At 66.1% G+C, this 57671-nt stretch carries 46 protein-coding genes and 1 tRNA gene (2 of these 47 cut by a window edge); 25 read left to right on the forward strand and 22 right to left on the reverse strand.

Annotation, left to right across the window (positions count from 1 at the left end):
• Nucleotides 1–708: the 3' portion of a cytochrome c gene (locus tag NMQ16_RS07880; protein WP_257079981.1), read on the forward strand. 576 nt of this gene lie to the left of the window's left edge; only the last 708 of its 1284 coding nucleotides appear in the window; the start codon falls outside the window, past its left edge; it ends in the stop codon at nucleotides 706–708.
• A gap of 237 nt (nucleotides 709–945) precedes the next feature.
• On the opposite strand, the gene NMQ16_RS07885 is transcribed toward NMQ16_RS07880, so the two are convergent.
• The 4 genes from NMQ16_RS07885 to NMQ16_RS07900 all read right to left on the reverse strand — a co-directional run bounded on the left by NMQ16_RS07885 (nucleotide 946) and on the right by NMQ16_RS07900 (nucleotide 4097).
• Nucleotides 946–1980, reverse strand: a complete 1035-nt coding sequence (locus NMQ16_RS07885) for an isocitrate/isopropylmalate dehydrogenase family protein (RefSeq protein ID WP_257079982.1) — start codon at nucleotides 1978–1980, stop codon at nucleotides 946–948.
• A 134-nt stretch (nucleotides 1981–2114) separates the two neighbouring features.
• The gene (dnaQ, locus tag NMQ16_RS07890; RefSeq protein ID WP_257079983.1) at nucleotides 2115–2834 is read right to left on the reverse strand and encodes a DNA polymerase III subunit epsilon; all 720 of its coding nucleotides are present in this window, start codon (nucleotides 2832–2834) and stop codon (nucleotides 2115–2117) included.
• A 64-nt stretch (nucleotides 2835–2898) separates the two neighbouring features.
• Complete coding sequence (rnhA, locus tag NMQ16_RS07895) at nucleotides 2899–3336, reverse strand: ribonuclease HI (protein WP_257079984.1); 438 nt, start codon at nucleotides 3334–3336, stop codon at nucleotides 2899–2901.
• A gap of 14 nt (nucleotides 3337–3350) precedes the next feature.
• On the reverse strand, nucleotides 3351–4097 hold the full coding sequence (locus tag NMQ16_RS07900; protein WP_257079985.1) for a class I SAM-dependent methyltransferase: 747 nt from the start codon (nucleotides 4095–4097) through the stop codon (nucleotides 3351–3353).
• Between the two features lie 77 nt (nucleotides 4098–4174).
• On the opposite strand from NMQ16_RS07900, the gene gloB reads away from it, so the two are divergent.
• Nucleotides 4175–4936, forward strand: coding sequence for a hydroxyacylglutathione hydrolase (gene gloB / locus NMQ16_RS07905; protein WP_257079986.1), 762 nt, complete (start codon nucleotides 4175–4177; stop codon nucleotides 4934–4936).
• Between the two features lie 20 nt (nucleotides 4937–4956).
• On the opposite strand, the gene NMQ16_RS07910 is transcribed toward gloB, so the two are convergent.
• Nucleotides 4957–5913, reverse strand: a complete 957-nt coding sequence (locus tag NMQ16_RS07910) for a diguanylate cyclase (RefSeq protein ID WP_257079987.1) — start codon at nucleotides 5911–5913, stop codon at nucleotides 4957–4959.
• A 197-nt stretch (nucleotides 5914–6110) separates the two neighbouring features.
• Here NMQ16_RS07910 and NMQ16_RS07915 point away from each other — a divergent pair, with 197 nt between their 5' ends.
• Nucleotides 6111–7613, forward strand: a complete 1503-nt coding sequence (locus NMQ16_RS07915; RefSeq protein ID WP_257079988.1) for a transglycosylase SLT domain-containing protein — start codon at nucleotides 6111–6113, stop codon at nucleotides 7611–7613.
• A gap of 273 nt (nucleotides 7614–7886) precedes the next feature.
• Here NMQ16_RS07915 and NMQ16_RS07920 read toward each other — a convergent pair whose 3' ends face one another.
• The 4 genes from NMQ16_RS07920 to NMQ16_RS07935 form a co-directional block, all read right to left on the reverse strand.
• Entirely contained in the window at nucleotides 7887–9911 is a 2025-nt protein-coding gene (locus NMQ16_RS07920) for an ABC transporter ATP-binding protein (protein WP_306441737.1), read from the reverse strand.
• Nucleotides 9908–11356 (reverse strand): ABC transporter permease, encoded by a 1449-nt coding sequence (locus tag NMQ16_RS07925; RefSeq protein WP_257079990.1) that lies wholly within the window; start codon nucleotides 11354–11356, stop codon nucleotides 9908–9910. Before NMQ16_RS07925 ends, NMQ16_RS07920 begins: the two co-directional genes overlap by 4 nt.
• 48 nt (nucleotides 11357–11404) lie before the next feature.
• A complete protein-coding gene (locus NMQ16_RS07930) occupies nucleotides 11405–12382 on the reverse strand; it encodes an ABC transporter permease (RefSeq protein ID WP_257079991.1) in 978 nt (325 codons plus the stop codon).
• Between the two features lie 463 nt (nucleotides 12383–12845).
• A complete protein-coding gene (locus tag NMQ16_RS07935; protein WP_373566768.1) occupies nucleotides 12846–15026 on the reverse strand; it encodes an ABC transporter substrate-binding protein in 2181 nt (726 codons plus the stop codon).
• A 185-nt stretch (nucleotides 15027–15211) separates the two neighbouring features.
• Here NMQ16_RS07935 and NMQ16_RS07940 point away from each other — a divergent pair, with 185 nt between their 5' ends.
• From NMQ16_RS07940 to NMQ16_RS07955, 4 genes are all read left to right on the forward strand, one after another.
• Nucleotides 15212–16084: a DUF6279 family lipoprotein gene (locus NMQ16_RS07940; RefSeq protein WP_257079992.1), complete on the forward strand. Its 873-nt coding sequence runs from the start codon at nucleotides 15212–15214 to the stop codon at nucleotides 16082–16084.
• Nucleotides 16081–16707 carry an LON peptidase substrate-binding domain-containing protein gene (locus NMQ16_RS07945; RefSeq protein ID WP_257079993.1) on the forward strand — a complete coding sequence of 209 codons (627 nt, stop codon included), beginning with the start codon at nucleotides 16081–16083 and terminating at the stop codon, nucleotides 16705–16707. The genes NMQ16_RS07940 and NMQ16_RS07945 overlap by 4 nt, the downstream gene beginning before the upstream one ends.
• A gap of 176 nt (nucleotides 16708–16883) precedes the next feature.
• Complete coding sequence (locus NMQ16_RS07950) at nucleotides 16884–18023, forward strand: rhomboid family intramembrane serine protease (RefSeq protein ID WP_257079994.1); 1140 nt, start codon at nucleotides 16884–16886, stop codon at nucleotides 18021–18023.
• A 10-nt stretch (nucleotides 18024–18033) separates the two neighbouring features.
• Nucleotides 18034–19227 carry a DNA polymerase IV gene (locus NMQ16_RS07955; protein ID WP_257079995.1) on the forward strand — a complete coding sequence of 398 codons (1194 nt, stop codon included), beginning with the start codon at nucleotides 18034–18036 and terminating at the stop codon, nucleotides 19225–19227.
• Nucleotides 19228–19396: 169 nt separating this feature from the next.
• Here the strand turns inward: NMQ16_RS07955 and NMQ16_RS07960 are convergent, their stop codons facing one another.
• A complete protein-coding gene (locus NMQ16_RS07960; protein ID WP_373566769.1) occupies nucleotides 19397–20014 on the reverse strand; it encodes a PEP-CTERM sorting domain-containing protein in 618 nt (205 codons plus the stop codon).
• Between the two features lie 263 nt (nucleotides 20015–20277).
• On the opposite strand from NMQ16_RS07960, the gene NMQ16_RS07965 reads away from it, so the two are divergent.
• The 3 genes from NMQ16_RS07965 to NMQ16_RS07975 all read left to right on the forward strand — a co-directional run bounded on the left by NMQ16_RS07965 (nucleotide 20278) and on the right by NMQ16_RS07975 (nucleotide 24742).
• On the forward strand, nucleotides 20278–20613 hold the full coding sequence (locus NMQ16_RS07965; RefSeq protein ID WP_257079996.1) for an HNH endonuclease: 336 nt from the start codon (nucleotides 20278–20280) through the stop codon (nucleotides 20611–20613).
• Nucleotides 20614–21159: 546 nt separating this feature from the next.
• The gene (gene katG, locus NMQ16_RS07970; protein WP_257079997.1) at nucleotides 21160–23331 is read left to right on the forward strand and encodes a catalase/peroxidase HPI; all 2172 of its coding nucleotides are present in this window, start codon (nucleotides 21160–21162) and stop codon (nucleotides 23329–23331) included.
• Between the two features lie 565 nt (nucleotides 23332–23896).
• A complete protein-coding gene (locus NMQ16_RS07975) occupies nucleotides 23897–24742 on the forward strand; it encodes a hypothetical protein (protein WP_257079998.1) in 846 nt (281 codons plus the stop codon).
• A gap of 185 nt (nucleotides 24743–24927) precedes the next feature.
• Here the strand turns inward: NMQ16_RS07975 and NMQ16_RS07980 are convergent, their stop codons facing one another.
• Nucleotides 24928–25809: a LysR family transcriptional regulator gene (locus NMQ16_RS07980; RefSeq protein ID WP_257079999.1), complete on the reverse strand. Its 882-nt coding sequence runs from the start codon at nucleotides 25807–25809 to the stop codon at nucleotides 24928–24930.
• Between the two features lie 89 nt (nucleotides 25810–25898).
• Here NMQ16_RS07980 and NMQ16_RS07985 point away from each other — a divergent pair, with 89 nt between their 5' ends.
• Entirely contained in the window at nucleotides 25899–26909 is a 1011-nt protein-coding gene (locus NMQ16_RS07985; RefSeq protein WP_257080000.1) for a sodium-dependent bicarbonate transport family permease, read from the forward strand.
• 37 nt (nucleotides 26910–26946) lie between these two features.
• On the opposite strand, the gene NMQ16_RS07990 is transcribed toward NMQ16_RS07985, so the two are convergent.
• From NMQ16_RS07990 to NMQ16_RS08000, 3 genes are all read right to left on the reverse strand, one after another.
• Nucleotides 26947–28266, reverse strand: coding sequence for a hypothetical protein (locus tag NMQ16_RS07990; protein WP_257080001.1), 1320 nt, complete (start codon nucleotides 28264–28266; stop codon nucleotides 26947–26949).
• 4043 nt (nucleotides 28267–32309) lie between these two features.
• A complete protein-coding gene (locus NMQ16_RS07995) occupies nucleotides 32310–35054 on the reverse strand; it encodes a response regulator (RefSeq protein WP_257080002.1) in 2745 nt (914 codons plus the stop codon).
• Between the two features lie 164 nt (nucleotides 35055–35218).
• On the reverse strand, nucleotides 35219–35695 hold the full coding sequence (locus tag NMQ16_RS08000; protein ID WP_257080003.1) for a ribonuclease HI family protein: 477 nt from the start codon (nucleotides 35693–35695) through the stop codon (nucleotides 35219–35221).
• Between the two features lie 171 nt (nucleotides 35696–35866).
• On the opposite strand from NMQ16_RS08000, the gene NMQ16_RS08005 reads away from it, so the two are divergent.
• The 6 genes from NMQ16_RS08005 to NMQ16_RS08030 all read left to right on the forward strand — a co-directional run bounded on the left by NMQ16_RS08005 (nucleotide 35867) and on the right by NMQ16_RS08030 (nucleotide 41724).
• Nucleotides 35867–36532, forward strand: coding sequence for a laminin B domain-containing protein (locus tag NMQ16_RS08005; protein WP_257080004.1), 666 nt, complete (start codon nucleotides 35867–35869; stop codon nucleotides 36530–36532).
• A gap of 100 nt (nucleotides 36533–36632) precedes the next feature.
• A complete protein-coding gene (gene fabI / locus NMQ16_RS08010) occupies nucleotides 36633–37418 on the forward strand; it encodes an enoyl-ACP reductase FabI (RefSeq protein ID WP_257080005.1) in 786 nt (261 codons plus the stop codon).
• A 274-nt stretch (nucleotides 37419–37692) separates the two neighbouring features.
• A complete protein-coding gene (locus NMQ16_RS08015) occupies nucleotides 37693–38316 on the forward strand; it encodes a LemA family protein (RefSeq protein ID WP_257080006.1) in 624 nt (207 codons plus the stop codon).
• A gap of 16 nt (nucleotides 38317–38332) precedes the next feature.
• Nucleotides 38333–39169, forward strand: a complete 837-nt coding sequence (locus tag NMQ16_RS08020) for a YgcG family protein (RefSeq protein ID WP_257080132.1) — start codon at nucleotides 38333–38335, stop codon at nucleotides 39167–39169.
• Between the two features lie 49 nt (nucleotides 39170–39218).
• Nucleotides 39219–39716: a TPM domain-containing protein gene (locus tag NMQ16_RS08025; protein WP_257080007.1), complete on the forward strand. Its 498-nt coding sequence runs from the start codon at nucleotides 39219–39221 to the stop codon at nucleotides 39714–39716.
• A gap of 133 nt (nucleotides 39717–39849) precedes the next feature.
• A complete protein-coding gene (locus tag NMQ16_RS08030) occupies nucleotides 39850–41724 on the forward strand; it encodes an ABC transporter ATP-binding protein (RefSeq protein WP_257080008.1) in 1875 nt (624 codons plus the stop codon).
• Nucleotides 41725–41760: 36 nt separating this feature from the next.
• Here NMQ16_RS08030 and NMQ16_RS08035 read toward each other — a convergent pair whose 3' ends face one another.
• Complete coding sequence (locus NMQ16_RS08035) at nucleotides 41761–42435, reverse strand: hypothetical protein (protein ID WP_257080009.1); 675 nt, start codon at nucleotides 42433–42435, stop codon at nucleotides 41761–41763.
• Nucleotides 42436–42735: 300 nt separating this feature from the next.
• On the opposite strand from NMQ16_RS08035, the gene NMQ16_RS08040 reads away from it, so the two are divergent.
• Complete coding sequence (locus tag NMQ16_RS08040; protein ID WP_257080010.1) at nucleotides 42736–43368, forward strand: bifunctional 2-polyprenyl-6-hydroxyphenol methylase/3-demethylubiquinol 3-O-methyltransferase UbiG; 633 nt, start codon at nucleotides 42736–42738, stop codon at nucleotides 43366–43368.
• A gap of 217 nt (nucleotides 43369–43585) precedes the next feature.
• Here the strand turns inward: NMQ16_RS08040 and NMQ16_RS08045 are convergent, their stop codons facing one another.
• Nucleotides 43586–44350 carry a hypothetical protein gene (locus NMQ16_RS08045; RefSeq protein ID WP_257080011.1) on the reverse strand — a complete coding sequence of 255 codons (765 nt, stop codon included), beginning with the start codon at nucleotides 44348–44350 and terminating at the stop codon, nucleotides 43586–43588.
• A complete protein-coding gene (locus NMQ16_RS08050; protein WP_257080012.1) occupies nucleotides 44347–45141 on the reverse strand; it encodes a zinc-dependent peptidase in 795 nt (264 codons plus the stop codon). The genes NMQ16_RS08045 and NMQ16_RS08050 overlap by 4 nt, the downstream gene beginning before the upstream one ends.
• 81 nt (nucleotides 45142–45222) lie before the next feature.
• On the opposite strand from NMQ16_RS08050, the gene NMQ16_RS08055 reads away from it, so the two are divergent.
• Both NMQ16_RS08055 and NMQ16_RS08060 read left to right on the forward strand, forming a co-directional pair.
• Nucleotides 45223–45351, forward strand: a complete 129-nt coding sequence (locus NMQ16_RS08055) for a hypothetical protein (protein WP_257080013.1) — start codon at nucleotides 45223–45225, stop codon at nucleotides 45349–45351.
• A gap of 148 nt (nucleotides 45352–45499) precedes the next feature.
• On the forward strand, nucleotides 45500–47698 hold the full coding sequence (locus NMQ16_RS08060; RefSeq protein WP_257080014.1) for a bifunctional (p)ppGpp synthetase/guanosine-3',5'-bis(diphosphate) 3'-pyrophosphohydrolase: 2199 nt from the start codon (nucleotides 45500–45502) through the stop codon (nucleotides 47696–47698).
• Nucleotides 47699–47728: 30 nt separating this feature from the next.
• Here NMQ16_RS08060 and NMQ16_RS08065 read toward each other — a convergent pair whose 3' ends face one another.
• From NMQ16_RS08065 to NMQ16_RS08075, 3 genes are all read right to left on the reverse strand, one after another.
• Entirely contained in the window at nucleotides 47729–48937 is a 1209-nt protein-coding gene (locus NMQ16_RS08065) for a methyl-accepting chemotaxis protein (protein ID WP_306441738.1), read from the reverse strand.
• A 150-nt stretch (nucleotides 48938–49087) separates the two neighbouring features.
• Nucleotides 49088–49162, reverse strand: a tRNA-Arg gene (locus tag NMQ16_RS08070).
• Nucleotides 49153–50625, reverse strand: a complete 1473-nt coding sequence (locus NMQ16_RS08075) for a glycosyltransferase family 39 protein (RefSeq protein ID WP_257080015.1) — start codon at nucleotides 50623–50625, stop codon at nucleotides 49153–49155. Before NMQ16_RS08075 ends, NMQ16_RS08070 begins: the two co-directional genes overlap by 10 nt.
• An 86-nt stretch (nucleotides 50626–50711) precedes the next feature.
• Here NMQ16_RS08075 and NMQ16_RS08080 point away from each other — a divergent pair, with 86 nt between their 5' ends.
• The 3 genes from NMQ16_RS08080 to NMQ16_RS08090 all read left to right on the forward strand — a co-directional run bounded on the left by NMQ16_RS08080 (nucleotide 50712) and on the right by NMQ16_RS08090 (nucleotide 54608).
• Nucleotides 50712–51716 carry a glycosyltransferase family 2 protein gene (locus NMQ16_RS08080; RefSeq protein ID WP_257080016.1) on the forward strand — a complete coding sequence of 335 codons (1005 nt, stop codon included), beginning with the start codon at nucleotides 50712–50714 and terminating at the stop codon, nucleotides 51714–51716.
• Complete coding sequence (locus tag NMQ16_RS08085; protein ID WP_257080017.1) at nucleotides 51713–52654, forward strand: lysylphosphatidylglycerol synthase transmembrane domain-containing protein; 942 nt, start codon at nucleotides 51713–51715, stop codon at nucleotides 52652–52654. Before NMQ16_RS08080 ends, NMQ16_RS08085 begins: the two co-directional genes overlap by 4 nt.
• A gap of 70 nt (nucleotides 52655–52724) precedes the next feature.
• Nucleotides 52725–54608 (forward strand): ATP-binding cassette domain-containing protein, encoded by a 1884-nt coding sequence (locus NMQ16_RS08090; protein ID WP_257080018.1) that lies wholly within the window; start codon nucleotides 52725–52727, stop codon nucleotides 54606–54608.
• A 14-nt stretch (nucleotides 54609–54622) separates the two neighbouring features.
• On the opposite strand, the gene NMQ16_RS08095 is transcribed toward NMQ16_RS08090, so the two are convergent.
• Both NMQ16_RS08095 and NMQ16_RS08100 read right to left on the reverse strand, forming a co-directional pair.
• Nucleotides 54623–55492, reverse strand: coding sequence for an HDOD domain-containing protein (locus NMQ16_RS08095; RefSeq protein ID WP_257080019.1), 870 nt, complete (start codon nucleotides 55490–55492; stop codon nucleotides 54623–54625).
• Nucleotides 55493–55568: 76 nt separating this feature from the next.
• The gene (locus NMQ16_RS08100; RefSeq protein ID WP_257080020.1) at nucleotides 55569–55790 is read right to left on the reverse strand and encodes a hypothetical protein; all 222 of its coding nucleotides are present in this window, start codon (nucleotides 55788–55790) and stop codon (nucleotides 55569–55571) included.
• 85 nt (nucleotides 55791–55875) lie between these two features.
• Between NMQ16_RS08100 and earP the strand changes: the two genes are divergently transcribed.
• Nucleotides 55876–57039 (forward strand): elongation factor P maturation arginine rhamnosyltransferase EarP, encoded by a 1164-nt coding sequence (earP, locus tag NMQ16_RS08105; protein WP_257080021.1) that lies wholly within the window; start codon nucleotides 55876–55878, stop codon nucleotides 57037–57039.
• 102 nt (nucleotides 57040–57141) lie between these two features.
• Nucleotides 57142–57671, forward strand: the 5' portion of a protein-coding gene (gene efp, locus NMQ16_RS08110) for an elongation factor P (RefSeq protein ID WP_257080022.1). The gene runs 28 nt beyond the window's last position; only the first 530 of its 558 coding nucleotides appear in the window; it begins with the start codon at nucleotides 57142–57144; the stop codon falls past the right edge of the window.

Raw genomic sequence — 57671 nt, forward strand, 5'->3', positions numbered from 1 at the left:
AACCGCGGCGCCTATCTTGTGCAGGGGCTCGGCCACTGCAGCGCGTGCCACGCGCCGCGCAACGCGCTGGGCGCCAGCGAAGACGCGGACAAGCTGGCTGGCGGGCTGATGGCCGGCCAGAACTGGTATGCGCCATCGCTGGGCTCACCGCACGAGGCGGGCGTGCAGGACTGGAAACGCGAAGCGGTCATCGCGCTGCTGCGCGACGGCATTTCGCACAACGCGTCGGTCGCCGGACCGATGGCCGAGGTGGTATTCGGCAGCACGCAATATCTGTCCGCCAGCGATCTGGATGCGATGGCGACCTATCTGCAGGGGTTGCCTGCGACGGCTCCGGTGACAGTCGCAGGCAGGATCGTCGCGCTCGAAGATGCGCAGCGCGCCCGCGCTGCGCAGTTGTATGTCGACCACTGCGCAGGCTGCCATGGTGAAAACGGCGAAGGATCCGGCAACATCTACCCGGCGCTCGACGGCAACCGGGCAGTGACGCTGGACCCGCCGGCCAATCCGCTGCGCATCGTGCTTGGCGGCGGTTTCGCCCCGGCCACGAGAGGCAACCCGCGCCCCTTCGGCATGCCGCCGTTTGCTGCCAGTCTCAGCGACGAGGACATCGCGCTGGTCGTGTCACACATCCGCGGCAGCTGGAGCAATGGCGCAAGCCCGGTCAGCGTGATCGACGTGCAGCGCTACCGTGGCAATCTGCGCTGAGCGCACCGCCTAACGGAGCGTGAAGACGCACCCTGCCTGAGCGCTCGCCCCTTCTTCGGGAGCTGCGCGGCGGTGTGGGGAAAGAAGCTCGTGCGAGCTGTCTCTGTGGGAGCGGCGGCCCCGCCGCGATACGCACTCTGCACAACGATGATCGCAGCACTGCTCGCCGCCCGTTAAGCCGGCTGGCCATGCAAGGCCAGCCGTGGAGAGCCGCCGCGGCGACAGCCCCGACAGCGATCAGCTGTTTCGGATGCGCGCGACCAGGGCGTCCATGTACTGTTTCGTCGTCGCCTTGCCGCCCAGATCGCCGGTGCGCACATTGTCGATGTTGAGCGTATCGGACACCGCCTTGCGGATGATGTCGCCCTTGTCCTGCAGTTTCACGTGGTCGAGCATCAGCGCGGACGCCAGCACCAGCGCCGTCGGATTGGCAATGCCCTTGCCGGCGATGTCCGGCGCCGAGCCATGCACCGCCTCGAAGATCGCCGCGTCAGCGCCGATATTGGAGCCCGGCGCCATGCCCAGGCCGCCGACCAGGCCGGCAGTCAGGTCGGACAGGATGTCACCGAACAGGTTGGTGGTGACGAGTACGTCGAACTGCCAGGGGTTCATCACCAGCTTCATGCAGCAGGCGTCGACGATGACCTGTTCGAACTGGATGCGGCCCTTGTAGCGCTCTTCGTACATCTGTTCGGCGGTCTCCAGGAAGATGCCGGTCAGCGCCTTCATGATGTTGGCCTTGTGTACCACGGTCACCTTCTTGCGGCCGAGCGCGATCGCGTGTTCGAACGCGTATTCGAGGATGTGGCGCGCGCCCTGGCGGGTGTTCACGCCAGTCGACATGGCCACCGCATGCGGGTCACCCTCGATCGGAATGAAGTGCTCGTAGCCCATGTACAGGCCTTCGAGGTTTTCGCGGCAGACGATGAGGTCGATGTTGTCGTAGCGGCCGCCAGGGATCAACGTGCGCGCCGGACGGATGTTGGCGTACAGCTTGAACGCCTCGCGCAGGCGTACGTTGATCGAGCGGAAGCCGCCGCCGACTGGCGTCTCGAGGGGGCCCTTCAGGCCGAGTCGGGTGCGGCGGATGCTTTCCAGCGTCGCCTCCGGCAACGGATCGCCATGCGTCTTGAGCGCGCCCATGCCGGCCGGCTGGGTATCCCATTCGAACGGCGCACCGACAGCGTCCAGCGCAGCCAGCGCGGCGTCCATGATTTCGGGGCCGATACCGTCACCGGGTATCAGGGTGGCGGGAATTTTCTGCGCACTCATTCGGGGTCTCCTGTCATGGTTATGCATCGCCGTACGTCAGCGCCGGGTTGGCGCAGCGTCCGGAAATGTGGGAAGGCCGAAGCAAGAAACCTGCCCCGGCGGGGTCTGGCGGCACGTACCGGCAGACCCGATGTTCATGCCGGCGCGACCGGCTCGATGGCGCGCCATACCGTGGCGCCGCCGCTGGCCTTGTCGATCTCGGCCAGCACGCGCTCGTGCTCCGAACGCTCGGCCTCACTCGCCTGCACGCGGCGCAATGCACCGGAAATGCGCGTTGGCGCGGCACTGCGCACCGTCGCGGAATCCGGCTCGAGATCGATGATCAGGCTTTCCTGACCGCGCGTCATCGCCAGATAGACTTCGACCAGCAGTTCGGCATCGCGCAGCGCGCCATGGAACTCACGGTGCGTGTTGTCTATGCCGAAGCGCTCGCACAGTGCATCGAGGTTGGCCCGCTTGCCGGGGAACATGTCGCGCGCCATGCGCACGGTATCGATCGGCGGACCGAGGGTAATGTCACGCAGCGGCGACAGGCCGAGCATGTTGAACTCGTTGTCGATGAAACCGACGTCGAAGGCGGCGTTGTGGATGACCAGTTCGGCATCGCGCACGAAATCGACAAACTCCGCCGCCACATCGCGGAATTTCGGCTTGTCTGCCAGAAATTCCGTCGTGATGCCGTGGATCGCGACTGCGCCTTCCGGCACGTCGCGTTCCGGATTGACGAAGCGATGCAGTTGCCGGCCGGTGCGCTTGCGACCGACCATTTCGACGCAGCCGATTTCGATCAACCGGTCGCCGTTCTGCCATTCCAGTCCGGTCGTTTCGGTGTCGAGGATGATCTGGCGTTTCATGGAAGGGTAAGTCCGGGAACAGGTCGGGCCACTGCGCGGCGCATTCTACAGCCAGCCGTCGCGCTCACGCGCCGCGCACGGGAATCGCGTCACGCGCCAGCCGGTCGACGCGCTCGTTTTCCGGGTGGCCGGCATGACCCTTGACCCACTTCCACTCGACTTCATGCACCCGTGCCGCCGCATCGAGCGCCTGCCACAGGTCGACGTTCTTGACCGGATCGCCGCCTGCCGTTTTCCAGCCCTTGCGCTTCCAGCCGTGTATCCACTCGCTGATGCCCTTCTGTACATACTGCGAGTCGGTATACACCACGGCGCGCACCGGCTTCTTCAGTGCATTGAGCGCCTCGATCACCGCCATCAGTTCCATGCGGTTGTTCGTGGTCGCGCGCTCGCCGCCCGACAGTTCGCGTTCGACGGCGCCGCACTTGAGCAGCGCGCCCCAGCCGCCCGGGCCCGGGTTGCCACTGCAGGCACCGTCGGTGTAGATGATCACGTCGTCCAAGACTTGCTCCAGGTTCAGGTACCGAACTTGCGGTCCGGCACGGTATTGCGACGAGCGCTGCCGACGCTGGCCACTGCCCGCGCGGCAGCGCGGCGGTCGCTCCATTGCGGCGTGATGAGGCGCATGCCGTGCACACGCTTGACACCCTGCAGTACGTACGCGCCACCCAGAAACGGCCACCAGCGGTCCCCGGCGGATTCGATGAAACTCCAGCGCGCCAGCCATTTTTCGCTGCGTACCGGCGGACGGTAGCAGCCGAAACAACCCGCCTGCGTGTCCAGGCTGAGCAGCTTGAACCAGTCGCGCAGGCGCGGCACCGACAGCCAGTCGCCATTCCACGGAAAGGGTTCGCGCTCCTGCAGGCGCCGCCGTGCGCCCCACAGGCTGAACGGGTTGAAGCCGGTCACCAGCACCTGCCCTTCCGGTACCAGCACGCGCTCCACCTCGCGCAGCACGGCGTGCGGGTCGGCGGCAAATTCGAGCACGTGCGGCAGTATCACGAGATCGACGCTGGTGGCCGGAAACGGCAGATGTACCGGATCGCACACCAGCGCCGGCGTCGGACCCGGGCCCGCATCGTCGCTGTACAGCTTGAACGGCATACGGTTGGCACGCAGATAGTCGTGCTGCAGCAGGCCGATCTGTACCGCGTTGTAACCGAACACGTCGGCCACCATCCTGTCCACCTGTGCGTGCTCCCAGCGCTGGACGTATTGTCCCTGCGGGGTATCCAGCCATTCGTGCAAACCGGGAATCGACATGTTTTACGGGGCGGTGGATCGTGACGCGTGAGACGGACGCATTGTCATTGCTTCAGCCTCACGCCAGAATCGGGCGCATGAAGATATATCCGATACCCGCGTTTGGCGACAATTATCTTTGGCTGGTCGCAAACGGAACACGCGCGCTGGCGGTCGACCCGGGTGACGCCACGCCGGTACTCGCGGCACTCGACCGACACCGCCTGACGCTCGACACCATCCTGATCACGCACCATCACGGCGACCACATCGGCGGCGTCGCCGAACTGGTGCGTCGCACCGGCGCACGCGTTTACGGGCCCGCCGACGAGCGCATTGCCGAAGTGACCGATCCCGTGACGGAGGGCCGGCGCATCGACCTGCCCTGGCTGGGCGTCGCCCTGACCGTGCTTGAAGTACCCGGCCACACGCGCAGCCACATCGCCTGGTACGGCGACGACGCACTTTTTTGCGGCGACACGTTGTTTGCCGCCGGCTGCGGCCGGCTGTTCGAAGGCACGGCGGAACAGATGTGGCACTCGCTGTCGCGCATCGCTTCGTTGCCGCTGCACACGCGCATCTACTGTGCGCACGAGTACACAGAATCCAATCTGCGCTTCGCACTGGCGGTCGAACCGGACAACCAGGCGCTGATCGCCCGCGCCCGGCGCGTTGCGAAGCTCCGGGCCGCCGATCAGCCCAGCGTGCCGTTCGCGCTGGCCGAAGAGCTCGCGACCAACCCCTTCCTGCGCGTGCGCGAGGCAGCCATCATCCGCGCCGCCGAGGCACACGCCGGCCACAAACTTAAATGCCCGGTCGACGTGTTCGCCGTACTTCGGGAGTGGAAGAACGGTTTTTGACGAGGCGTCGCCGCCGCGATTCACTCCACGGCGATTTCTGGCACCTTGTAGCCGACGCGGTCACGACCGCCGGACTTGGCGGAATAGAGCGCGAAGTCGGCCTCTGCGAGCAGGCTTTGCGGACCGCCGCTTTCCTGCCCGGGTGTCGTGCTGGCGACGCCGACACTGATGGTCAGCTTGCCGCCCGGCACCGCGCGATGTTCGATACCGAGCGCACGGATCGAGTCGCACAGGCCCTCGCCCACCCGGCGTGCGCCACCCAGATCGGTTTCCGGCAGCACCAGCGCGAACTCCTCGCCGCCGTAGCGCGCCACCAGATCACTCGGTCGGCGAGATACCGCGAGCAAAGCATTGGCAACGTTTTTCAGGCATTCGTCGCCTGCGATGTGACCGTAGGTGTCGTTGTACTGCTTGAAATTGTCCACATCGACCAGCGCCAGCGCGATCGGCCGCTTGTAGCGTGCCGCGCGACGCCATTCGCGCATGATGGTTTCGTCGAGCTGACGGCGGTTGGCCAGCCCGGTCAGGCCGTCGAGCGAACTCAGCCGGGTCAGTTCCTGATTGGCGGCATCGAGCTTTCGCGTCAGCACCACCAGCGAATAGCGCATCTGCAGGATGCGCTGCATGGCGCGTACCTTGGCCGCCAGCACGACTTCGCTGACCGGCTTGAACAGGTAGTCGTCTCCGCCGGCGGTGATGCCCTGCACCAGATCGGTGTCGGCGGTACGGGCGGTCAGGAAGAGGATGGGCGTCCATTCGCCTGACTGCTCGATGGCGCGGATGCGTCGCGCGACCTCGTAGCCGTCGATGCCCGGCAGCACCACATCGAGCAGCACGATGTCCGGATTGTGTTCACGGAAAGCAGCAATGCCCGATTCGCCGTCGGTGGCTGCAATGGGCAGTATGCCCATCCGTTCGAGATGCTGACTGATGACGGCGAGCCCCGTCTGGGAATCTTCAATGATCAGCGCTTTCATGGACATACCCTTTTTTCCGCATCATAAGCCACGTGCGCACCGCGCGTGCGGGTGTCTGAAGAAACGAAACTATGTGCGCCCCACGCGGTCCGTTCCGGGTCTCTTCATCGGTTCTTCAACGCCGGCAGCGTCCGCAATCAGGTTTGACGCTGCATGCTCCGGGTGGCTAGCATTCGGGGTTTGGCTCTTTCGCAGCAATGCCGCTTCTCATCGATTCCCTCCTGCGCCGCGCCGCACTCCTGCTGTCGGGCCTGCTGCTCGCCGGCTGCGCGGCCACCGGTGTGGTCAGCGAGAATTCCGGCGACGCGTCCGTTGCACGGTCATCCGTCAGCACGCCGGAACGCAGCCGTGTGATGAAGAAACCGGGTGACACCAGCCGCACACCAGGCATCAAACCGGGCAAGGCCGAACCGATCCCCTTTCCGGAACCGACCGAAATCGTCCGGGCACCGGAAGATGAAATCAAACCGGTCGACCTCACCCTGCCGCCGGACGACCTGTGGGAACGCATCCGCAAGGGCTTCGGCATGGCCGACCTCGACCATCCGCTGGTCGCCGAACACCAGGCCTGGTATCTGAATCGACCCGACTACTTCCGCCGCATGTCCGAACGGGGCCGGCGCTACATGTTCCACATCGTCGAGGAGATCGAAAAGCGCGGCCTGCCGACAGAGCTGGCGCTGCTACCCATGGTGGAAAGCGCGTACAACCCCGAGGCACTGTCGGTCGCCAAGGCGTCCGGTCTGTGGCAGTTCATTCCGTCCACCGGCAAGCTGTACGGACTCGAACAGAACGCGCAGCGCGACGACCGGCGTGACATCGTCGCCTCAACCCAGGCAGCGCTCGAATACCTGCAGAAGATCTACGAGATGCACGGCGACTGGCATCTGGCGCTGGCGTCGTACAACTGGGGCGAAGGCGCGGTCGGGCGCGCCGTGCTGCGCAACCAGGCGGCCGGCCTGCCGACCGACTATGCCTCGCTGAACATGCCGGCCGAAACCCGCCATTACGTACCCAAGCTGCAGGCGCTGAAGAACATCATCGCGCAGCCCGAACTTTTCGGCATCGAACTCGAATCGGTCGAGAACAAGCCCTATTTTACCCAGGTGGCCGAAGCGCCATCGATGGACCTGGCCACTGCTGCCCGACTGGCCGACGTGCCGGTGGCCGAAATCAAGGCGCTGAACCCGCAGCACAAGCGGCCGGTCATCCGCACTGGCAAGGGCGGCGCCCAACTGGTACTGCCTGCACATGCGGTCGAGACCTTCATGGCCAATCTGGACAACCGCAACCCGGACGCTGCACCGACCGCCGGCGCGCCCTGGCGCACCTATACGCTGGGGCCAAAGGAAACGCTGGCCACGGTGATCCGCCGCTTTGGTGTCAGCGAATGGCGGCTGCGCCGCTTCAACGGCCTGTCCCCGACCGTGCGCATCGGCCCGGGCAGCACTTTGCTGGTGCCGGACGAAAACAGCAGCCTGTCGCTCGACGGCGGCAACGCCGAAGAAGCGCCGCGCCTGGGTGTCGACAAACCAAAGTACAAGCGCGTGAAGCGCAACGGGCGCTGGGTGAGCGTGCCGATCAAGCCAGTCTCGAACACGCAAGCCGTGAAGTCGGGCGCGCAGAAGAAAAAGGTCAGCGCACCTGCCGCACGGAAGAAGTCGGTGATCCCGGCCGGGAAACCAGCGAAAGGCAAGTAGCGGTCGGGCTTGCGCCATGCCGGCGCGGCGACCTGTGGGAGTTGTCCCTGTGGTGGCTGCCCTGTGGTGGCTGCCCTGTGGTGGCTGCCCTGTGGTGGCTGCCCTGTGGTGGCTGCCCTGTGGTGGCTGCCCTGTGGGAGCGGCGGCCTCGCCGCGATACGCACTCTGCACAACGATGGTCGCGGCACAATCGCGGCGAGGCCGCCGCTCCCACAGGGGGCGCTCCCACAGGCCGCCGCTCCCACAAAAACCCCGCGGTTCGCCGCAGCGCGTTCAGTCCGCGAACCAGCACGCCACAGCCTGGCGACCATCATGACCTTCGAGCACCGGCGCATCCGTGCCGCAGCGCGCCTGTGCGCGCGGGCAGCGCGGGTGGAAATGGCAGCCTGAGGGCGGATCGGCCGGCGACGGCAGGTCGCCGGTGAGCTTCTGCGGCACGGCAGCGGCGTCGAGGTCGGCACGCGGCACGGCCGACAGCAGCGCCTTCGTGTAGGGATGACGCGGCGCGCCGAGCACCTGGTCAACGCTGCCGATCTCGACGATGCGCCCGAGGTACATCACCGCCACATCGTGCGCGAGGTGTTCGACCACCGCAATGTTGTGCGTGATGAACAGGTAGGCCAGCCCCATGTCGCGCTGCAGCCGACCCAGCAGGTTCAGGATCTGCGCCTGCACCGACACGTCGAGCGCGGAAGTGGGTTCGTCGCACACGATCAGCGCGGGCTGCACCGCCAGCGAGCGCGCGATGGCGATGCGCTGACGCTGGCCGCCGGAAAACTCATGCGGATAGCGATCGGCCATGTCGGCACGCAGGCCGACCTGTTCGAGCAGGCGCGCCACCGCCACGCCGTCGCCGCCCTGCTGCAGCGCGCCCATGCCCTCGCCGATGATTTCGCCGACCCGCATGCGCGGGTTCAGCGAGCCGTACGGGTCCTGGAACACCATCTGCATGCGCGCGCGCAGGCTGCGCAGCGCGCTCTTCGAAAGACTACCGACATCCTGGTCATCCAGGCTCACGGTGCCGCCGGTCGGTTCGATCAGGCGCAGGATGGCCTTGCCCACCGTGGTCTTGCCGCACCCTGATTCACCGACCAGCGCCAGCGTGCGACCCGGGCGGATGTCGAGCGACACGCCATCGACCGCCCGCACATGACCGACCACCCGCTGCAGCACACCGCGACGGATCGGGAAATGCACTTTCAGATCGCGTACCGACAGCAAGGGCGCCTGCGCTGCCTCGATGCCGCCATCGGCCGCGACCAGCGTCACCGCCGTCGCCAGCGGCGCAGCGCGCGCCGTCTCCGCCGGGTCGTACAGATGGCAGCGCACACGCTGCGCCTCGCCCGCCTCATGCCAGGCCGGCGCTTCGTCATGGCAGCGCGACCAGGCCTGCGGACAGCGGTCGGCGAAGCGGCAGCCGGAGAAGGCGGTGGTCAGCGGCGGCACCGAACCGGGGATGGTCGCCAGCTCACCGCGGCCGTGGCGCGCGGCATCCGGCAGCGCATCGAACAGCAGCTTCGAATACGGATGCGCCGGCCGCATGAAGAAGGCGGCACGCGGCGCCTGCTCGATCAGCTGGCCGGCGTACATGACACCGATCTGGTGCGCCATGCGCGCCACCACGCCGAGGTCGTGCGTGATCAGCAGCACCGCCATGCCGCGCTCGCGCTGCAGCCGCGCCAGCAGGTCGAGCACCTGCGCCTGTATGGTCACGTCGAGCGCGGTGGTCGGCTCGTCGGCAATCAACAGGCGCGGCTCGCCGGCCAGCGCCATGGCGATCATCACGCGCTGCTTCATGCCGCCGGAAAACTGGAACGGGTATTCGTCGAGCCGCCGCGCCGCGTCGGGAATGCCGACCGCGTTCAGCAGCTCGAGCGCCCGGGCGCGCGCCGGTGCGCCGCGCAGGCCGCGATGGGTAGCCAGCACCTCGCCGATCTGCTGCAGCACGGTAAGCACCGGGTTAAGGCTGGTCGCCGGCTCCTGGAAGATCATCGCCATGTCGCTGCCGCGGCTTTCGCGCATCTGCGCTTCGGTCAGCGTGGTCAGTTCGCGCCCGGCCAGCTTCACCGAACCGCCGGCGATGTAGCCGACGTCGGGCAGCAGGCGCATCAGCGCACCGGCCGTCATCGACTTGCCGCAGCCGGACTCGCCGAGCAGCGCCATGGTTTCGCCGGCACGCACCTCGAAGTCGAGGCCATCGACCGCGCGCGCGATGCCGGCCGGCGTATCCAGTTCGGCAACCAGGCCGCGCACGTCGAGCAGCGGCTCGACGGCGTGTCTCACGTCGGGTCCGCTCATGCTGCCACCTTCTTCAGGATGCGCCGCGCGCGCCACTGGAAGCGCGGATCGAAGGCGTCGCGCACCGCGTCGGCGAACAGGTTGGCCGCCAGCACCAGCGCCAGCATCAACACGAAGGCGGCGGCCAGCGACCACCACACGACCGGCTCGCGCGACAGCTCGAGACGCGCGGCATTGATCATCGTGCCGAAACTGTTCATCGAACTGTCGACGCCGATGCCGATGTAGGACAGCACGGCTTCGGACAGCACCAGGCCGGAGAAATCCATCACCAGCGCGATCAGCACGATGTGCATCAGGTTCGGCAGGATGTGGCGCGCCATGATGCGCGCGTCGCCGACGCCGAAGGCGCGTGCCGCCTGCACGTAATCGAGTTCGCGCAGCTTCAGCGTCTCGGCGCGCAGCAGCCGGCACAGGCCGGTCCATGAGGTGAGGCCGAGGATGAAGCACAGCGCCAGCAGCCGGGCGTCGGCGCGTTCGGCGGCGGTTTCGAACCATTCGGGGTGGGTGTCGATGATGACCTGCATCATCAGCACCATGGCGGCAATCAGCAGCACGCCCGGAATGGAGTTCAGCACGGTGTAGAGGTACTGGATCGCGTCGTCCCACCAGCCGCCGCGGAAACCCGCGATCAGGCCGAGCGCGACCGCCAGCGGCAGCGTCACCAGTGTGGTCAGCGTGCCGATCAGCAGCGCGGTGCGCACCGACTTGAGTGACAGATAGAGCACGTCCTGCCCGACCTTGTCGGTACCGAACACGTGGTAACCCGCGGACCAGGCTGCGGTGACGCCGCCGATCACGCACAGCACGGCGAGCGTCACGAACACTGCGCGCCAGGCGATCGGCCGGGTCGCCGCGGTGTCCGGCCGCCACACGGTGCGACAGGTGGCGCCGTAGGGGGCACCGCGCGCGAGCGCCATCCATCCGACCGCCACACCGACCACCACCGCCCACAGCAGCAGGCCGTAGAACGCACCGCCTGCTGCGCGGCGCGCGAGATCGCTGTCGCGTCCGGCCACATCTTCAAGGTGCGCGCCACCCCACTTCAGTCGCGGGTAGTCGCGCGTCTGCACGCCGTCGCGCTCCATCGTTTCCTTCGCGAAGGCGTGCGTGGCCAGCGGCGCGGAGTAGGTCTTTTCCTTGTTCAGCCGCAGGTCGGCCACCAGCGCGTCGAGCACCGACAGCACCTCGGGCGCGTACTGCACTTCGCTGCTGCCTTCCTGCGCCGGCAGCCGTGGCTGGAAATGCAGAGAATCGAGCAGCCCGACGCTGATGAAGGCCGCCAGTATCGTCGCCGACGCCATCGCCACGCCCGACTCACCCACCCGCCGCCAGGCGCGGCGCAGGTAATCCTGCCGACGACAGTAGACGGCGAGCGCGATGCAGCCGGCGACCATCGCCCACAGCAGGATGTCGGACCACAGAAGGAGCGGTTTGAAATCCATGTCAGCCGTGCCTCGCAGCGGGCAACGAATGCAGTGAACAATGGGACATCAGTTCAGCCTCACCCGCGGATCGACCAGCGTGTAGGAAATGTCGGTCAGCAGCAGACCGACGATGTAGAGCACCGAGCCGATGAACACCATGGAGCGCACCACGGCAAAATCCTGCGAGCCGATGGCATCGATGGTGTAGCTGCCCAGGCCCGGGATGCCGAAGAAGCTTTCCAGCAGCAGCGACCCCATGAACAGCAGCGGAATGACCACCACCACGCCGGTCAGAATGGGGATCATCGCGTTCTTCAGCACATGCCGGAACAGCACGCGCAGTTCCGACAGACCCTTGGCGCGCGCCGTGCGCACGTAGTCCTTGTTGATCTCTTCGAGGAACAGCGTGCGGTACCAGCGTGCCGACGCGCCGATGCCGCCGACCACGCTGATCAGCACCGGCAGGATGAGGAACTTGCCGGCGTCGAGCCCGCCGCTGTAGCCGGAAATGGGCACCAGATTCCACACCTTGCTGACCAGATACTGTCCGCCGATGATGTAGAACAGCCCGGAAATGGACATCGCCGCCACGCACAGCACGACGCCGCCGACATCCAGCGCGGTGTTGCGGAAGAACACCAGGAGCAGCGCGAAACTGACGGTGACGAACAGCCCGAGGATGAAGGTCGGAATCGCGATGGCGAGGCTGGGCCCCATGCGGCTCCGGATTTCCAGCGCGATGTCGCGGCCGTCGTCGGCGCGACCGAAGTCCAGCGCGAACATGCGTATCGACTTGTCGAACAGGATGGTGTCGGTCGCCTTCGCCACACCCGACGCGGCGGCATTCCACACCAGCGGCTTGTCATAGCCGCGCTCGGCCTTCCACTTTTCGATCGCCTCCGGCGTCACCCGCTTCGCGCCCAGCTGCATGCGCGCGATGTCGTCCGGCGAATTGACGACGAAGAACAGCAGGAAGGTGATCAGGTTCACCCCGATCAGGATGGGAATGGCATAGAGCAGCCGGCGGATGATGTAGGCGATCATCGTGCGGCGCCTTCGAACGCGCGCCGGGAGCGCGCCTGATCAGCGACGTGCCTGAGGGACCGGTGATGGTGGGAGCTGTCTCTGTGGGAGCTGTCTCTGTGGGAGCTGTCTCTGTGGGAGCTGTCTCTGTGGGAGCTGTCTCTGTGGGAGCTGTCTCTGTGGGAGCGGCGGCCTGTGGGAGCGGCGGCCTCGCCGCGATACGCACTTTGCAATGCGACCATCGCTGCACGATCGCGGCGAGGCCGCCGCTCCCACAGTGCCGCTCCCACAGGCCGCCGCTCCCACAGGGCCGGTGCCGATCGCGGCGAGGGCGGAGCGGGGGTTTCGGCGAGCACGCCTCGCCGCCCGCGGAGCCGGCTGGCCATGCAGGGCCAGCCGTGGAACGGAGCGGGGGTTTCGGCAAGTGCCGCTCGCCGCCCGCATAGCCTGCAGTGGATCGCCGCTCCCACAGGGGCCAGGAAGTTCATGCCGACGCCCCCACAGCGCGCGCCTGTTCCGAGCGCTTCCAGTGACGCCAGGCGGGCCACACCAGTGCGAGCAGCAGCAGGGCGCCGGCGACCAGCGGCCAGCGCGCCGGACGGTTCCATTCGGCGCGCTTTGCTTCGCGCAGCTCCGGGTCGATGCGGGTGTATTTCATCGTGTTGTTGGCCACGGTCGATGGTTTGCGGTTGAACACCCAACTGTGTTCCAGGCCGTAGCTCTTCGGGTGGAAGCCCCACACCCAGGGCGCGTCGTGCTGCAGGATGGCCAGCATGCGGTCGAGGATGACCTGCCGCTCCGGGCTGTTGTCCATCGCCTTCATCTTCTCGAACAGGCGGTCGAATTCGGCGTTCTCGTAATTTGCCGCATTCTCGCCCTGCACCTTCACCTTGGACTGCGGGCCGTAGAGCAGGAACAGAAAATTTTCCGGGTCCGGGTAGTCGGCGTTCCAGCCCCAGAAGAAAAGCTGCGCGGCGCCCTTGCGCACCTTTTCCTGGAAGCGGTTGTAGTCGGTGCTGCGCACCACCAGTTGCACGCCGAGCTGATCGAACTGCTTGGTGAGCCAGTCGATGCGCGCCTTGCTGCCGAGACCGGTGCCCGTGGTGTCGAGATTGACCACCAGCGCCTCGCCGGTTTTCGCGTCGCGACCGTTAGGCCAGCCCGCTTCGGCCAGCAGCCGCTTCGCTTCGTCAACGGACTTGCGTTGCGGCTGATCATTCACCCAATCGTACATACTGGGGTTGCTGCCTTCGCGGCCGCCCCGATAGCCGAAAATGCCGGGCGGCAGCGGCGACTGTGCCGGCAGACCGCGGCCGTTCTGGAAAATGGAAATGAACTCCTCCTGGTCGAGCGCGATGCCGATGGCCTGACGCAGCTTGCGGCCGCGTTCCGCCATCCCGCCGACCACCGGGTCGAGCATGTTGAAGCCCATGTACATCGTGGACGTCGATACCGAGGTCTGCAGCCGGATGCCCTGAGCCTGCATGCCGTCGCTCAGGCTGACTTCGCCGGTCTGGCCGAACTGCACCGCCTGGTCGAATGAGTCGGAACTGATGCCGGACGCGTCGTAGTAGCCCTGCAGGAATTTGTTCCAGTAGGGGATCTGTTCCTTCTCGCGCGTGAACACGATCTGTTCGACCAGCGGCAGGCGCTTGCCGCAGTCGGCCAGCAGGCCGGCTTCGCGGTCGCCCTCCTCACCCTCGCACGGATAGGTTTCTTCGCGGAAGTTCGGGTTGCGCGTCAGCACCATGCGCGCGTTCGGATTGTTTTCGCTGAGCATGTAGGGGCCGGTGCCGATCGGGTACCAGTCGAGCGTGAGGTTGCGCTCCGCCATGCCGGGCTGGGCGTGGAACAGGTCGGCCTCCCACGGCACTGGCGCGAAGAAGGGCATGGCGAGCCAGTACAGGAACTGCGGGTACTTGCCCTTCAGCCGGATGCGGTAGGTGTGGCGGTCGATCACCTCGACGCCCGGCAGCGCGTGCTGGCGCAGGTCCAGCCAGGCGCCGGGCGGCAATGTCTTCGCGGCATCCTTCAGCGTGTCGCCGAATTCCTTGAGGCCGACGATGTAGTCGCTCATCAGGCCGAAGATCGGCGAATGCAGACCCGGGTGCGCCAGCCGCTTGATCTGGTAGACGTAGTCGGCAGCTTCGAGCTCGCGCGAGCCGGTCTGCTCGAACTCGTACAGGGTCAGCCGCGCGCCCGGGCCACCCGAGTGGTAGATGTACTTGCCGGCTTCGTCGCGCGCCAAAGCCGGATGCGGCTGGTAGCGGATGCCCGGCTTGATGCGGATGTCGTACACCGACTCGGCGATGTCGGCAGCCGTCGCATCGGCGGACAGCTCGCGGCCGTCGCGGTCGTAGAAGCGCGGCTGAGGCATCGCCTGGGCCGTGGCGGTGGTCAGTTCGAACGGTCGTTTGAGGTAGTGATACTGCAGCGGCGCCTCGTAGATCTGCGCCGTGAAGGTGATTTCGTTTTCGCTGTACGACTGCACCGGATCGAGGTGCTTGGGTCGGTCGGTGAACGCCGTGTACAGAATGTTGCGACCACTTTCCGCCGCCGGATAAGGGTTGTTCCAGACTTCGCCGCAGCCACTGAGCAGCATCGGAGCCAGGGACGCGGCCAGCAGTCGGCACAAGGAGCGGTGCAGCGGTCGCAGTCGGATCATGGGAGGATTGTAGGCGGCGAGCTCCGATCTGTGAGCGGGCAGGCGGAAAAAGGTTTCCGGCGAGATTTGGTTGGCGTACCGTCGGCCCACTCGGCGAACCGATACCGCGGCGTTCGGTCTAGGATGCAGATGATGTGTCACCTTCCCGCCCGCCGATGAACCTGGTCCGTTCCCGTGTCCGCTCCATGAAAGCGCTGCTTCCCGCGTTCGCCGTCGCGCTCGCGCTCGCCGGCTGCAGCTTCGTGCAGATGGGTTACAACCAGCTCGACCGCCTGATCGCGTGGCGACTCGATGACTACCTGCCGATGTATTCGGCGCAGCGTGCAGTGGTCGAGCCGGCGGTCACGCGGCTCGTCGACTGGCACTGCGCGACCCAGCTTCCTGCATACTCGGCATGGCTGCGCACGGTCGATGCCGACCTGCGCGCCGGCCTGAGCGTGGAGCGCGCGAATTCGCACATCGACCAGGCACTGGTATTCGGTCACGACATCGCCCGCCGCGCGGCACGTGAAGTCGGGCCGCTGATGGTGGGCGCCACACCGGCGCAGATCGAGACATTCAACAAGCGGATGAAAAAGAGCAACCGTGACTATGTTGAAGATTGGGTCGAGCCACCGCGCGACGAATTGGTGCGCGAGCGCGCCAAGCGCATGAAAAAACGCAGCGAGGCATGGCTCGGCAAACTCACGCCGTCGCAGCTGGCGCTGATCGACGACTGGGCGCGCGACGTGCGCAGCAACGGCGAGGACGGCATGGAAAGCCGCCGTCGCTGGCAAACGGCACTGGCCGACGTGCTGGCGCGCCGCAATGCCGAACGCGACGCCGTGATCAGCGACCTCGAAACCCTTTTCGTGTCGCCCGGCAACCTCTTCACGCCGGGCTACTCCGCCGCCTTCGATGCCAATCGTGCCCGCGCGGCCGAAGCGCTGTCGGCGCTGTCGGCCTCGCTCACTCCGGCTCAGCACAAGCACCTGCAGCGCGAAGCCGCGTCGCTCGTCGCCGATATCGAACAAATCGCCTGCCGCCGCAGCGAACCCAGCCTACAGGCCCGCTCATGACGACTTCACTTTCTCCCGACGCCATTCCGCTGTTTCCGCTGAGCGTCATATTGTTTCCCGACGGCATGCTGCCGCTGCGCATCTTCGAGGTCCGCTATCTGACGATGATCAAGCAGTGCCACAAGAGCGGAAAGCCCTTCGGCGTGGTTTCGCTGACCCAGGGCCAGGACGTGCAGCGCCCCGGCCCTACGCCCGGCGAGCGCTTTCACGCCATCGGCACACTGGCGGAAATCATCGACTACCAGACACCGCAGCCCGGGCTGATCGAAATCGTCACCCGGGGCACCTCGCGCTTCAAGGTGACGGCCAGCGAGCAGACCCCGCACGGTCTGTGGATGGCAGACATCGAAGTGCTGCCGGACGACCCGCATGTCAAGGTGCCTTCGGACCTGGCCTATGTCGCGGCCAATCTGGTGCGCATGCTCGAAGTGTTCGAATCGGCCGAGGTGTCGCCCATCCTCGAACCCCGTCGCTTCGACGCCGCTGGCTGGGTAGCCAACCGTTGGTGCGAACTGCTGCCGGTACCGGCCGAGGACCGCCAGCGCATGATGGAAATGACCGATCCGCTGCTCCGTCTGGAGTTGATCAGCGACCTGCTGGACATGACCGAATTCGGTCGCTGACCCGACAGCCCGGCCAATCGGCATCAGTGGTCGACGCACGCGCTCTGGTCGATATCACTGCCGAGTACCACAGCGACTTCCGCCCGGACGCGTCGCAAACGGATACACGATGGTGATCATTGCCGCCGGACTGCAGTGCTACGCTCGAGCCACTCCCGCATGACGCACTGCCTCACGTGACACCCGCCCCCCTGCCCCTGCTCGACCAGCTGATCCGGCGCCGCCGGCGCATTCCGGTGACACTCACGCTGATCGCGCTCAATGTCGGCGTGTTCGCGTTGATGCTGCTGTATGGCGCCGGCCTGTGGCATTCGTCGAGCGACGTGCAGTTCGCCTGGGGCGCCAATTTCGGTCCGGCGACCAAGGACGGCGAATGGTGGCGGCTGGGCAGCGCGCTGTTCCTGCACTTCGGGCTGTTCCATCTGGGCATGAACATGCTGTCGCTGTGGGACGGCGGACGACTGGTCGAACGCATGTTCGGCCCGGCGCGCTTCATCGCGATCTATCTTCTGAGCGGTCTGGCCGGCAATCTGCTGTCACTGATTTCGCAAGGCGACCGCGCGGTATCGGGTGGCGCATCGGGCGCCATCTTCGGTGTTTATGGCGCGTTGCTGAGCTTTCTGTGGCAGCAGCGCGATACGCTGGACCGACGCGAATTCACCCGTCTTTTCTGGGGTGCCAGCCTGTTCGCGGCCATCACCATCTTCCTCGGCTTCCAGATCCCCGGCATCGACAACGGTGCGCACATCGGCGGCTTCATCGCAGGCCTGCTGGCCGGTGCGGCACTGGCGCAACCGCTGGGCGACAGCGCAAAGCCGCTGCTTGGCCGCTATCGCACACATACCGCCTCGGCCGGGCAATGGCTGGCCGGCTTCACGCTGGTCACCGCGCTGGTGCTGATGATCATCGGCATCCCGTCGCCACGCTATCGCTGGAGCGAAGAGGTGATGGCACGCGGCGAAATCCGCGAATTCATCGGCGAGGACAAGCGTATCGCCGATCGCTGGACGCAGCTGCTCGGCGATGCGCAGTCGTCCGGCGCGTCGTTCGACGAACTTGCCGGGCGCATCGAATCCGAAGTGGCCGACGCCTACCAGCAGCGCTTTGACGAATTGACCGACCTGCGCCTCAGTCCGGAAGCACCATCGGCACCGACGCTCGAAAGCCTGCGTCGCTACGCCGAACGTCGGCTCGACGCCTCGCGCGCGCTGGTCGACGGCCTGCGCGCGCACGACATCGAGCGCGTGCGCGAGGCGCTGGAGCAGGCCAGCCAGCCGCCACCGCAGGTCGCGCCGCGAAGCAGCAAACCGAATTGATCCTGCCGCCATGACCCGCCGCTGGATCGCCCATCTCGACATGGACGCCTTCTTCGCCTCGGTCGAACTGCTGCGCTACCCCGAGCTGCGCGGCCTGCCGATGGTGGTGGGCGGTGGTGCCCGCCATCAGCCCGAACTGCTGCCCGACGGCACGCGCCGCTTTGCCCGGCTGCGCGACTATGCGGGCCGCGGCGTCGCCACCACGGCCACCTACGAAGCGCGCGCCTTCGGCGTGCATTCCGGCATCGGCCTGATGAAAGCCGCCGCACTGGCGCCCGACACCGTATTGTTGCCGGTCGATTTCGACGCCTACCGACTCAACTCGCGGCTGTTCAAGGCCGCCGTGGCCGAACACGCGCGGTTGATCGAGGACCGCGGCATCGACGAAATCTACATGGACCTGACCGACCTGCCGGGCGCGCAGGATGCCGTCGGCGACGACCCGCACGGCGGCGTGCGCGCCATCGCGCTACGCATCCAGCAGGCCGTGCACGCGGCAACCGGCCTCAGCTGCTCGATCGGCATCACGCCGAACAAGCTGCTGTCCAAGCTGGCGTCCGATCTGCACAAGCCGCATGGCATCACGCTGCTGACCGAAGCCGATGTGCCATCGATCATCTGGCCGCTGCCGGCCAGACGCATCAACGGCATCGGTCCGAAAGCCAGTGCGAAGCTCGAAGCGCTCGGCATCCGCAGCATCGGCGAACTTGCAGCGGCCGAACCGCACGGGCTGATCGAACAGTTCGGCCAGAGCTATGGCCGCTGGCTGACCGCCGCTGCGCACGGTCGCGATGACCGGCCGCTGGTGACCGAGCGCGAAGCGAAGTCACTCAGCCGCGAAACCACTTTCGAACGCGACCTGCATGCGCGCCATGACCGTACCGAACTCGGCGAGATCTTCACCCGTCTGTGCGAGCGCCTGGCGGAAGACCTGCAGAGAAAGGGCTATGTTGCAAAGTCCATCGGAGCAAAGCTGCGGCTCGATGACTTCAGCATCCTGACGCGTGAAATCACGCTGCCTGTATACATATGCGATGCGCCTGCGATCCGTCATCACGCAACGCTGTGCGTCAAGCGCATGCCACTCGACCGGCGCTTCCGCCTGCTCGGCGTGCGTGCCGGCCACCTGATGCGGGCCGACGCACTCCCGGCAACGGGTGCCGCCCCCGGCACGGAAGAAGGGCAGCTCGCGCTGCCCTTCTGAACGCATTCCGAGGGAAAACGAACCGGCGTCGTGTTCCTGAGGGAGCAGCGGCCTGTGGGAGCGGCGGCCTCGCCGCGATACGCACGTTGCACAACGACCACCGCGGCACTGATCGCGGCGGGGCCGCCGCTCCCACAGGAACTTCACTGCTCGCCGTCCGCGCGCGCGATCAACCTTTCTGCGTACGCCGGCGCGCAGCCAGCGTGATCAGGCCCAGGCCGGCCAGCAGCAGCGCGTAGGTTTCAGGCTCGGGCACAGCGGCGACCGGGCTGGTCAGTGCGAAACCGACCTCGGCACCGCCCAAATCGGGGATGCCGAGAAAAGCGGCCAACGCATCGCCACCCGGGTCGGTCACCACCAGTTTCATGCCCGACAACGAGAAAAGCGGTGCGAACGGAATGAAGGTTTGACCGGATGTAACGCTGCCGAAAATCGTATCGACCGCAAGCGTGGTGTCGATCAGGAAGTTCTGCAGATCGACATCGATGCCGTCGCGCGAGAGGCGCAAGCCGCTGCCGACATGCTCCACGGTAGCGTTCGAAAGATCGGGATCGAGCAGCCCCCCGGTGATCGGAAACAGACCGACCAGATTGCCCGACGCATCGCTTGTCAGCGAAGCCAGGCCGAGAGCACTCACCGACACACCGGCACCGACCAGCGTGGGGGTGGCGGTAAACACGGTTACCGTAGGTCCGATGGGTTCGACCGGAAATGCCGCGCTGACCGTCATCGGGGAAGCGGCCACGGCCGCGAGTGCTGCAGTGGCTGCAATCTTCCTGATCATCATGGGTACGCTCCTGAATGGATAGAGTGGTCGTGGGCCGGTGGGCCGGCCTCGTGTCGATGTGGTGTCGCTCTCGCGTCTATCCTCCCTGCGCGCGCGGACCGGATGCGTTGCATCACGCGCACGGCTCCGTCCACGGACGAAGCAGCGGATAGAATATTCGTGCGCTATGAAGTTCCCCGTGTCACGCGAACATCACCCAATCGTCACGCAGGTGCGCCGAGCGCCCGGAACTGCGTGGGGTCACGCCCGGTCACTGGGTCGCCATGTCACGTAACCCGGACTCGACCCCCCTGGACGGCGGCCGTATGCGCCTGCGCGAAGACGCGCCCTGCCCGCTGTGCGGGCGACCGATGCGCGCCGGATCCGTGGTGGATCAGCACCATCTGGTGCCGAAGTCGAAGGGCGGGCGCATCACGGTTCTGATGCATCGGATCTGCCACCGCAAGCTGCATACCGTACTGGGCGAAGACGAACTGGCGCGAGATTTCGCCACGCCGGAACGATTGCGCGAACACCCCGACATCGCCGCCTTCATCCGCTGGATACGCCGCCGACCGCCGGAATTCGATGACCGACACCGGCGGCCGCGACGCGCGTGATCAAGCGGTGATTCGCGGCCGGTGATCGACGCCTGACTCAAGGGTGACCTCCGGACGGGCGCGACACGACCGAGGGCGCCAGCACGCGCAACCAGACCTTCCGATATACATCGCAGGCCGAAGGTCCGGACCGTCAAGCGGATACACCGGCGGCGTCGGGCCCTCGCCGACCGCAGTTCCTGTTGCACCGGTTGGCGCAGTTTCGCAAACCCGGGGCCTGACTGAAGCGCATCACCCATGAAATCTGATTGACGGGATAGGCGCCCGGCACCTCGCATTGATCATTGATGCCGTTCTAAAGAAAATAACGACGGTCACCCACGGGGCATCTACGAAACTCGAGTGACCGTGCATCGTCGTCAAGCGGGAACGGATTGAACCGTGCGGAAGGCAACCGACCGGGGCAGGCCGTGCCGAGCTTTCAGGTGCAGTGGTTGATCTGTTTCCACTCATCCATTTCAAGAATCGCCCGACACGTCGATTCGGGCTTTTTGCATGACCTCAGCCGGAGCGAACGCACCGGGGTCACTACCAAAGGAGAGCACGATGAATGCACGAGACGAGTCCGCCGGCAAATGCCCGGTCATGCACGGCGGCGCCACATCGGCCGACTTATCCGTGATGGAGTGGTGGCCCAAGGCCTTGAACCTCGACATCCTGCACCAGCACGACCGCAAGACGAATCCGATGGGCGAATCGTTCAGCTATCGGGAAGAGGTGAAGAAGCTCGACTTCGCGGCGCTCAAGAAGGACGTCACCGCGCTGATGACCGACAGCCAGGACTGGTGGCCGGCCGACTGGGGCCACTACGGCGGCCTGATGATCCGCATGGCGTGGCACGCAGCGGGTACGTATCGCATCGCCGATGGCCGCGGCGGCGGTGGCACCGGCAACCAGCGCTTCGCCCCGCTCAACTCCTGGCCCGACAACGGTAACCTCGACAAGGCACGACGCCTGCTGTGGCCGATCAAGAAGAAGTACGGCAGCAAGCTGTCGTGGGCCGACCTCATCCTGTACGCCGGAACGGTGGCCTACGAATCGATGGGCCTGAAGACTTTCGGCTTCGGCTTCGGCCGCGCAGACATCTGGCACCCGGAAAAGGACATCTACTGGGGTTCGGAAAAGGAATGGCTGGCGAAGTCCGACAACCCGAACAGCCGCTACTCCGGCCAGCGCGACCTCGACAACCCGCTTGCCGCCGTGATGATGGGGCTGATCTACGTGAATCCTGAAGGGGTCGACGGTCAACCCGACCCATTGAAGACCGCGCACGACGTGCGCGTCACCTTCGCCCGCATGGCGATGGACGACGAGGAAACCTGCGCGCTGACCGCCGGCGGCCACACCGTCGGCAAGTGCCACGGCAATGGCGATGCTTCACTGCTCGGCCCCGCACCGGAAGGCGCGCCGATCGAGGAACAGGGCTTCGGCTGGATGAACCACAGCACTCGCGGCGTCGGCAGCAACGCGGTCACCAGTGGTCTGGAAGGCGCATGGACCACGCATCCGACGAAGTGGGACAACGGCTATTTCAAGCTGCTGCTCGGCTATGACTGGGAACTCCGGCGGAGCCCGGCCGGCGCCTGGCAGTGGGAACCGGTAAACATCCGCGAAGAGGACAAGCCGGTCGACTCGGAAGACCCAGCCATCCGCCACAACCCCATCATGACCGACGCCGACATGGCGATGAAGATGGACCCGGCCTACCGGAAGATTTCCGAGCGCTTCCATGCCGACCCGGCCTACTTCTCGGAGGTATTTGCGCGCGCCTGGTTCAAGCTCACCCACCGCGACATGGGCGCGAAGGCTCGCTACATCGGCCCGGAAGTGCCGCAGGAAGATCTGATCTGGCAAGACCCGGTACCCGCCGGCAACACCGGCTACGACGTCGCCACGGTCAAGGCGGAGATTGCCGCCAGCGGCCTGTCGGTCGGCGACATGGTGGCCACCGCGTGGGACAGCGCGCGCACCTTCCGCGGCTCGGACCTGCGCGGCGGCGCCAATGGCGCGCGCATCCGCCTCGCGCCGCAGAAGGACTGGGACGGCAATGAGCCGGCCCGCCTCGCCCGCGTGCTCGGCGTGCTCGAACCCATCGCGTCGGCCGCCGGCGCCAGTCTGGCCGACGTGATCGTGCTGGCCGGCAATATCGGCATCGAACAGGCCATCAAGGCGGCCGGATTCGGCATCCCGGTGCCGTTCGCGCCGGGTCGCGGCGATGCGACCCAGACGCAGACCGACGTCGAATCCTTCGAAGTGCTCGAACCGGTGGCCGATGGCTTCCGCAACTGGCAGAAGCGCGACTATGTCGTCACGCCGGAGGAGCTGCTGCTCGACCGCGCCCAGCTCATGGGCCTCACCGCGCCGGAAATGACCGTGCTGGTCGGCGGCATGCGGGTGCTCGGCACCAACCACGGCGGCACCATGGACGGCGTATTCACCGACCGTGTCGGCGCGCTGACGAACGACTTCTTCGTCAATCTCACCGACATGGCGTACATGTGGAAGCCGGCCGGCAGCAACCTGTACGAAATCCGTGACCGCAAGTCCGGCCAGGTGAAATGGACCGCCACCCGGGTTGACCTGGTGTTCGGCTCCAACTCCATCCTGCGCGCCTGCGCAGAGGTCTATGCGCAGGACGACAGCAAGGAAAAGTTCGTGCACGACTTCGTCGCCGCCTGGACCAAGGTGATGAACGCCGACCGCTTCGATCTGGCCTGAGGCCGGCCGCCGCGACCGCGCAACCGCAAGGGTTCGCGCGGACGTGGCGCCCGCTCCGGTCACGGGCCAGGCCCTGTGATCGGATCGGCGCCTTCCCTGTGGGAGTGGCGACCCGCGGCGATCTGCACCGGCCCCTGTGGGAGCGGCGGCCTCGCCGCGACCATGTCACGACCATCGTTGTGCAGAGTGCGTACGCGGCGAGGGGTTTCGGCGAGCACGGCTCGCCGCTCCCACAAGGAGAGCCCCTCGGCGAGCTGCTCGACCAACGCCTGCATCGCAGACAAGTTCCGCTTCGACAAAGGACCTCGCTGTTCGCGGAAGCGATCTCTTCCCAATGCAACACAGCATTGCCCTGCCCTGCCCTGCCCTGCCCTGCCCTGCCCTGCAGGTATCAGGCACCGGGCGCCATTGTGATTTGTTGCAGTTTTGTGTTTCTCTTCATTCCCCGTGAATATCTGCACACTGAATCTCGAGGGCATATGGCGGGCATCAAGATGATCGCCCAGCATGAGGAAGGGTCACGGTCACCCGGATTGCGTGACATCCATTTCCCCAGGAGGCAGACATGAAGGCTTCTAACGTATTGACGGGTATTGCTCTCGCGGCGATCACATCCCTGCACAGCGGCGTGGCGTCCGCAGTGCTGGTCAACAACGTAGGTCTGGAAGTGCGGGCGCTCGTCGATACCGACGCCTTCGGCGCCAATGCACCGCTGGCCAACGCGATCGAATCCGAAATCGATCTGCCGTACGACCGCTCTGTGGTGAGCATTTCCGGCGGCACGACCGGCAGCTTCTCCTACATGGCCGTCTCCGATATCGGCAACCAGCTCCTGAAGGTCGGCGGCAGCCTGACCAATCCGACCGGTACCGATTTTTCCGGCTTCGGTGTGCCGTTGATCAACGTCTATGCCCAGGCAAAGGATGTGCTGTCGCTCACCTCGGCGGTTGCCGGCACCTTCGATGTCACGCTTGAGCTCGTGGTGACGGGAAATCTGGTGACTTCTGGCGTATCGGGTGATGTCAGCGCCAACAGCCTGCTGACGTTTGGCCCCGTGGTCGGACTCAATACGACCGACTCCAGCCGCTACACCGCGGCGGGTGAGATCAACGATACGCTGAGCGTCACACGCCAGCTGACGTTCGCGGCGCCTGGCTCGGCAATCGATATGGAATTCGAGGCTTTTGTCAGCTTTACGGCAACCCGGGTGCCAGCAGGCTTCACCGTATCGGGTGATCTCGGCAACACGGCTTTCCTGAATCTGATCCTGCCGCAGGAACTTTCTGTCGTCGAATCGGGGTCGGGTACCTTCGGCGTCGCCATCCCGATACCTGAGCCGCAGGTCCATGCGCTGATGCTGGCTGGGCTCACCTTGATCGGCACGGTTGCCGCACGTCGAGCGCGCGTCTGATCCGTCCGTCGTTGTTCGCATTCGGCGGGTGCCTCGGACACGCGCGTCGCGTCGTCAGCCGACATGAAATCGCGGCAGACGATCGCAGTGCGCGAGGAAAGGTCCTGCTTTCAACGACGATGTTGTAACGCAGCCGGTCGCCCTGGCCTCTTCGAGTACACGGAGTCCGTAGTCAGGGCACGCGTTCATGTGGCCAACAGATGCGCCTTGAACGCGCGCGCCAGCGGCGACAGTTTCTTGCCGCCCGGATGCACGATGTGCCAGTTCGACAGCACCGGAAACCCGTCGACGTCGATCACGCTCACGCCGTGCTCGCCGTCCAGACCGTGCAGCGCGTGGCGCGAAAGCACGGCGATGCCCAGGCCGCCGGCGACGGCTTCCTTGATCGCCTCGTTGCTGCCCAGTTCGAGCCGGATGTCGGGACGGAAGCGGTGGCTGCGGAAATGCTGGTCGGCCGCCATGCGGGTGCCGGAGCCACGTTCGCGCAGGATGAAGCGGCGGCTGCGCAGAGCGTCCAGCGGCACTGAAGATGAGCTGGCGAGCGCATCGTCGGCGGGCGCCACGACGACAATGGGATTGGTCATGAAGATGTCGTCGCTCAGGTCCATGTCGGCCGGCGGCATCGACATGATGTAGAGGTCGTCCATGTTTTCGCGCAGGCGCTGCACCACGCCGTCGCGGTTGAGCACTTCGAGCGACACGTCGATCGCCGGATGCCGGGCGCAGAAACTGCCGAGAAGGCGCGGCATGAAGTACTGCGCGGTACTTACGACCGCGACCCTGAGCTTGCCTCGCGTGAGGCCGCGGGCACCATCGGCCTCCTGCTCGAAGGCGTCCCAGGACTGTGCGATGGCGCGCGCAGTCTTTGCCAGTTCCTGGCCGATGTCGGTCAGATACACCTTCTTCGCCACCACTTCGTACAGCGGCAGCCCGACGGCTTCGCTCATGTCCTTCAGCTGCATGGATGCGGTGGGCTGCGTCACGTGCACCGCCCGCGCAGCGCCGCTCACGCTCCCGGTTTCGGCCAGCGCCAGGAAAAGACGTAATTGCCTGAAGGTTATATTCATAAGTTTTTATCTATGTTGCGAGACACCAAAATCGATTTTACTCGATGAGCTGCACAACCTAGCATCCGGGGCGAAAGGAGATTGCCCCCATGCACACACTGCTCGACCCCGCGATCCTGTTCTTCGTGTTTGGCGTTCTGGCCGGCACGCTGCGTTCCAACCTCGACATTCCGGAGCCGATCAAGAAATTCCTGTCGCTCTACCTGCTGATGGCGCTCGGTCTGAAGGGTGGCTTCGCCCTGGCGCAATCCGGCATGAATCCCGGCGTGGCAGCCGGCCTGGCTGCAGCTGTCTTCATGGCCTTTCTGGTGCCATCGATCGGCTATCTGCTGCTGCGCCGGGTGGCGTCGCGCTTCGACGCAGCGGCCGTGGCCGCATCCTACGGCTCGGTCAGCGCAGTCACGTTCGTCACTGCCACGCAGTATCTGGACAATACCGGCACCGCTTTCGGCGGCCACATGACAGCAGCCATGGTGCTGATGGAATCACCTGCCATCATCATGGCCGTGCTGCTCGCGAATGCGGCGCGGCAGGCCGTGAGTACCCCCGCCGTGGTGGCCTCCGGCGGCGGCGCGGCGGTGATGACGGCAGGCGCTGGCGCACCGGGCACACCGATCGGCCGCATCCTGCACGAGTCCTTCACCGACGGCGCACAGCTGCTGCTGATCGGCGCGATGGTCATCGGCTACTTCAGCGGCGAAGCCGGCAAGGCCGTGATGCAGCCCTTCGCTGGCGACCTGTTCAAGGGCATGCTGGCCTTCTTCCTGCTGGACATGGGCCTGATGGTGGCGCGCAATTTCGACCTGGCGCGCAAGGCGTCACGCTGGCTGCTGGTCTACGCCACCGTGGCCCCGGTCGTGCACGCCGCCGTCGCCCTGACGCTCGCTGCCGCGCTGGGCATGGGCGCCGGCGACGCCACCCTGCTCATGGTGCTGTCGGCCAGCGCGTCCTACATCGTGGTACCCGCCGTGCTGCGTACCGCGATACCGGAAGCCAACCCGGCTCTCTACTTCGGGCTCAGTCTGGGCGTCACCTTCCCGCTCAACCTGCTCATCGGTATCCCGGTTTATGCGGCTGCAGCGGCATGGGCGCTGGGCTGAGTCGGCGGCAGCACCACGACAGTGGCCGGCTGGGTGCTCAGGACGTCCAGTCTTCCGGATCTGGAGAGCTCTGTTGCGCACTGCGCCACCGCGCCATAAAGCGCAGCAGCGCGATCCCGGCAAGCATCAACGCTGCGCTTGTGGGTTCGGGCACGGGTGCAGAGAGCATGTAACTGAAGTCGGCGGACTGGGCGAAATCCCCGGTAAGCGTCAGGTGCAGGCCGATTTCCGTCTCGCCTTCGAATGTGCCGAGATGGAGGGTCTGGTCGGCAAACCAGCTTTCGGCGGCGCTCAAACCACTGAAAGAATGTTCCAACAGGGTTGTATCGAAGTGGGTCACACTGAAACGCAAGGTGAAGTCATCGCCCCGCCCGTTCGCAGTGAAGTCGAGCATCCCCAGGACGAGTTCGCTGCGCGCCTCTTGCGTGAAGGTGAAAACCGCGCTGGCTGAGTAGCTGCGCACGCCACTCGCCGCGCCGCCGTAACCTGCGCCCATCCTGCCATGGCCGATCACGCTCGGCACAAGCTGGACGTCCGGTCGGGCGTGCATGCCCGCACTCGCCCCGCCGGATTCGCCAGAGCCCGCAACGACGTAGGAGAACGCCCCTAGACCGGCCGCGGGCGCTATCGGGTCAAGCCACAAATCAAGCGAACCACCCATGACGGCGCGGGCGTGACTGTCGGTCTGGCCCGACACATCGCTGTGCGCGCTGGCGCTGACGCTGCGCCCTGCTCCACCTTGAACGCCGGCCTGTGCCAGCGCCCGGCCGGCGCTGCCGTCACCATGAGCCGACGCCTCCGCTCGGCCCGGGGCGCCGAGATCGGCGCGGGCCAGGGCATCGGACTGATGCGTTGCACCCAGCGCAGTGGCCTCGGCACGCGCACTTCCACCGCGCTGGGTACTGATGGCTGCCACCTCCGCAGAGGCTGCCCCCGCCCGCCCCGGTGACGCAAGCCCACCCGATGCGTACCCGACGCTGCTGACGTGTCCCTCTCCCGACACGGCTATCACGGCGCGCGCGGCACCACCAAGGCCGGTGCCGGTTGCGTTGCCGCCTTCAGCCCGGGCCTCTCCATTGACCAGGCTGCCCTGCCGGCTTGAGTTCAGCGTCAGCGACGCCATCGCATCGCCGCCATTGGCATGCCCGCTGCCGGCACCCGCCCGTCCGCCCCGACCACCGACTGCCCGGACCACGGCGGCGAGGTCCTGCGCGTTGGCGTCCGAGTAGGTGAGTGATGAAAGCGCACTGCCGCCATGGCCCGCCAGACGGTTTTCGGAGTAACCGCCCGACCCGGCATCCGCCGTCTGACTCAGCGAAAGACGACCTAGCGTGCTGCCGCTGACGGCATCGATCATTCGTGCATCGCCACCGCGCCCGCCGTTTGCCCCGAAGTTCCCGGAACCACCGCCACCCGCACCGGCGGTAGCCGACACATTCACATCTCCGAACGCAGACCGGCCATACGCCGTCGATTGCTCGACATGCGCGCCGGCCCCCGCCAGGGAACCCAGCCGCTTGGCATCGCCACCTCGTCCGCCAGATGCAATGGCGGTTGCGCGCGCAGTGCCGTGGTCCGTCGTACTTGCACGGGCGACGCTTCTGCTTGTGCCGCCGACGGCGCCGTCCGCGCGACCCGTGAATACATCTCCTTCGCCACCTGCTCCACCCTGGGACGCAGCAACCACGCTCGAGGTGTGACTGCCGAACGCGGCTGCGATCGCATACGCCTCCCCGCCCGCCGCAGCTACACCGCCGCTGCGGACGGAACCACCTATGCCACCGTAGGCGCTGCTGACCATGTGCAGGGTCCAGGCCTGAATCGGTGCGTCCGCGCTGCCGATTTCAAGCGCGCTGTAAGCGCTGCCGCCTGCACCGCCAGTCACGTCACCGACACCACCGTTGCCGCCACGAGCGACCTGGTCCAGGGTCAGACCAAACCACGCGTTGCCGCTGACGCTGTTCTCGAGCGATACCGAAGCGCCGTTCCCACCCCCGCCGTTGCGACCGCGCCCACCGTCGCCGCCGATGGCTTCTGCTGTTGCGCGGGCTCGGCCGAACGCGGACTCCGCGCGCGCGCGCGCCGTGGCGGTACCGCCATGACCCGCCTCACCCCCATTGGCAGAAACTGCGCCCCCTTTACCACCGCGGGCGGTTGCGGACACTGTTGCACTTGCGTCCCCCACACCGCGCGCACTGGCATCGGCAGCGCCCCCCGCTGCGGCACGTCCGGCGCTGTTGGCTCCCCCGCCGTCACCGCCGGTCGCGAACGCGCTCATCAGAACGTCACCTGCTGCACCGCCGCTGGCTGTCGCGCGGGCTTGGCCGCCAGCGCCGGCGCGCCCAGTTGTGGTCGTTCCCCCGACTCCGCCGCGTGCGCTGCTGCTTTGCTGCAGGCGGTGCGAAGGTGCGTGGCCGGCTTCCAGTATCGTCACTGCATCGCCGCCGTCACCAGCGTTCGCAAGTGCCGAATATCCGCCCCAACCACCTTGAGCTGTCTGCAGGAGGGACAGTTCTCGAGCCATGCTCGCGCTGACCGCGTTGTCGAGGCGGGCTTCACCCCCACGTCCCCCGCTCGCGCCATCGTTACCAGTGCCGCCATCGCCGCCGAGAGCGGAAGCGCTGACCGAGGCTCGGCCCGACGGGGCCTGGGCGAATACGGTGGCTGCGCCCGCTTTACCTCCGTTCCCGCCCTGTCGTCCTGCACCATGCCCGGTCCCGCCTCGGCCACCCGCTGACGTTGCGCCCAGGATCACCGTGCCCGAGAGGGAATGCCCGATTGCCACGGCTGTTCCGCTCCCGCCGTCAGCACCATCGCCAGAAGACGTGCGACTGCCACCTTCGCCACCCCAGCCGCCGGTTGCGTGGCTCGACACGCTCCGTATCTCGGTCGCGGACACGTCGACGAAACTGAGTGCATCGCCACCTCGGCTTGCGATGCCACGAACTGAATCGCCGCCATGGCCGCCCTGGGCGTTCGAGGAAGCGGCCAGCAGGACATCTCCGGGGTGCGCGCCGGAAGGAGGCGCTCGCCGGGTCAATATCGAAAACGCCTGTCCTGCCATGCCTGCAAAGCTGTCCTCGGATTCACCCCCGTTGCCGCCATAGGCCTCCTGTTCCAGTCTGACGAAGCCCTGAGTGAAGCCAGTGAAAGCATCCGAGAGCGAGACGGAGCCGCCGCGCCCGCCATCGGCACCGGCCAGCCCTCGTCCACCGTTGCCGCCACGCGCCGTCGCAGTGGCTTCGGCGTTCAGGTGATGCCTGGACACCAGAGGATCGTCCCGCACTGAAACGGAAACGCCCCCCCCCCCCCCCCCCCNCCGTTGCCGCCACGCGCCGTCGCAGTGGCTTCGGCGTTCAGGTGATGCCTGGACACCAGAGGATCGTCCCGCACTGAAACGGAAACGCCCCCACCCCCACCCCCTCGCTGACCGACGCCCCGTCCATCGCCGCCGACGCCGCCCGTTGCCGATGCCGTCATGCGCATCGATGCGCCTGCGTCGCCGCCGAAAGCAGTGGCTTCGGCATGACCGCCTTCACCGCCACTCCCATGACCGGTCACACTGCTGCCGGCACCACCGCCGGCGGCCGCACGCAGTTCGATCGGACGCGGGTCGAAGGTCTGCTGACTGGAATGCCCCGCGTGGGCTCGCGCGTTGCCACCCTGCAACGTCGTTCCGAATTGCACGGAACCCGCGGCGCCACCGGACGCAGAGCTTGAGATCAAGAGTGAGCGTGACGTCATGTCGGCCGACTCGAGCACGGACGATGCATGCCCACCCTTCGCGGCCATGCCTTCGAAGGTCTGACCGGTCTGACCGCCGCTCCCGCCAGCAACATGCTGGGACAGACTGACGCTTCCGAAAGCCCGCACAGCCACCGCATTGAGGAGGTGAGCATCGCCGCCGTCACCACCCCGAGCGCCGTCATGACCGTCGCCCCCGCGCCCTCCGGTCGCAGACGCACTTAAGCGGGCGTCGCCCGCTGCGGCTTCCACATAACCCCGTATCTGTGTCACGTCCGCGCCGCGCCCTGCCGTGCGTCCGCCTCCGTAGGCATGCCCGCCATCACCTCCGCGCGCAGAAACACTGAGGTTGGTGGCCTCGTCGAACGTGTTGCGAACGGACCCGGATGCACTGGCGCTGCCGCCTGCGGCGCCATCCCCGGCCTGAGAGGCGCTGCCGCCGCCACCACCATGCCCCCCGAATGCCTCACTGGTCGCTCTCAAACCGCTGCCTGCATGAATGTCGAGCAGGCTGCTGGCAGTAGCACCGCTGCTCGCGAGACCGGAGTTGCTGTCACCTCCATGGCCACCACGGGCGGTCAGCCCCACATTCAGAGTGCGGGCAATGATGATCGGCGCGTCTGCGCTGCCCAGAACAAACCGAGACCCTGCTTCACCGGCGATGCCCGCGAAACTGCTGTCTGAATTTCCCGCGCTGCCGCCCCAAGCGTTCTGTGAGAGATGAAGTGAGGTGGGCCCATTGCCGCCCACCGCGTTTTCGAGAAAGACGGCTGCGCCCTGTCCTCCGGCAGCGCCAGCCTCTCCATGGCCGCCGTGACCGCCGTAAGCGGTGGCATCCACAGCAGCGAAGCCGTACTCCGGACTCGTAATGGCCCCTGCCGTCACGTGCGCTTTGCCACCCTGCCCGCCGCTGCGCCCGAGCCCGAACGCCCGCCCGCCGTCACCGCCCCGGGCTTCTGCCCGCGCCTGTACCGAGTTGGCCGTTGCGGATCCTGCCACCGCATTCGCCGTCGCATTGCCGCCGGCCCCGCCGTGCCCGCCCTCGCCGGCGCCTGCTCCTCCATCCGCGCCACCCCGCCCGGCATCGCCACCGCGACCGCCCTTTGCGTCCGCCCCGGATACGGCGGACAAGCTGTCGAGCCCGGTATGAACCGCGACATCGGCAAGGCCGCCTGCGCCGCCGTCGCCGCCCCGCCCCCCGGCCTTCAGCGCGGAGCCGGCCGCGCCGTCTCCGCCGTGACCGCCCCCGCCAGCGCTCGCCGTGCCTGAATTCGATTCATCGGCGTTCGGCCCGACGCGGAGCGACACCGACTCACCGGCCCCACCCGATTCTCCGGCCTGGCCCGCCACCGCGCCGGAGGCCCCCGGCAAGCCGGCCGCGCCCCCGGAATTCTCTGACGCGGCGAAAACCGACCCGGTACCGAGCGCCAGCAGCAGCGACAGCAGAACGGAGGACGTCGGAGAACGGCCGGTGCGCAGGTGGTCCGGAACGGTTCGTGGCATGACGGCTTCCTGTCGGTGAGTTCATGCCCGGCGAGCAGGCATCGATATCGGTCGACAGGGTATGCACGCTTCTTGAAGGTTTCACGACAATGGCCTGAAACAGCGGCGCCACGAGTCAAGAAAACTCAACCGAAGTCTGGAAAGGACGCGGTCCTAGGCTTGCATGCTGTCGCGTGCCGGCAGGGGCGGGGAAAACAGACGCAATTTTTCCACCAGTTCGACCTGACTGATCGGCTTGCTCAGATAGTCGTCCATGCCGGCTTCAAGACACAGTTCGCGGTCGCCCTGCATGGAGTTGGCAGTCATCGCGATGATCGGCACTCGCGCCAGGCCGCATTCGGCTTCGTGGGCTCGGATCAGCCGGGTGGCTTCGATGCCTCCCATGACCGGCATCTGCATGTCCATCAGGACCAGGTCATATCGCTCGCCCGCGCCGAGCCGACCCACGGCCTCCCGGCCATGCACGGCCAGCGTGACCGTGTGCCCCCACTTTTCCAGCAGCCGGATTGCAAGTTGCTGATTGACCGGATTGTCTTCAACCAGCAGTACATCGAGAACACGTTCCGCGGCTCGCGGCTGCGCGGCTTGAGCGCGGCTCGGCACAGCGGCCATGTCCATGCCCAGCGCGCGTTTCACGCCCTGGAGCACATCGACATCGGTCAGCGGCTTGGTCAGGTAACCGTTCAACTGCAGGCCGCGGGCGCGTTCCGCATCGTTCTTCAGCGGGCCGGTCGAGAGGATCAGCATAGGCGTGCTTCGCAGATCTGGCTGCTCGCGCATCCACGCCGCCAGGGTGAGGCCATCCATTTCCGGCATCTGCTGGTCGATCAGCACCAGATCCGGCCGGCAGTCGTGGCGAATGCACAGATCCTGAGCCTCCGCCCCGGAACCGGCTGCTGTCGCCTGCATGCCCCAGCCAGCCAGTTGACGCCGGAGAATCTCGCGCATGACGGCATTGTCATCGACCACCAGCACCCGCTTGCCGGCCAACGGTTCGGTCGCCGGCGGCGTGACCGGTGTGGCATCCAAGCCCAGCAGCACTGTGAAGTGAAAAGTACTGCCCTTGCCCACTTCACTGTCGACACTCATGCGGCCACCCATCAGCTCGACCAGACGGCTCGAGATCGACAGCCCGAGACCCGTGCCGCCGTATCGGCGGGTGGTTGACTGATCTGCCTGAGAGAAGGCCTCGAAAATGCTGTCGAGCTTGTCGGCGGGGATGCCGATGCCCGTATCGCGCACCGCCACCTGCACGGTGACCGCCGCATCGGTTTGCGCCTCGACAGCCAGCGTCACCACAATTTCGCCGCTGGCAGTGAACTTGATGGCATTGCCGACCAGATTGATCAACACCTGACGCAGACGCGTCGGATCGCCCAGCACATACTGAGGCACATCGCCCGCGACGTCGCAGATCAGCTCCACGCCCTTCTGGCCGGCGCGCGGACCGAGGGTTCTGAGGGTTTCGGAAATCGTCTGGTGCAGGCCGAAACCGACGTGTTCGAGCATCAGCTTGTTGGCTTCGATCTTCGAGAAATCGAGAATGTCGTCGAGAATGCCCAGCAAGGACTCCGCGGAGTTCTTGACGATCTTCATGTACTCCTGCCGCTCGGCCTCGGCGTCGGTGTCCAGCGCGAGATCCGTCATGCCGATGATGCCGTTCATGGGCGTTCGTATCTCGTGGCTCATGTTGGCAAGAAAGGCGCTCTTGGCCCGGCTGGCTGCCTCGGCTTCTGTCCGCTTGGCAATCAGCTCGGCTTCGACCGCCTTGCGTGCGGTGATGTCGGTTCGGATGGCGATGTACTGACGCGGGCGGCCATGCCTGTCGAGGAAAGGCACCACCGTCGACTTGACCCAGTAAAGACCGCCGTCCTTCTTCCTGTTGCAGATTTCACCTTCCCAGATTTCTCCGCGGGAGATCGTTTCCCATAGTTCCCTGTAGAAGGTGTCCGGGTGGACGCCCGACTTCAGGATGCGGTGATTCCGGCCAAGAAGTTCTTCCGGGCCGTAGCCGGAAATGACGCAGAACTGCTGGTTGGCGTAGAGAATGGTCCCGGCCTCATCAGTGATGCTGACGATGGCATGCGCATCAAGGGCGCGCTGGCGGTCACGCAGGGCTTCAGCGTTCGCCTGCGCCAGAAGCACGGCATGGACATTCCGGCCATGCAGCCAGATCAGTGCCCCGCCAGCCGCAGCGAACACGAGCAGCAGCAGGGTGGCGAACAGGAAATGCTGCGGGTGACTGTCGTAGGACAAACCTTCGAGAGGCAGCGACATGACCTGGATCCCGCGGACATCTCCTTCCTTCCAGTCCCGCTTCGGGCTATCCGGATGGACGTTGTGGCAACCGACGCAGGACGCAGCCAGCCGGATGGGTGCGGCGTAGCGCAACACCTTGCCGCCAGGCGCATCCTCGAGACGCAGGAACTCGTCCTTGCCACTGGCCTGGAGCGCAGCCAGCGCCTCGGTCTCGAAGGCGTCCAGCGTGACCTTGCGCCAGGGAAATGGATAGGGGCTGACCAGCCGCAGGTTCATCTCCGGGTTCGACCTGGCGATCTCATCGACCAGATCCAGCGTCATGGTGGCCGGTATGGGCAAGGCTCCGGGCCTGGACTTGTAATCGTGCGTGATCATCAGCTTCGAATGCTCACGGACAATCGGGAGCAGACGCGACGAATAGAAATTCCGGAAGGAAATCAGCAAGTCGGCATGCGACCTCGCCAGCCGGTGCAGCGCATCTTCCTCGGTGCGCGCTGCGAGCCGGTCGGCGAGAACGTACAGACCGATCATCAGCGCGCCGATGGTGACAATCAGGATTGTGCGGAAACGCGACGGGTCGACAGTCCGCAGCACGTTGTCGGGCAGGTCGGACTGCGGCAGGTGTGCGGAGTGCTTCATGCTGGTTCAGGCTGTCGCGTGTCTGGGTGATCTCGACCGACCGCTTTGCGCCGTCAGGAAAATGGAGCCGATCCCGATGGCAAGGGAATCTGCTGTCCGTCCTGTTTATCGGCTCCGGAACGGAGAAACATTAGGGGGGAGCAATCGCCCTGGCGCTGCTCCGACTACCGCGCCCTGCGTTTCACCCGGCCCCGCCCCGGCACCGTCGCCGGCTTGTCCGGCAGGCCGAGCGCGGCGCGCGACAGGCGGTCGGCATCGCGGTTGCGGTGGCGTGGCACCCATTCCAGGCTGACCGATTCGAAGCGGGCGAGCAGCGCTTCGATATGCACGACCCGTTCGAGCAGCGGCACGACGGCGGTGCGCTGTTCGCCGCGCAGGTGACGAACAACGAAGTCGCTGTCGCCGGTCACGGTGAGCCGTCGCGCACCTTCGGCGTGGGCGCGGTCGAGCGCCGCTCCGAGCGCCTCGAGTTCGGCTTCGTTGCTGCAGCCGTAACGGCTGCCGGCCAGCGACAGCTCGATGCGCCGGCCCTCCGGCGACACCAGCAGCGCGCCGAGGCCGAGGCGGCCGGGATTGGGCAGCGCACAGCCGTCGAACCACAGTTGCCAGGCGGCGGATGCCAGGGCCGGATCCACTGACATGAGGGGGGGCCTGAAATGCGAAAGCACCATGATCGCACAGGGCCAAGTGTCGCCCTGCTTTACACCCCGCCTGCATGACATGAGCAAGCGACTGAATCGATGAAACTTTTCTTCAAATGGTCCGACATTTGCTTAGCACCCAAACAACCCTGGAACGGAGGCTGAAAAACGATGACACCTACCATCCTCACACTGTACGCATTTGTTCTGCCCGCCCTGCTGGCGGTCAGCTTCACCGCGAGAGCCGACGTGCTTGCATCGAGCACCTTCGACACCGATGCCGAAGGCTGGACCTTCATCAATGATGCCCGCAATTTCGGCTGGTCCGGCTCAAACGGCAATCCCGGCGGCAACGTCGGTGCGGTCGACATCGGCACTGGCGAAACCTGGTACTACGTTGCACCCACGAGCTTTCTCGGAGACATGTCTGCGGCCTTCGGCGGCATGTTGAGCTACGACCTTCGCCAGGAGCGGACGACCGGGCAGTTCGACAACAGCGATGTCATCCTGATCGGTGGCGGGCTCACGCTGGTATTTGAGTTCGACTACAACCCGGGTACGGACTGGACGGGCTACAGTGTCAAGCTGGTCAGCGGAACGGGATGGCGTGTGGGGAATGTTCTTGGCGCGAACGCCGGTGACAGCGATTTCGCGACTGTGCTTGGCGACTTGACGGCGCTTTACATCCGCGGCGAATATCGCAACGTGAGCGGATTCGACAACAGTCGCCTCGACAACGTGTTCCTGACCGCCGCACCCGTGCCGGAACCGGCGTCCGCTGCGCTGCTGCTGGCCGGCCTGGTGCTGACCGGCGTTGCGGCGCGCCGCCGCTCTTGATCCGTCCCCATCACCGTGCGCCGCGTCGGCGCACGGGCCGGCTTCCCCTATAATCCGCCCTCCCCCGACCGGCTGCAGGCCGGGATACTGGAGACGCACCATGGGCTTTCTCGCCGGCAAGAAAATACTGATCACCGGACTGTTGTCCAATCGCTCGATCGCCTATGGCATCGCCCAGGCCTGTCATCGCGAAGGCGCGGAACTGGCGTTCACTTACCAGAACGAGCGCTTCACCGATCGCGTCACCAAGATGGCGGGGGATTTCGGCTCGTCGATGGTGTTCGCCTGCGATGTGGCGGACGACGCGCAGATCGCCGGGCTGTTCGAGCAGCTGGCGACGAAGTGGGACGGGCTGGACGGCCTGGTGCATTCGATCGCCTTCGCCCCCGGCGAGGCGCTGGACGGCGACTTTCTCGACGGCCTGTCTCGCGAAGCCTTCCGTACGGCGCATGAAGTCAGCGCCTACAGCTTCCCGGCGCTGTGCAAGGCGGCGCGCCCGATGATGCAGGGGCGCAACGGCTCGGTGCTGACCTTGTCCTACCTCGGCGCCGTGCGTGCGCTCCCCAATTACAACGTGATGGGGCTCGCCAAGGCCAGCCTGGAAGCATCCGTGCGCTACCTCGCTGCCAGCCTCGGCCCGCAGGGCATCCGCGCGAACGCCGTGTCGGCCGGGCCGATCAAGACGCTCGCTGCCTCGGGCATCGGCAACTTCGGCAAGTTGCTCGCCTACAACGAAAAGAATGCACCGCTGCGCCGCAACGTGACGATCCAGGAAGTGGGCAATGTCGCCGCCTTCCTGCTGTCGGATCTCGCCAGCGGCGTGACCGGTGAAATCACTTATGTAGACGGCGGTTTCAGCCAGACCGCGCTGAGCGCCGTCGACTGAGTCCGCGCCCGACGTGTGGGAGCGGCTGTGGGAGCGGCGGCCTCGCCGCGATGGATGCCGCGATAATCGTTGATCAACGTGCCGATCGCGGCGAGGCCGCCGCTCCCACATGAATCGCCGCTCCCACACGGGCCGCCGCTCCCACACTTCGCCGGTCGCACAGGCCGCGGCTGCACAAGGTTGAACGCGCCGTCACATCCAGCCTGTATTGTTCTTGCATCCGGGGCATTCGCCCCCAACTACCGTCATGTTCAAACGGTTCCGGAGGCAGGCTATGCGCAAGATGTGGATGTCACTGTTGGCGCTTCTCACCGTCACGCTGCTGTCGGGCTGCGGCTACAACACGCTGCAGTCGGGCGACGAGCAGGTGAAGGCGGCGTGGTCGGAGGTGCTGAACCAGTATCAGCGCCGCGCCGACCTCATCCCGAATCTGGTCAATACGGTCAAGGGTTTCGCGGAACAGGAGAAGGACATCCTGATCCGCGTGACCGAAGCGCGGGCCAAGGTCGGTGCCATCCAGGCCACGCCCGAACTGATCAACGATCCGCAGGCGTTCGCGAAATTCCAGGCCGCCCAGGGCGAGATGGGCAGTGCACTGTCGCGCCTGCTGGTGGTCGCCGAGAACTACCCGCAGCTCAAGTCGGACGCCAACTTCCGCGACCTGCAGGCGCAGCTCGAAGGCACGGAAAACCGCATCACCGTGGCGCGCAACCGCTACATCAAATCGGTGCAGGACTACAACGTGACGGTGCGCTCCTTCCCGAGCAACCTGACGGCAATGATGTTCGGGCATGACGTGAAGCCGAACTTCACGGTCGAGAACGAGGCCGAGATTGCCCGCCCGCCGACGGTGGATTTCGGCACCGCGCCGGCGAAGCCGGCCGGCGCCGCACAGTGAGCCGGCAGTGACCCTGATGTCCGGCCTGCGCACCGCATGCGGCGCGCTGCTGCTGTTCGCTGCACTGGCCTTCGCGCAGCTGGCGGTGCCGCCGCTGAGTGCGCGCGTCACCGACCAGACCGGCACTTTGAGCCCGGCCACGACGGCCGCGCTTGAACAGTCTCTGGCGGCCTTCGAGGCACGCAAGGGCAGCCAGATTGCGGTGCTCGTCGTGCCGACGACTGCGCCGGAAACGATCGAGCAGTACGCACTGCGCGTCGCCGAAACCTGGAAGCTCGGCCGCCAGGGCGTCGACGATGGCGCGCTTTTGCTGGTGGCCAAGGACGATCGCGCGCTGCGCATCGAGGTCGGGTACGGGCTGGAAGGCGCGCTCAGCGACATCACCGCCAAGCGGATCATTGCCGAAATCATCACGCCGCGCTTTCGCGAAGGCGACTTCGACGGCGGCGTGCGCGCCGGCGTCGAACGCATGGTGTCGGTGATCGACGGCGAGCCGCTGCCGGCGGTGTCGCCGAAGGCGGTTCAATCGGCGGGCGACATCGAAGGCTATGTACCGGTGCTGTTCGTCATTGCGCTGGCCATGGGCGGCATCCTGCGTTCGGTGCTGGGCCGTCTGCCCGGCGCACTGGTGACCGGCGGTGCAGTCGGCTTCGTCGCCTGGCTGATGGTGGGCGCACTGGGCATTGCCATCGCCGCCGGCATCATCGCGCTGCTTGTCACGCTTTTCGGTGGCGGTGCACGCGGGCTCGGCGGCATGGGCGGCAGCGGGCGGGGTGGCGGCTTCGGTGGAGGCGGCGGTTTCGGCGGCGGTGGCGGCGGTTTCGGCGGCGGCGGCGCATCGGGTCGATGGTGAGCACACCCATGAGCCAGCGGACGAACGAGCAAGTGAACGGAGGGAGGCCATGACCGTGCTGCGCATGCTCAAGCATGCCTTCCATCTGCCCTGGCAGATGCGCCGCGCCTTTCCGGCGGAGACGCTGCGCGACATCGAACAGGCGATCACGGCCAGCGAAACGCGCCACGCGGGTGAGCTGCGTTTCGTGGTCGAGGGCGCGCAGGCTCCGCTGGCGGTGTGGCGCGGCCAGACCGCACGAGAGCGCGCGATCGAGGTGTTTTCGCTGCTGCGCATCTGGGACACGGCGCACAACAACGGCGTGCTGGTCTACCTGCAGATGGCCGACCACGACATCGAAATCGTCGCAGACCGCGGCATCCGCGCCCGCGTCGGCGACGCCGAATGGGCGGTGCTGTGCCAGCAGCTCGAAGCACGCTTCGCGCGCGGCGAATTCCGCGCCGGCGCGCTGGAGTGCGTCGAGGCGGTCACGCAGGCGCTGGCGCGCCACTTCCCGCCCGACGGCCACCCGCACAACGAACTGCCGGACCGGGTGGTTCTGCTGTAGAAGCCGGCCGGCATCCGCCGGCGCAACCAACCCGTCGATCCGTTGCCCAAGCGCGGACTGTCACGACCGGCCGGGTAAAATCCGCCCATCGGGCCTGTACGGCGCACCCTTGCAGTCCCTCTCGGAGAAAGATTTGCTGAGTTATTTCGAACAACGGGTCGATCCGTATCCGGACGGCACGCCGCCCTCGCCGCCCAAAGGCCTGTTTGCCTTCCTGTGGAGCGGCACCGAAGGCATGCGCGGGCTGATCCTGCTGATGACCGCGTGTACCGCGCTGATCGGCGTGTTCGAAGCCATGCTGTTCGCCATGCTGGGCAATATCGTCGACTGGCTGGGCAAGATCGAGCCGGCACAGCTGTGGGTGGAGGAACGCACCCACCTGCTGATGCTCGGCGGCATCCTGCTGGCCAGCCCGCTGCTGATCGCCCTGCAGACGCTGATCAAGCACCAGTCGCTGGCCGGCAACTTCCCGATGCGGCTGCGCTGGAACTTCCACCGGCACATGCTCGACCAGAGCATGAGTTTCTACCAGGACGAATTTGCCGGCCGCATTGCCGCCAAGGTGATGCAGACCGCGCTCGCCGTGCGCGACACCTGGATGATCGTGGCCGACATCCTGGTGTTCGTCATCATCTACTTCGTCACCATGGTGGCGGTGGTCGGCAGTTTCGACCTGTGGTTGCTGCTGCCGTTCGCCGGCTGGCTGTCGCTCTACGTGGCGGCCATGGTCTACTTCGTGCCGCGGCTGGGCAAGGTGGCGCAGTCGCAGGCGGACGCCCGCTCGCTGATGACCGGGCGCATCACCGACGCCTATACCAATATCGCGACCGTCAAGCTGTTTTCGCATTCGGCGCGCGAGGCATTGTTCGCGCGCGACGCCATGCGCGAGTTCATGGTGCCGGTGTACGCACAGAGCCGGCTGGTCACCGGCTTCGAAATCGTCAATCACATCCTCAGCATGGGACTTATCGCGAGCACTGCCGGCACCACGCTGTGGCTGTGGATGCAGGGCCAGGTCGGCGTCGGCGCGGTGGCCGCGGCAACCGCCATGGCGCTGCGCCTGAACGGCATTTCGCACTGGGTGATGTGGGAACTGGCGTCGCTGTTTGAACAGATCGGTACCGTGCGTGACGGCATCAACACGCTGTCGCGGCCGCGGCTGGTGAATGACCGTCCCGACGCGCAGCCGCTGCACGTGACGCGCGGCGACATCCGCTTCGAGCATGTCACGTTCGACTACGGCAATGGCCATGGCAGCGGGGAGAGGGTGATCGACGACCTGTCGCTGCACATCCGGCCGGGCGAAAAGATCGGGCTGGTCGGCCGCTCAGGCGCAGGCAAGTCGACGCTGATCAACCTGCTGCTGCGCTTTCACGACGTCGAGGGCGGCCGCATCCTGATCGACGGTCAGGACGTGTCGCTCGGCACCCAGGACAGCCTGCGCGCGCAGATCGGCATGGTCACCCAGGACACCTCGCTGCTGCACCGCTCGGTGCGCGACAACATCCTGTACGGCCGTCCGGACGCCGACGATACCGACATGATCGCCGCCGCCGAACGCGCGGAAGCCGACGAATTCATCGCCGATCTGGTCGATCCGAAGGGCCGGCGCGGCTACGATGCCCACGTCGGCGAACGCGGTGTGAAGCTGTCGGGCGGGCAGCGGCAGCGGGTGGCGATCGCCCGCGTCATGCTGAAGGATGCCCCCATCCTGCTGCTGGACGAGGCGACCAGTGCGCTCGATTCGGAAGTGGAGGCCGCGATCCAGGCCAGCCTGTACCGGCTGATGACCGGCAAGACCGTGGTCGCGATCGCACACCGGTTGTCGACCATCGCCGCGATGGACCGCCTGATCGTGCTCGATCGCGGCCGCATCGTCGAGGAAGGCGACCACGCGACGCTGCTCGCCCGCGGCGGGCTGTACGCGCGGCTGTGGGCACACCAGAGCGGCGGCTTCCTCGGCGAGGATGTCGACGACCGCGTGGAAGCGGCCGTCGCCGTGGCCTGAACAGACGGCAACACCCCGCCGGGGTGTGCCCGACGATCAGCCGGCCGAGCGGCGATCCGGAAAGTCGATGAGCACGCGGTTGCGGCGACGGTCGACCATCGGCTCGGCGGCCGCTTCTTCATTCATCGGCTGCAATCCGACCAGACTGGCCATGCCGGCGCGCGCAAGATCAAGCGCTGCCACGTAGTCGCGCGCCAGCCGCAGGATGCGTGCGCTGTTCGGCGCGCCGAGCGGGCGGCGCACCACCGAGCGCGCAGGGGCCGCATCGGCATCGTCGGCCGGCGTTCGCCGCTCTCGCATTTCGCCGCGCGCCACGTCGGTCACCTCGCTCTGCATGCGGAACAGCCGCTCGCGCAGCGACACCAGCGAGGTCGTCAGGCGGACCACGGTGGCCATGGTCGGCGGTTCGTTCGCGGCATCCGGACCGGCCGCGCGCGATGCATTCGATGTACCGCGCAATCGTGTGCAGCGCGTCTCCCACACGCAGGCATCCCACTCGCTGTCGACATTGCCGCCGGCCGCCTGCCAGGCCGCGACCGCATCGAGTTCGCGTTCCCAGGGGATGCCGAGGCCGGTTTTCTCCGCCTGCAGCGCGTCAACGGGTGGGAGGAATTCCGATGCGATGCCCTCCCCCGTTCCGGCGCCGCACCCGAACGGGCTTTCGGCGCTCGTGTAAGGTCCGGAGTCGGGGCTCTTTCCTGCACGTTTCATGACGGTCTCCTCCATCGGTAGTCGACGCTTCGTCCTGCGCGGCGCCTGACCGCACTGGCGAAGCTTTCCTGGTTCGCCGCCTGCAGGGCGCGGGCCACGGGCTGTGCCGGGGTTTCATCGTCTGCCGGCCGCTCATTGGAATGTTGTTGGGTGGCGCAGCGGCAGGGCCTGCAATCGGCACACAATACGCACCGGCAGCAAGGCCGGCGCGCGTACCGTTACAGCGTAGAGGTTTTCGCGCAGGTTTCCCGCTGCACTGCAGCGGACGTCGGCACCAACCCACTCATGGAAACGCACCGCATGTCCGAGCCACCCGACCCTGCAGACCTGATCACCCGCTCCACGCTGGGCCACTACGATCGCCATGCCGACGACTACTGGCAAGGCACGCGCGACCACGACGTGAGCCAGAACATTGCTGCCCTGCTGTCATTCATCGAAGCCGCTCCACCGTTCGAGCTGCTGGACTTTGGCTGCGGCCCCGGCCGCGACCTGAAGGCGCTGAAGGACATGGGCCACCGCCCGACCGGGCTCGAAGGCGCCGCGCGTCCGGCCGCCATGGCACGCGCGTTCAGCGGCTGCACGGTCCTGGAACAGAACTTCCTCGAGCTCGACCTGCCACCGGCGCGTTTCGACGGCGTCTTCGCCAATGCCTCGCTGTTCCATGTACCGGCGCGCCTGCTGCCCGGGGTGCTGGGCAAGCTGTTCGCCGCACTCAAGCCCGGCGGCGTGCTGTTCAGCTCGAATCCGCGCGGCAACGGACAGGAGGGGTGGAATGGCGAACGCTACGGCAGCTACCACGACCTGGACGGTTGGCGCCGCTACATGGGCGGCGCAGGTTTTGTAGAGCTGACCCACTACTACCGCCCGCCCGGCCTGCCGCCCGAACAGCAGAATTGGCTGGCCAGCGTGTGGCGCCGGCCAGCCGACTGAACGGGGCCGCACGCAGCGTCGCGGGATCCGTGCCCGTGGAAGCGGCAGTTTGTGGGAGCGGTAAAGGTTTTGTGGGAGCCGTAAAGGTTTTGTGGGAGCGGCGGCCTCGCCGCGATACGCACGCTGATCAACGATCATCGCTGCTCAGATCGCGGCGAGGCCGCCGCTCCCACAGGCCGCCGCTCCCACAGGCCGCAGCTCCCGCTGAGCCGCGGCGTCAGCGCGACCAGGCCTGCATCGCGCGACCTTCCGGCAGCTCGGTTTCGCCGGCCGGATTCAGCGGCCAGTGCCAGGTGTCATGCTGCAGCCAGCCGGACGCGGCAAGGCGCGCCGGCAGACCAGGCAGCAGGAGCATGTCGGCTGGGCCGGGCGGCTGATGCGTCTGCGCGTATTCGATGATCAGGCAGGCGTGCGCCGCCTGCTGCAGCGCTTCAACATGCGCCTGCTGGATGGCACGGCCGCGCCGCTCGACCTCGGGTTCGGCCATGCCCTGCCGCAACCACGCGGCGCACGGCAGCAGCGGCAACTGGCTCAGCAGGTTGACCGATGCGCACCAGGCGTCACCGGGCAGCGGCGGCATTGCATGGCGCGGGTCGCGCGCGGGATCGGCAATCAGTCCGGTCACGTCCTGCGTCACGCAGGCGACGCGCCCCGGGTAACGGCGCGCCGCGTCACGTGCCGCCGGCGCGAAGGCGACGTCGACCAGATCGATGCGTTCGAAGCACTCGAGCAGGTCGTCGAGCGGCACGTCGTGCAGCAACCCGGCGCCCATGATCCAGCCCATTTTCGGCGCATCGCGCGCCTCGGCTGCCTGCCGCGCGGATGCCCGCAGCACGGCGCGCGTGCGGGCCAGGTGATCGGCCCAGTGCCGACGAAGGCGCCGGTGGCGCACGACGAGCGCCGCCGCTTCGCGTCGGTAACCCATTTGCCGGGCCGCGGGCAGACAGTCGATGCGCCACCAGGCGAGCAGTTCGGCGATCACGTTGCGGCGCCGTCTACAGGTGCGTGCAGGGCGCGGGCGCGCGGCGCCGGATCCTGCCGGTAGAACAGCGCCAGCTGCGCATAGAGATCCGGCCACACGTCCTGGATCAGATCGGGAATTTCGAAGAAGCATTCCGACATGACGGCGAAGAATTCGGCCGGGCTTTCCGCGGCGTAGTCGTCGATGCCGGTTTCGACACCGGCTTCGATGTCTGCGCAGAAGCGCTGGTATGCGTCGGACCACACCCTGGCCCAGCTCACCACGCTCATGCCTTCGTGCAGCGGCGGCAGGCCGTCGGCGTCGCCATTGCGCATGTCGAGCTTGTGCGCGAATTCGTGGATGACGACATTCACGCCGTCGGCCGCGTGATCGTCCGGCTGCCAGGACAGCAGCACCGGGCCGCCGGCCCAGGCTTCGCCGATCAGCGGCTCCGAATATTCATGCACGACGCCGGCGTCATCCACGCTTTGCCGCGGCACCAGGAAGTCGCCCGGATAGAGCACGACGCCCACCCAGTCGTCGTACCAGCCCAGTCCCAGCCTGAGGATGGGCAGGCAGGCCTGCAGCGCGATCTCGACCAGCTGGTCGTCTTGCAGCACCATGTCGTGCGCGCCGTGGAACTGCCGGCTGGCGATGAACTGGCGCGCCAGTTCGCGCAGCAGCGGCCGGTCGGCCGGATCGAGATAGTCGAGAAAGGGCAGCCGCGCCTCGATGCGCGTCCAGGTGTCCGGCGCCACATCGGGCAGGTCGGCGTCGGCCGGCGCAAGCGCGCGTCTGAGCCAGTGAAACATTTGGCAATGGTCCTTGCTTGCGTAAGGTCGGGGGCACGCCTATCGTACTGGCTCCGCAACCATGAAAGGAGGTGATCCGTGATGAAACGTCTCGCGATCCTGTTGGGGCTGGCGATGTTTGCGTCGTCCAGCGTTGTCATTGCATGCCCGGGCGAAAAGCACGGCGACGCCAAACCCCAGAGCTCCCAACCGGACAAGCCGAAGACCTGATTCGGGACAACTGTCGTGAGACAGATGTCTGCGGGGCGGCCGAGCGATCGGTCGCCCCTTTTTGTTGCCGCCCACGACATCCACGCCGCATCCGCCCATGCTGCTGCGCCGCAAGCCCCCGCGTCCCTGATCAGCGATAATCCCGAACATGGTTTCCGTCGTCCATTCCCTCGTCAGCGCAGATACCGCCCGCACCACGCTCGAACTGCTGGCCGACGGTCTGGGTGACGCCGAGGCCGCCACGTTGCGAGCCGCCCACGACCGCGTGGCGACGCTCTATGCGGGCCGCACGCTCGGCACCGGCGAGCCGATGCACGAGCACGTGGTGGGTCAGGCGCTGATCTGCGCCTCGCTGCGGCTCGACCTCGAAACCCGTCTGGCGGCGCTTCTTTTCCCGCTGCACGAAGTCATCGACGACGCCGATCAGCAGATCGCCGAACAGTACGGCCAGTCGGTCAGCGAGCTGGTGTCCGGCCTGCAGCGGCTTGACCATCTGCGCCTGATCACCCGCTCGCACGCCACCAAGAGCACCACCGGTGCGGAAATCGGCAACCAGGCCGAAGTCCTGCGCAAGATGGTGCTGGCCATGGTGGCGGATGTCCGCGTCGTCATGCTGCGACTGGCGTCGCGCGTGCAGAGCCTGCGCTGGCTCACGGTCAATCCGAACGAGCAGCGCATCGACATGGCGCGCGAATCGCTCGACATCTATGCGCCGCTCGCCAACCGGCTCGGCGTGTGGCAGTTGAAGTGGGAGCTCGAAGACCTGTCCTTCCGCTTTCTCGAACCCGACACCTACAAGCGCATCGCGAAGCAGCTCGACGAGAAGCGTCTCGAACGGGAAGCCTTCATCGCCGATTCGATGGCGCGGCTGCGGGCCGAACTGGCCGGTGCCGGCATCAAGGCGGAAATCCAGGGCCGGCCGAAGCACATCTACAGCATCTGGAACAAGATGCGCGCCAAGCGCATCGAGTTCGCCGAGGTGTACGACGTGCGCGCGCTGCGCGTGCTGGTCGACGAGGTGCGCGACTGCTACGCCGCGCTCGGCGTGGTGCACCAGCTGTGGCAACCGCTGCCGCGTGAATTCGACGACTATATCGCGCACCCGAAGGGCAACAATTACCGCTCGCTGCACACCGCCGTCGTGGCGCCGGACGGCCGCTCGCTCGAGGTGCAGATCCGCACGCGCGAGATGCACCAGCACGCCGAGATGGGCGTGGCGGCGCACTGGCGCTACAAGGAAGGTTCGGGCCAGGACAAGGACTACGACGACAAGATCGCCTGGCTGCGCCAGCTGCTGTCGTGGCGCGACGAAATCGCCGACCACTCGGAGTGGGTGGAGCAGTTCAAGCGTGCCGCACTCGACGACACGCTTTACGTGCTCACGCCGCAGGGCAAGGTGATCGACCTGCCGCAGGGTGCAACGCCGATCGACTTCGCCTACCGGCTGCACACCGATCTGGGCCACCGCTGCCGCGGTGCGCGTGTGAACGGCCAGCTGGTGCCGCTCAATACGCCGCTCGACAATGGCCAGCGGGTCGAAATCATCGCTGCCAAGCAGGGCGGGCCGTCGCGCGACTGGCTGAACCCGCAGCAGGGCTATCTCGCGACCCATCAGGCACGTGTGAAGGTGCGGCGCTGGTTCGCCCAGATCGAGGAAGGCGAAACGCTGGCGCAGGGCCGCAACTGGCTCACGCGCGAGCTGTCGCGCGAAGGCGCGACGCAGACCAATCTGGACGAACTGGCGCAGAAGCTGGGCTACAACAGCGTCGACGCCCTGCTGATCGCGTGCGCCCACGGCGAGGTCGGACCACGCGCGGTTCATGTTGCACTCAAGGGTGAAGAACCGCTCCCGGACGAACCGCTGATCAAGCCACGCGCACCGCGTGCCGTGGGCGAACGCGGCGTGCTGGTGGAAGGTGTCGGCAAGCTGCTGACCCAGCTCGGCCGCTGCTGCAAGCCGGCCCCGCCGGATCCGATCTCGGGTTTCGTCACGCGCGGGCGCGGCGTCGCCGTCCACCGCAGCGACTGCCCGAACTACATCAACATGGTGGCGCGCAACCCGGAACGGGTGGTCGATGCGCAATGGGGCGAAATCGCCAGCCAGGATCCGGAATCGCGCTTCGCCGCCGACCTGCTGGTCGAGGCGCACGACAGGCAGGGTTTGCTGCGCGACATTTCCGAACTGCTGTCGCGCGAGCGCATCAATGTGACGGCGGTGAGCACGCTGTCAAAGGCCGACATGGCGCGCATGAGCTTCACGGTTGAAATCGCCAGCGTCGGCCAGATCCAGAAAATACTGACGCTGCTGCGCGACGTCGACGGCGTGGTCGAGGCGCGGCGCGGCTGAGCCGCCCGTCCCCAGGCTGGTTCCCCCGGCTCAGAAGAGTTCGACTTCGCCGGTCGACATGGCCGTCTGGTTAATCGCATTCACGCTCATCACCTGCGCAGCGGCGTCGGCGTCGGCCAGCAGGCGCGCCAACACCTCGTTGCGCTGGGTCACCCGCGACACGCCATCGCGTTGCTCGACGTCGCGGTGCGCGTCGAAAACGCCATTCACGTAGTGCGCCATCAGTTGCGACTGTTCGCGTACCCGCGCCAGCACCTGATTCACCATGTCCTCGAACTGCATCGACACGATGCTCTGCATCACTGTGTCGTGGATGGCGCCCGACAGTTCGTTCACCCGCTCGGCCTGCAGGGCGGCGTGGCGGTTGATGTCCTCCATCCGGCGCCGCAATTGTTCCGCATTTGCCTCGGCTGCGCGCGCCGAACCGATGTCGGTGCTGGCCGACTGCGTGACCACCTGGCCGGTTTCGACGATGGATTCATTCACATGCTTGAGCAGCGTGCCGATTTCCTGGCTGAAGGATTCCGTGCGTTGCGCGAGCTTGCGCACTTCGTCCGCCACCACGGCGAAACCGCGGCCCGCCTCACCGGCGCGAGCCGCTTCGATCGCCGCGTTCAACGCGAGCAGCGAGGTCTGGCGGTTGATTTCGTTAACCTGGCCGATCAGGCGTCGCACCTGATCGAGCTGGCTGCGAACACCCTGGAAGCGCTCGGCGATGACGATGCTGTCGGCGCCGAGTTTTTCCGCCGTGCTGACGAATGCCGATAGCGCGGTCTGGGTGTCTCCCGCGAACCGCTCGATTTCAGCGCGGCGCTGCGCCTGTTCCTCGTCTGCGGCCAATGCCTGCAGTTGCTCCACCATCCCACGCAGCGTGTCCTGCCCGCTGCTTTCGCGCAGCCGGCTGGCCGCGCCCGACACGATGCCCTGACTGTGTTCGAGTGAGCCCTGCAGACGCTGGAACTGTTCGCGACTGCCGGTGGCCAGCGCCGAACACAACTCGTCGTAGCGATTGACATTGCGGTCGATGTCCGCCATGCGGGCGGCCTGACGGGCCGCATGGTGTCGACGCGCCCGACGGCTCAGCACCTGCGACGTGATCAGGCTGACGATCGCTGCCGCCAGCAGCACGTGGATCCATCCTGTCACCAGCCCGCTCGCCGACAGTCCCGCCGCAGTGCCGCTCAACAGCAGACCTGCCCATACCGCGACATCGTCGCCCCGCATCGTGCGCATGCCCATGATTGCCCGTGTCCTGTATGTTGGAATTGTTCGACGTGAGCTTAATCGGCCGATCCGGACCCAGTCTTGAACCGGCGTTCGTGAGAATTGACCGGGTTGGGCAGGAATGGCGGGCGGGCGGACAACGCGAGGGGCGGGGGCGAACGGTGCTGGTGGCCCCAACAGGAATCGAACCTGTACCTACCCCTTAGGAGGGGGTTGTTGTATCCATTCAACTATGGAGCCGCGGGCCAATATTGTACCTGCGCCCCGGTTGAACTTATCAGGGCGTAACGGTATTCGATCGGCGGACGGCCCGGGCCTACATGTCTTGGGGGCAGCGCCAGCCGGTGCACCGTTGCCACGCCGGCGCGTTCGAACAGCCGTCGTCCCCCGTCGCCACGGCCGATAAGCAGATGCGGTGCGCGCCGCGGCGCCGGCTCCGGGAAGCCCTCCTTCCACACCGTGATCCGTGCCTGCGGAAAGCGTACGCGCAGCACGCCGCCCAGCACCGGATCGTGCGTGACGATCAACGAGTGCTCATCGTAACCGGCACCGAGCAGAGCGTCGGCCAGTTCCGCCACCGGTTCGTTGAGCTCATCCGGCCGATCACGCCAACCGTCGAACACAGGTCTCATGCTGACCATGAAGAGATAGAGCAGTGCGAGCGCGATCAGCAGACGCCGCAACCAGCTCAGCCTCGGGTGCGCAGCCAGATGCTGACGGCAGCAGAAGAAGGTCAGCGGTGCCATGAACACCAGCGGTTGCAGCCAGCGCCCCTTGAAATGGGTAGCGCCACCCACTATGACGATACCCAGCATCAGCGCACCAAGTACACCGAAGTAGCGCCGCGAGAGGCGACAGTGCCGCGAGTTGGTTTCCGCACGCCATACGGCACGCCCGAAGATGGCGATACTGGCGAGCATGAATGCCGCCAGCGTGGCCAGCGTGGCGCTGAGCAGGCTGCCCAGTCCGCGCGCAACACCTGCGGTGAGACTGGCATGCGTACCCAGTTTTTCCATCGTCCGGGCACTGGCCAGTTGCCAGTTGTCGAGCAGCCATAGCGCGTGCGGCGCAAGCACCGCCAGAGCGACCAGCACCGCAGCGATGATCCACGGACTGCGCAGCAGCGGTCGTGTATCGCGCGACAGCAGCAGAGCAAGCCCGAGGGCTGCCAGAAACACGGAGAAACTGTATTTGGACAGCAGCCCCAGCGCCGCGCACAGGCCGAGTGCGAGGTAGAGCACTGAACACGGCTTTTCGATCAGCCGCACGACGACGTACAGCGTGGCGGCAGCGACCGCCGTGGCCAGCACGGAATGTGTCAGGTCACGCTGAGACTCCCACCCGATCTGCGGAATCAGCAGCATGGAGGCTGCCGCCAGCAGCGCCAGCGGCGCGGCCATCAAGCGGCGTGCGGCCAGCCAGACGAAGGCATAGGTCGATGCAAGCAGTAAGTTTTTCAGCAAGGACAGCGACAGCACCGATACGCCGGCGATCTGGAACATCGTCCATTGCAGCCATGTGTATAGCGGTGGCTGAGCGCCGTAGCCTGCGGCAAGTTGCTGCGTCCACAGCGCCTGTTCGGCCTCGTCCAGTTCGAGCGCGTCGGACACCAGCGTGCGTGACAGGATGTGGGCGCCGAAATAGAGCAGCAGCAGGAGCCACGGGGCATGGCGCGACGGAGTGATTGCAAATGAAGTGTTCATTGCACTTCAGTGTCGCTGCGCATCTTTAATTCGGCGTTAATCGCGACGCGTCAAGATGACTTTCATAATTTTCGAGTCGTCCGCAGATGCCCCAAGTAATCGAGTTCGTCCAGCCTGAAGTGCCGATGCGTGCATCGGCTGAGTCACCCGAGGTATCCGTCGTCGTTCCGGTGTTCAACGAACTCGACAATCTCGGCGATCTGGTCGATCGCATTCACGCAGCTCTGGCACCAACGGGCCGCCGTTTCGAACTGATCATCGTCGACGACGGTTCGCGCGACGGCAGCGGTGTGTTGCTGACGCGATTGGCAACAAAGCGCCCCTGGCTGCGGCCGGTCCGCCTGGTGCGCAATTACGGTCAGTCAAGTGCGCTTCAGGCCGGCTTCGATCGCGTGCGTGGCCGTTACGTTGTGACGCTGGATGGCGATCTGCAGAACGATCCTCTGGACATTCCCGCGATGATCGATCGCCTCGAAACCGATCCCGATGTGGACATGATCTCCGGCTGGCGCCAGCAGCGCCAGGACAAGACGCTGTCGCGTCGACTGCCCTCGATGATCGCCAACAAGCTCATATCCGCCTCGACCGGCGTTCGCCTGCACGACTACGGCTGTGCGCTGAAGGCCTACCGCCGGGACATCATTGACCGCATCCGGCTATACGGCGAACTGCACCGCTTCATCCCGTCGCTTGCTCGCGACGCCGGGGCACGCATCGCCGAAGTCCCGGTGCGTCATCACGCACGCACGCGCGGCGTATCCAAATACGGTATCGACCGCACATTCCGCGTCATTCTCGACCTCGTGCTCATCGTTTTCTTCATGCGTTACCGCCAGCGGCCGCTGCACGCCTTCGGCGCGCTCGGCCTGTGGATGGCGATGCCGGGGGCGGCCATCCTGGGCTGGCTGGGCTTGCTCAAGCTGTTCGGCGAGGCCATCGGGGGCCGCCCGCTGCTGATGGCGGGCGTCATGCTGCTGCTGATGGGCGTACAGCTCGTGGTCGCCGGCCTCATCGGCGAACTCCTGATTCGCATCTATCACGAGGGCCATGGACGACCTCAGTACCACGCGCAGGAGCCTGACGCGCAATGACGCGCGGCGCGGTGCTGCGTCTTGCTGCAGCCGGAGTGCTGCTGGCGGTGGTGATTCACTTCGCCCATCCGCGGTCGCTGGCCGAGGCACTGCTGCGCGCTGATCGCGACTGGTTGATCGCCGGCTTTGCGGCTGCCGTATTGTCCAATGTTTTCTCTGCTCTGCGCTGGCGCGCGCTCACAGTCTGGCTGGGCGCTTCCGTCAGCCGCCGCTTTGCAGTGCTGACCTATTTCAAGGCGATGGCGCTGAACGCGCTGCTGCCGGGTGCTGTGATCGGCGGCGACGTTTTCCGCGCAATCACGTTGCGCCGGGCAGGTCTGCCGTCGCTCGACGCGGGGGTGTCCGTGCTGCTCGACCGGTCCAGCGGCTTGTGGATCCTGCTCGTGGTCGGCTCGGCTGCAGCGCCGTTTGCAGCACAATCACTGCATGTCGCGCAGCCTGGGCCATTCGTTCTTGTCAGTCTGCTCGGTGCAATCCTGCCTCCGCTTCTGCTGATCGCTCCGTTATGGTTGGTCGCAGGGCCGTCGACGCGGGTCCTTCGCGGCCGACGGGTTGCGGCGCTGGCGCGCGTCCAGGCCCTCATGCGGCGGGCGAACGCCCTGCGTCAGTATGGGCTGCAGGTGGCTGCCTCGCTGCTGGTGCAGGCGCTGTCGATCGGCGCGCTTGCCTGTTGCGGTTGCGCGCTTGATCTCGACCTGCCGAGCGCGGTGTGGGCCGCCGCCTCGGCACCGGTCTTCCTGATGGCTGCGCTGCCGGTCAGCTTCGGCGGTTGGGGAACACGTGAGGCGGCTGCGGCCGCGGTTCTTTCCATCTTTGGTGTGCCGGTGGAACAGGCAGTCGGTACAGCCATGCTCTACGGTGTTTTCGGCCTCGCCCAGGCGGCACTGGGCTGTGTATTGCTGACCTGGCGCCCGTTGCCTTTGTCATCTGCCGGCTGAGGCGTAGCAGGATCGACAAGGGCAGGACGTATACTGCGCGCCCGCCCATGAACTGTCCTGCACGCCCAACATGCCGCTCATCACCCTCGATAACGCCTGCCTTGCTTTCGGCGACGTGCCGCTGCTCGACCACACCGCGCTGGTGGTCGAACCCGGCGAGCGGCTGGCGCTGATCGGACGCAACGGCACCGGCAAATCCAGCCTGCTGAAGATTCTCGCCGGCGACGCCGCGCTCGACGACGGCACGTTCTGGCGCCAGCCCGGCATGAAGCTGGCCTATGTGTCGCAGGAACCGAAATTCGAACCCGGCGCACGCGTATTCGACGCGATCGCGCAGGGACTGGGCGAACTGGCACAACTTCTGATCGATTATCACGACGTGGCCGACGCGATGGCGCACGGCGACGAAACCGTGTTCGACCGCATGTCGGAACTGCAGGATGCGCTGGAGCACCATCAGGCCTGGCGCTTCGAACAGCGCATCGAACAGGCGCTGGAGCGTCTGGCGCTCCCGGGCGACGCGAAGGTGGAATCGCTGTCCGGCGGCATGCTCAAGCGCGTGGCGCTGGCGCGCGCGCTGGTCGCCGAGCCGGACATGCTGCTGCTCGACGAGCCGACCAACCACCTCGACCTCGACGGCATCGCCTGGCTGGAAACGTTGCTGAACGACTTCCGCGGCGCCAGCCTGGTGATCACCCACGACCGGCGCTTTCTCGACAGCTTCGCCAGCCGCATCCTCGAACTGGACCGAGGCCAGCTGCGCAGCTACCCCGGCCGCTACGCCGAATACGTGGCGCGCAAGGCGGACGAACTGTCCGCCGAGGCGCTCGAATCGGCGCGCGCCGACAAGTTGCTGGCGCAGGAAGAGGTGTGGATACGCAAGGGCGTCGAGGCGCGGCGCACGCGCGCCCAGTTCCGCGTCAAGCGGCTCGACGAGTTGCGCGCCCGGCGCGAGGCACGCCGTGACCAGATGGGCCGTGCACGCATCGAGGTCGATCGCGGCGAAGCGTCGGGCCAGCTGGTGGCCGAACTGGAAGACGTCAGCAAGTCTTTCGGCGACAGAACGGTCGTGCGCAACTTCACGGCGCGCATTGTGCGCGGCGACAAGGTCGGCTTCATCGGCCCGAACGGTGCCGGCAAGACTACGCTGCTCAAGCTCATCCTCGGCCAGCTGCAGGCCGACAGCGGTGTGGTGCGCAACGGCACGCGCATCGAGGTCGCCTATTTCGACCAGTTCCGCAGCCAGCTCGACGATTCGGCCACGCTGGCCGAGGTGATCAGCCCGGGTTCGGACTTTGTCGAGATCGCCGGCAAGCGCACGCATGTGATCGGTTATCTGGGTGACTTCCTGTTTCCGCCGCAGCGTGCGCGTGCCAAGGTCGAATCGCTGTCCGGCGGCGAGCGCAATCGCCTGCTGCTGGCGCGGCTGTTCGCCCGCCCGGCCAATGTGCTGGTGCTCGACGAGCCGACCAACGATCTCGACATGGAAACGCTCGACCTGCTCGAACAGCTGCTGCAGGACTACGACGGTACCGTGCTGCTGGTGTCGCACGACCGCGCCTTCCTCGACGCCGTGGTGACGCAGACCATTGCCTACGAAGGCGACGGACGCTGGCGCGAATACATCGGCGGCTACACCGACTGGGTGGCGCAGCGCGCCACGGTGCAGGCGGCCGCCACTGCAGCAGCGAAAGTCGCCAGCGCGCCGGCTGTGAAAGGCGACAAGCCGGTGGCTGTCGCTGCGAAGTCGAAACTCAGTTTCAAGGAGCAGAAGGAACTGGACGGGCTGCCTGATCTGATCGCGACGCTCGAAGCCGAACAGGCAACGCTCACCGACCGCCTGTCGGCCAGTACGGGCACCGACGCGGCGAAAGCATCGGCGCGCCTGGGTGAACTGGCCACGCTGATCGATCAGGCGATGGTGCGATGGGAGGTGCTGGAAGCGCGCCGCTGAACCGGATCGGGCGTTCAGGGCTGATCAGGCTCGTCCGGCAGCGCCGAAGGAAGAGGCCGCGAACCATCCATCGGCAGGCCTAGCCGGCCGAGCAGGGTTTCGTGACTGACGCGCAGCAAGGCCTCGACCGCCGAAAAATCGTCCGGCAGTGCCGGATCGTCCCACCCCTTGGCGCTGTGGCGCGCCAGATTGACGGCAAGCGATACGTTTCGGGTGCGTGGGGTGGCGGCCCGGCTGTCGTCCATCAGTTCCACCAGCAGTGACGGCAGCTTCCATGCACGCACCAGCGCGAGCTGGAGTTCATGCGCGGTGACGTTGAATACTGCCTTCTGCGCGGCCGCCGTGCGCATGCCCGGGTTGGCGCGCAGCAGGTCGCGCAGTTCCAGCGACAGCTTGGGCGCAAACACCCAGCACAGCACTTCCGCGACGTCGTGCAGCAACGTGGCAACCGTGATTTCATCGACATCCATGTCATGCCGCATGAGCGCCCATTCGCGGGCCCAGTTGGCGGCACGGCGGGCACGCGCAATCACGCGCATCACACCGAGCAGTGCCTGCGGATGACCGTGCAGGTGGTCTTCCAGCGTCGGCAGGCCGTCGAAATGATTGAAGAATGGCGAAATGCCGATCATCATCAGCGCCCGCTCGATGGTCGTGATGTCGTGATGCTGGCTGTGACGGTTGCGTGTTTCGATGAAGGCGAGCACCCGCAAGGTCATCAGCGGGTCGTGCAGCACGACCTGGGCGATGCTGCGTGCGCTGACCGAGTGCTCCTTCTCGCGCAGTACAGCCAGTTCGCGCACGGTGCGTGCGAGAACCGGCAGGGGCTTGTCCCCCATGTACGCCACCCAGCCGTCAAGGGTGGCAATCGAAACCTCGCGCATGATTCAGGTCCTTCGTTCAGATGACCTGTTTACGGCCGGAATGGGCGCCGGCTGAATGGTGACGGCGATGCGTGGTTCAGTCCTCGTCGTCGTCGATCGTTGCGTCGTCGATCGTTGCGTTGCCGGCCCAGTCATCGTTGTCGGCCTCGCCATCGGCCTCGGCAACCAGCGCCATCGCATTGATCTGGGCGATCTGGTCGAGCAGGCTAGGCATCGGCGGAATGTCTTCGCCCGCCTGCAGGGTGCGGTGGGTGTGGCGAAAACCGAGTGCTTCGGACGTCGGACGCTGCATGGGCATGACTGGACTCCTTGAGCGGGCAGGCAATGACGGATGATGTCGGATACTTTTCCCTTTACGACGAGCGGATTCAGGACTTGAAGGCATGTCGCACCCTGTCACGCAAGATTCATCACGGAAGCTGTCGCCGGCCCGACCTGACGCCGACCTGTTCTGCCGCGTCATCGACAATTTCGGCGATATAGGCGTCTGCTGGCGGCTGGCGCGCTGCCTGGCGCGCGACCATGGCTGGCATGTCAGGCTGTGGGTCGATGCGCTTGATGCGCTGGCGCGTATCAAGCCGCAGGGAGCCGCCGAACCGGGCGTCGAGGTCAGGCAGTTGAATGACGACACCCTCTCCTGCTTGCCGGCCCGTTGCGTCATCGAAGCCTTCGCCTGCGATCTGCCGCCGGCCCTCGTGATGTCCATGGCGGCGCAGCATCCGCCGCCACGCTGGATCAATCTGGAATACCTCAGTGCCGAAGCGTGGGTCGAGGGCTGCCATGGTCTGCCGTCATACGACGCCGCAAGCGGGCTGACCAAGCACTTCTTCTTTCCCGGCTTCACCGCACGTACCGGTGGCCTGCTGCGCGAGCGCGACCTCCCGGCGCAGCGCGACGCCTGGCTGGCCGATGCAGCGGCCCGGAAACACGATCTGGCGCGACTCGGCATGGCCGTCGATACCGGGGCGCTGCAGCTTTCCCTGTTCGGCTACGAAAGCCCATCGATCGCGACGCTGATCGAAGCCCTCGCGGCGCATGCGCAACCGGTGCAGCTGTGGGTCCCGGAAGGCCGGTCGCTGACGGTGGCGGCCGAGGCACTCGGTCGGCCATTGCGCGCCGGGGAGGTCGTGCAGCGCGGTGCGCTCGCGCTGCACGCGCTCGCCTTCATGGACCAGGACGACTTCGACCGGCTGCTGTGGCAGTGCGACCTGAACATTGTCCGTGGCGAGGATTCATTCGTGCGCGCCCAGTGGGCTGCGCGGCCCATGCTGTGGCACATCTACCCGCAGGACGGGGGCGCCCACCTGACCAAGCTCGACGCCTTTCTCGACCGCCATGCCGAAGGCCTGCCCGCAGAGGTGGCGACGCGCCTGCGCGCGCTTCATCGCGGCTGGAACAGCACGGCTGCCGTGCCGGTGGATGACTGGCACGCAGTGCTCGGTGACCTGCCGCTTCTGGCGTCTCACGCCCGCCAGCGGGCAGCCTCGCTGGCGTCTCACGACGACCTCGCGACACAGCTTGTGATGTTTAATCAACCACCTATATAATGCTGGGTTTGCCGCGGCGGGCGTTGCAACAGGGGTTGCAAAGGTTCGAGCTGTACATCGGCGGCTTTCAATCACAACCCTCCCCACAGGAACGAACCCCGCATGAAAACCGCTCAGGAACTGCGCGCCGGCAACGTCGTGAAAATCGGCAACGAAGCCATGGTCGTGCTCAAGGCCGACTACAACAAATCCGGCCGCAACTCGGCTGTCGTCAAGCTGAAGATGAAGAACCTGCTGACCGGTTCCGGTCAGGAAACGGTCTACAAGGCGGATGACAAGTTCGACGTGGTCATTCTCGAGCGCCGCGAAGTCACCTACTCGTACTTCGCCGACCCGATGTACACCTTCATGGATGGTGACTACAACCAGTATGAAGTCGACGCCGAGAACATGGGCGACGCACTGAACTATGTCGAAGACGGCATGGCGTGCGAAGTGGTGTTCTACGAAGGTCGCGCGATTTCGGTCGAGCTGCCGAACTCGGTGGTGCGCGAAATCACCTACACCGAACCGGGCGTCAAGGGCGACACCTCGGGCAAAGTGCTCAAGCCGGCCAAGATCAACACCGGCTATGAAGTGTCGGTGCCGCTGTTCTGCGAAATCGGCGACAAGATCGAAATCGACACCCGTAC

The sequence above is a fragment of the Methyloversatilis sp. XJ19-49 genome, from assembly GCF_024580145.1.
Classification (GTDB): Bacteria; Pseudomonadota; Gammaproteobacteria; order Burkholderiales; family Rhodocyclaceae; genus Methyloversatilis.

Excerpts from the sequence above, each read along its gene's own strand:
- fabI (WP_257080005.1), top strand. The coding sequence starts at position 36,633 with ATGGGCTTTCTCGCCGGCAAGAAAATACTGATCACCGGACTGTTGTCC.
- gloB (WP_257079986.1), top strand. The coding sequence starts at position 4,175 with ATGAAGATATATCCGATACCCGCGTTTGGCGACAATTATCTTTGGCTG.
- NMQ16_RS07945 (WP_257079993.1), top strand. The coding sequence starts at position 16,081 with ATGACGACTTCACTTTCTCCCGACGCCATTCCGCTGTTTCCGCTGAGC.
- NMQ16_RS07955 (WP_257079995.1), top strand. The coding sequence starts at position 18,034 with ATGACCCGCCGCTGGATCGCCCATCTCGACATGGACGCCTTCTTCGCC.
- NMQ16_RS07930 (WP_257079991.1), bottom strand. The coding sequence starts at position 12,382 with ATGATCGCCTACATCATCCGCCGGCTGCTCTATGCCATTCCCATCCTG.
- NMQ16_RS07960 (WP_373566769.1), bottom strand. The coding sequence starts at position 20,014 with ATGATGATCAGGAAGATTGCAGCCACTGCAGCACTCGCGGCCGTGGCC.
- NMQ16_RS07940 (WP_257079992.1), top strand. The coding sequence starts at position 15,212 with ATGAAAGCGCTGCTTCCCGCGTTCGCCGTCGCGCTCGCGCTCGCCGGC.
- NMQ16_RS08035 (WP_257080009.1), bottom strand. The coding sequence starts at position 42,435 with ATGAAACGTGCAGGAAAGAGCCCCGACTCCGGACCTTACACGAGCGCC.
- katG (WP_257079997.1), top strand. The coding sequence starts at position 21,160 with ATGAATGCACGAGACGAGTCCGCCGGCAAATGCCCGGTCATGCACGGC.
- NMQ16_RS08065 (WP_306441738.1), bottom strand. The coding sequence starts at position 48,937 with ATGGGCATGCGCACGATGCGGGGCGACGATGTCGCGGTATGGGCAGGT.
- NMQ16_RS08025 (WP_257080007.1), top strand. The coding sequence starts at position 39,219 with ATGACCGTGCTGCGCATGCTCAAGCATGCCTTCCATCTGCCCTGGCAG.
- NMQ16_RS08050 (WP_257080012.1), bottom strand. The coding sequence starts at position 45,141 with ATGTTTCACTGGCTCAGACGCGCGCTTGCGCCGGCCGACGCCGACCTG.
- NMQ16_RS08060 (WP_257080014.1), top strand. The coding sequence starts at position 45,500 with ATGGTTTCCGTCGTCCATTCCCTCGTCAGCGCAGATACCGCCCGCACC.
- NMQ16_RS08015 (WP_257080006.1), top strand. The coding sequence starts at position 37,693 with ATGCGCAAGATGTGGATGTCACTGTTGGCGCTTCTCACCGTCACGCTG.
- NMQ16_RS07980 (WP_257079999.1), bottom strand. The coding sequence starts at position 25,809 with ATGAATATAACCTTCAGGCAATTACGTCTTTTCCTGGCGCTGGCCGAA.
- NMQ16_RS07975 (WP_257079998.1), top strand. The coding sequence starts at position 23,897 with ATGAAGGCTTCTAACGTATTGACGGGTATTGCTCTCGCGGCGATCACA.
- NMQ16_RS07885 (WP_257079982.1), bottom strand. The coding sequence starts at position 1,980 with ATGAGTGCGCAGAAAATTCCCGCCACCCTGATACCCGGTGACGGTATC.
- NMQ16_RS07995 (WP_257080002.1), bottom strand. The coding sequence starts at position 35,054 with ATGAAGCACTCCGCACACCTGCCGCAGTCCGACCTGCCCGACAACGTG.
- NMQ16_RS08075 (WP_257080015.1), bottom strand. The coding sequence starts at position 50,625 with ATGAACACTTCATTTGCAATCACTCCGTCGCGCCATGCCCCGTGGCTC.
- NMQ16_RS08055 (WP_257080013.1), top strand. The coding sequence starts at position 45,223 with ATGAAACGTCTCGCGATCCTGTTGGGGCTGGCGATGTTTGCGTCGTCC.
- NMQ16_RS08100 (WP_257080020.1), bottom strand. The coding sequence starts at position 55,790 with ATGCCCATGCAGCGTCCGACGTCCGAAGCACTCGGTTTTCGCCACACC.
- NMQ16_RS08085 (WP_257080017.1), top strand. The coding sequence starts at position 51,713 with ATGACGCGCGGCGCGGTGCTGCGTCTTGCTGCAGCCGGAGTGCTGCTG.
- earP (WP_257080021.1), top strand. The coding sequence starts at position 55,876 with ATGTCGCACCCTGTCACGCAAGATTCATCACGGAAGCTGTCGCCGGCC.
- NMQ16_RS08090 (WP_257080018.1), top strand. The coding sequence starts at position 52,725 with ATGCCGCTCATCACCCTCGATAACGCCTGCCTTGCTTTCGGCGACGTG.
- NMQ16_RS08005 (WP_257080004.1), top strand. The coding sequence starts at position 35,867 with ATGACACCTACCATCCTCACACTGTACGCATTTGTTCTGCCCGCCCTG.
- NMQ16_RS07910 (WP_257079987.1), bottom strand. The coding sequence starts at position 5,913 with ATGAAAGCGCTGATCATTGAAGATTCCCAGACGGGGCTCGCCGTCATC.
- NMQ16_RS07900 (WP_257079985.1), bottom strand. The coding sequence starts at position 4,097 with ATGTCGATTCCCGGTTTGCACGAATGGCTGGATACCCCGCAGGGACAA.
- NMQ16_RS08095 (WP_257080019.1), bottom strand. The coding sequence starts at position 55,492 with ATGCGCGAGGTTTCGATTGCCACCCTTGACGGCTGGGTGGCGTACATG.
- NMQ16_RS07935 (WP_373566768.1), bottom strand. The coding sequence starts at position 15,026 with ATGATCCGACTGCGACCGCTGCACCGCTCCTTGTGCCGACTGCTGGCC.
- NMQ16_RS07965 (WP_257079996.1), top strand. The coding sequence starts at position 20,278 with ATGTCACGTAACCCGGACTCGACCCCCCTGGACGGCGGCCGTATGCGC.
- NMQ16_RS07985 (WP_257080000.1), top strand. The coding sequence starts at position 25,899 with ATGCACACACTGCTCGACCCCGCGATCCTGTTCTTCGTGTTTGGCGTT.
- NMQ16_RS08020 (WP_257080132.1), top strand. The coding sequence starts at position 38,333 with ATGTCCGGCCTGCGCACCGCATGCGGCGCGCTGCTGCTGTTCGCTGCA.
- NMQ16_RS08000 (WP_257080003.1), bottom strand. The coding sequence starts at position 35,695 with ATGTCAGTGGATCCGGCCCTGGCATCCGCCGCCTGGCAACTGTGGTTC.
- NMQ16_RS08040 (WP_257080010.1), top strand. The coding sequence starts at position 42,736 with ATGTCCGAGCCACCCGACCCTGCAGACCTGATCACCCGCTCCACGCTG.
- NMQ16_RS07915 (WP_257079988.1), top strand. The coding sequence starts at position 6,111 with ATGCCGCTTCTCATCGATTCCCTCCTGCGCCGCGCCGCACTCCTGCTG.
- NMQ16_RS07920 (WP_306441737.1), bottom strand. The coding sequence starts at position 9,911 with ATGAGCGGACCCGACGTGAGACACGCCGTCGAGCCGCTGCTCGACGTG.
- NMQ16_RS07925 (WP_257079990.1), bottom strand. The coding sequence starts at position 11,356 with ATGGATTTCAAACCGCTCCTTCTGTGGTCCGACATCCTGCTGTGGGCG.
- NMQ16_RS08080 (WP_257080016.1), top strand. The coding sequence starts at position 50,712 with ATGCCCCAAGTAATCGAGTTCGTCCAGCCTGAAGTGCCGATGCGTGCA.
- dnaQ (WP_257079983.1), bottom strand. The coding sequence starts at position 2,834 with ATGAAACGCCAGATCATCCTCGACACCGAAACGACCGGACTGGAATGG.
- NMQ16_RS07990 (WP_257080001.1), bottom strand. The coding sequence starts at position 28,266 with ATGATCGATGCCGTCAGCGGCAGCACGCTAGGTCGTCTTTCGCTGAGT.